A 55,630-nucleotide genomic window follows, 5' to 3' on the forward strand; every position below is an offset into this window, starting at 1 on the left:
TTAGGCCGTCGACCGAGGGGTTAGGCTGCACCGTCTATCAGCAAAGGTATTCGCTTTCCGGCATAGCGTCGCTTCCGACGTGTGAAGAGCCTGAAAACGCCACCAAACATCCGGACGGCGCCATAGTAAATCCAGCGTGGCGCGAAGCGATCCCTAGTGAGGATTTCCAAGAAGACTTTGTCGGCTTGGGCTCTAGACAAGGGAAGCCCAGCATCCAGGAACTGATAGAGGACGTCGTGCAATAGGGAAGCGTAGTATGCCTTTGGCCTCTTCGTCACTCGGTTCGGAACCCCATCTGGCGTTCCTAATACGAGGTCGAATACCGAGATCTTTGGTGTACAGCCATCCCATGAGTAGCCAGCAAGCACTTTGACATCACCATTCGGATGAATCTCCAGACGTCGTCGCCCCTTTTTGTCGATGAAGGTGCAGCCTTCATGCCATTCTGCAGGCAGGTGCCGACGAACGTTGTAGACGCAGTCGATCTCTAACTGGAAGACCCAACGAACAGAGAACTCGGACATGGTGGCCTAACTAGGTATTTGACGTTCTAAAAGACGTATTTTGTTGCGTCACAGACCCTCTCCGTCGCCGGCAAGCCCCAAGCTGCCTTGCATCACGGCACCAAATATCCACCAATCATAGACAAAATACGTCACCTGCGACCAGAGCTGGAGGGTGCTTGATCGTCCGCTTCTGGCCGATTGCCACCTGTCAGTCACGCTGAACCGAAACCTAGCTCAAGCATTGGCAGGGGCCGTGGCGCACAGTGGTACCCGGTGCTCCTTGCTCGGCTTCATCCGGCCGGCCGGAATGATCCACAGCCCCTTGTCGAAGTCGATTTCTTGCCAGCTCGCCCCCAGCACCTCCGAAGTACGCTCCGCAGTGAGGATCAGAAACACCAGCGCCTTGGCCGAGCTCGCATCTTCCGCCCGCAGTTTTGTGAACAGGGCAGGTAGATTCGCATAGGGCAAAGAAGGATGGTGGGAGGAGCGCTGGATCTTGCCGGGCGTCGGCAGCAGCTTGTCCAGCAGCCCTTTCCAACGCGCCGGGTTATCGTCGGAGCGGTAGCGGTGAGCAATCGCCCAGTCGAACACCTGTTCGATCCGGCCCCGGACCCGCGAAGCGGTTTCAGTCTTGTCGCGCCAGGTCGGCTCCAGCACCTTGACCACCAACGTCACGTCGATCGCGCCGACCGGTAGTGGCCCCAACTCCGGGTAGACATAGGTGGCGAGGGTATTGGCCCACTGCTGAGAGTGCTTACCGTCTTTCCATTCGTGATGCTTGGCGGTCATGAATCGATCGGCGGCCTCCTGAAAGGTGATCTGCTGGGCTTGTGTCAGGCGCGCCTGATGTCGCTGGCGTTCCCGTTCCTGCTGCGGGTCCTTGCCTTCCGTCAGCAGTAGACGGCATTGCGCCGCCGCGTCGCGCGCCTGCGCCAGCGACAGGTCTTGGCATGAGCCAAGCCCCATCTCGCGGGCCTTGCCGTCGATCATGAAGCGGAACAGCCAAGACTTCCTCTCCGCCAGTCAGCCCCACCGAAGCCCTGCACCTGCAGGGCTTTCGTGTTTTCAGCCCCGACACCCCCTCCCCCCACGCCCCGCTCTTAGCTGCGCGATCGCCACGCCGTCGTCACGGCACGACATTCGCACCCGCCTGATCCGCAGCGACAAACCGGTCTGCACATCTCTCGATCTGTCGCACGAGATCAACGTTGACCGAGCCCTCATGCTGCCACGCCTCCGTCTGGCGAACACGACGACCTTCTCGGCAAGCCCCCCGTCACGGCTGACCCGGACCCGCCAAAAGCAAGGGTAAACCCTTTCATTGTTTTTTCGAAATAAACAACAAATACCAACAAATACAATAAGTTACGTAATTTGTAATTATAGATTACACACCTTATACTGCGATTGTGCTTCGGGCATCGACCCACACAAAAGAAACCGCACAAGAGCAAGTCATACAAAGGAGATCTCAACATGCAGCAAGTCGGAGCCGCGGCGCTTAGCGCGCCCAAGACAGGCGTCAGATGGAAGGTATTCCTGATGATGCTGTTCCTCATCGCACTGAACTACATCGACCGCGCGTCGCTGTCGGTGGCCATGCCGCTGATCGCGAAGGAATTCGACCTGAGCCCCGCCATGCAGGGCCTGTTGCTCAGTTCCTTCTTCTGGACCTACGCGATGATGCAGATCCCGGGCGGCATGCTGGCGGACAAGTACAAGCCGCGCATCGTGATCGCGGCCGCGACCGTCCTCTGGGGTCTGTCCCAGACGCTGGCGGCGTTCTGCGGCAGCGCCACCACGCTCTTGCTGGCCCGTCTCGGCCTCGGCGCGACCGAAGCGCCGATCATGCCGGCCGGCGGCAAGCTCAACGCCAACTGGATGACCAAGAACGAACGCGGCCGCGGCGCGACGCTGCTCGACGGCGGCGCGCCGCTCGGCGCCGCGCTCGGTGCGATCATCATCACCTGGCTGATCACCTCGCTGAACTCGTGGCGTCTCGCCTTCATCGTCGCCGGCGTGGCCACGATCATCGCCGGCTTCTACGCCTACCGCTTCATCCGCAACACGCCGCGCGAGCACCCGTCGGTCAACGAGGCCGAAGCCAGCTACGTCGAGGCCGCCCACGCCGCCGAGCACAGCAACGAACCGGCCAACCTGTCCGGCCGCACCATGGACTTCATCAAGTACCGCTCGGTGTGGTGCATGGCGCTCGGCTGGCTGTGCTTCAACACGGTGTTCTACGGCCTGTTGACCTGGATGCCGAACTACCTGAACAAGGTGCACGGCTTCGACATCAAGCAGATGGGCGGCGCCACCTTCTGCATCTTCTTCTCGGGCTTCGTCGGCGAGCTGGTCGGCGGCTGGATCTCCGACAAATGGAAGGACGCCGGCGGCTCGGCCAACGTGGTGATGCGTACGCTGTTCAGCATCGCCGCGATCATCGCGACCGCGTCGATCTTCTCGGTCGCCTACGTCAAGGACCCGCTGACCGTCGTCATCCTCTTGTCGTCGACGCTGTTCTTCCTGCGCTGGTGCGGCCTGTACTGGTGCGTGCCGTCGATCCTCGGCACGCGCAACAAGGTCGGCGTGCTCGGCGGCATCATGAACCTGGGCGGCAATATCGGCGGCATCTCGGTGCCGATCATCGTCGGCCTGATCGTGCAGACCACCGGCTCCTACTTCCTCGCGTTGATGTTCTTCGCCGCCGCCGGCGTCGGCCTGCTGCTGTGCTCTAACGGCATCGACTACGAAAAGAAACTCCCCGTGTAAACGACAAAGCCGCCTCCCCCGCGGGAGGCGGCACTAAAGAGATAACACCATGAAAAAACGCGTCCTCCTCGGCATGCTGACCCCGTCCTCCAACACCGCGCTCGAACCGATCACCAGCGCGATGGTCGCCCAGCTGCCCGGCGTCAGCGCCCACTTCTCGCGCTTTACCGTCACCGAGATTTCGCTGTCAAATCAGGCGCTCGGCCAGTTCGACACCGGCAACATCATCCAGGCGGCCAAGCTGTTGGCCGACGCCAAGGTCGACGTGATCGCCTGGAACGGCACGTCGTCCGGCTGGCTCGGCTTCGACTCCGACCGCCGCCTGTGCGAGCAGATCCAGGACGCGACCGGCATCCCGGCGACCACCTCGGTGCTGGCGCTGAACGAAATCCTGGAAAAGACCGGCGTGAAGCAATTCGGCCTCGTCAGCCCCTACCTCGAAGACGTGCAGCAGAAGATCGTCGCCAACTACCTGGCTTCCGGCTTCGACTGCTCGGCCGAGAGCCACCTCAAGCTGAAGGTGAATTTCGAGTTTTCCGAGGTCGGCGAAGACACGCTGCGCCAGCAGATCCGCGAAGTCGCGAAGCAGCGCCCCGAGGCGATCACCACCTTCTGCACCAACCTGCACGCGGCGCACCTGGCAGACGAGGTGGAGAAGGAGTTCGGCATTCCGCTCTACGACACCATCTCTACCGTGGTGTGGAAGTCGCTGAAGCTCGCCGGCTACGACACCACCCAGCTCAAGGGCTGGGGCCGGCTGTTCTCCGAAGTCAACTGAGCGCGAGGCGACGATGACTACCCTGTATGACCTGGTGATCCGCAACGCCGATGTCGTGACCGCATCCGAGCGCTTCGTCTGCGATATCGGCGTGAAAGACGGCAGCATCGTCGCGCTCGGGCGCGGCCTCGCGGCGGGCGAGCGCGAGATCGACGCGACCGGCCTGTTGGCGCTGCCCGGCGGCGTCGATGCGCACTGTCACCTCGACCAGCCGCTGCCGGACGGCCTGAAGATGGCCGACGACTTCTTCACCGGCACGCGCGCCGCGGTGTGCGGCGGCACGACGACGGTGATCCCGTTCGCCGCGCAGGAGAAGGGCCAGTCGCTGCAGGCGGCGGTAGACGACTACCACCGCCGCGCCGAAGGCCGCGCGGTCGCCGACTACGCCTTCCACCTGATCGTCTCCGACCCGACGCCCGAGGTGCTCGAGCGCGAACTGCCCGAGCTGATCGCCGCCGGCTACACCTCGTTCAAGATCTACATGACCTACGACGACCTCAAGCTCAGCGATCGCGAGATCCTCGAGGTGATGGACGTCGCGCGCCGCCACCAGGCGCTGGTGATGGTGCACGCCGAGAACTCGGACTGCATCGCGTGGCTGACCGACAAGCTGACCGACGAAGGGCATCACGCGCCGAAGTACCACGCGGTGTCGCGCCCGGCGGTGGCAGAGCGCGAGGCGACGCACCGCGCGATCGCGTTCTCGGAACTGGTCGACGTGCCGATCCTGATCGTGCACGTCTCGGGCAAGGACGCGATCGAGCAGATCGAGTGGGCGCAGCGGCGCGGGCTCAACATCTACGCCGAGACCTGCCCGCAGTACCTGTACCTGACCGCCGAGGACCTCGGCGGCGAAGACGGCTACCACGGTGCCAAGTGCGTATGCAGCCCGCCGCCGCGCGACAGCGACAGCCAGAAGGCCGTCTGGAGCGCGCTCAAGCGCGGCGTGTTCAGCGTGTTCTCGTCCGACCATGCGCCGTTCTCGTACGACGACCCCCAGGGCAAGAAACCCGGCGGCGACGAGGTGTCGTTCGAGCATATCCCGAACGGCATCCCCGGCCTCGAGACGCGGCTGCCGCTGCTGTTCGACGGCGCGATGCGCGGCAAGCTGTCGCTGGGCAAGTTCGTAGAATTGACTTCGCTCAACCCGGCCAAGCTCTACGGTCTCTACCCGCGTAAGGGCACGATCGCCATCGGCGCCGACGCCGACATCGTGCTGTGGGACCCGAACCGCGAGGTCACGATCCGCAACGACGCGCTGCACCACAACGTCGACTACACGCCGTACGAGAACCGCACCGTCCACGGCTGGCCGATGCACTGCCTGTCGCGCGGTGAGCTCTTGGTAGAAAACGGCCGCTACCTCGACCCCAAGGTTGGCCGAGGCCAGTTCCTTAAGGCCGGCAAACCGCAGTACCTCGACCTCTGATAGCGGAGAACCCCATGAAGATTCTGGTGATCAACCCCAACATCTCCGACAGCGTGTCGACACTGATCCAGTCCGAGGCGCACCGCAGCGCGTCGCCCGGCACCGAGATCGAGGTCGCGACCGCGCCGTTCGGCGTCGCCTACATCGAGACGCGCTTCGAGGCGCTGGTCGGCGCCTACGCCAGCGCCTGCGTCGCCGCCGAGCGCTACGGCAGCTACGACGGCGTCGTGGTCGCCGCCTTCGGCGACCCGGGCCTTCAGGGCATCAAGGAGCTGCTCGACGTGCCGGTGGTCGGCCTGACCGAATCGGCGCTGATGACCGCGGCGATGCTCGGCCAACGTTTCTCGATCATCGCGATCTCGTCGCGCATCAAGGCGTGGTACCGCGAGACGGTAGAGCGCAGCCATCTCTCGACGCGTCTTGCGAGCATCCGCTCGCTCGAGGAACCCTTGCGTGACATCGGCAGCGTGCAGCAGGACTACGCCGGAAGGCTGAAGGAGCTGTGCAAGCAGGTGGTCGACGAGGATGGCGCCGACGTCATCATCATCGCCGGCGCGCCGCTGGCCGGCCTCGCGCGCGAGATCCGCGACCAGTTGCCGGTGCCGGTCGTCGACGGCGTGTCGAGCGCGATCACCCAGCTCGAAGGCCTGATCCGTCTGCAGCCGAAAAAGGCGACCGGCGGCAGCTTCACGCATCCGCCGGTCAAGCCGAACCAGGGTCTGCCCGAGCCGCTCGAACGGCTGCTGAACACCCAGCTACGCAACTGTTTCTAGCCCGCACGATCTTTTCTTCTCTCCAGTTCGGGCCACCTCGGTGGCCCATTTTTTTGGAGTCAGCGATGAAAACCGGCCGCGTCGAACGGCAGTAGCCGGCCGCCGGCGTTCGTCATCCGTTTTGGGCTTTTCCAATCCAGCCCCGTGGGAGCATTCATGGTGTTTAACCGTTTGTCCGTGCGCTGGCGTCTGGCGCTGATCATCGTCCTTTCCCTGCTCGGCTATGCCAGCCTGGTGACGGTCGCCGTCGTGTCGATCCGGCAATCGCTGTATCAGAGTTACCAGACCTCGATCCGCAACATCGTCACCACCGGCTATCACACTCTCGAATACTTCCATGAACAGGAAAAGAACGGGCGGATGAGCCGAAACCAGGCGCAGGCCGCGGCAAAAGAGTATTTGCGCGGGCTGCGCTATGGGAACAACGACTACTTCAACCTGTTCGACTATCAAACCCGCAGCGTGATGCACCCGATCCGCCCCGAATTCGAGGGCAAGGACCAGTCGCACCAGAAGGATACGCATGGGGTGCCGTTTGTGAAGCTCATGGTGACCAACGCGGCGACTTCGGCCGAACGGACCGCCTTCCAGCTCACCGAATTTCCCCGCCCCGGCAGCAAGGAGCCGGTGGCCAAGCTCCAGTTTCTACGTGCGTTCGAGCCGTGGCAGTGGGTCTTGGCGTCCGGCGTCTACCTGGATGACGTGGATCGGGTGTTCCGCGAAAAACTCACCACCTTCCTGCTGATCGCCGGCGCCGGCCTGCTGGCAATCTCAACGCTGGCCTACTTCATCTCCTGCAGCCTGATGAAGCAGCTCGGCGGAGAGCCGTCCTATGCGGCCCAAGTGTTGCAAGAAGTGGCAGTCGGCAAACTGGCGGTAGAGGTGCGTGTCGCATCCGAGGCGGACGGCAGTATGCTGGCGGCGCTGAAGACCTCGCTCGCGTCGGTGAGGAACATCCTGGCCGAGATCGCCGCCAGTGCCGGCCAGGTCGCGACCCACTCGCAGGCTATCACCCGTTCGGCGCAGAGCGTCACCGGCGCAAGCCATGCGCAATCCGACGCCACCAAGGCCGTGGCGGTCGCGATCGAGGAGCTGTCGGTCAGCATCGATCATATTTCGGCCGGCAGTCAGGAAACGGAGCAAAACTCCGCCCGGGCGGTGGAGCTCGCCAATCTGGGACAATTCAAGGTCGGCGAGGCGGCGGCGGCGATGAGCAGCATCTCCGTCGCGATCGGCGACGCCGTACAGCGTATCGGCGGCCTTGTCGTGCGGACCAACGAGATCGGCCTGGTCGCCAACGTGATCAAGGACATCGCCGCCCAGACCAATTTGCTCGCGCTAAACGCCGCCATCGAAGCCGCCCGTGCCGGCGAACAGGGACGCGGGTTCGCGGTCGTCGCCGACGAGGTGCGCGGCCTGGCCGAACGAACCGCCAGGGCGACCGTAGAGATAGAGCAGATGATCGCCACTATCCAAACGGACACCCAGTCCGCCGTAAGCTGCATCCAGTCGGCGGTGCCCCAAGCGGAAACCGGCGTGCGCTTAGCAGAAGAGGCTGCGCAATCGCTGGAAGAAATCCGCAGCGGAACGGACGCCACCTTGATTCGGATCCGGGATGTCGCTACGGCGACCAGGGAACAGAGCGCGGCCGGCGTCGCCATTTCCCGACAGGTCGAACAGATCGCGCAGATGGTCGACAGCACGAACGAGGCGGTCAACCACATCGCGCTGGCCGTGGCCGAGCTGGAGCAGTTGTCGGCAAGATTGAATCAGATGGTCGGACGTTTCCAGTACTGACGGCCGCTTACCGGAAACCTCCGGCCCTCTTTATTAAGGAGTTCGCTATGAAAATCGCCCACGTCGAACAAGATGGGCGGCGTCTTACCGCCCTCGTCGACACAGATGGACGGCTGCGCGACGCGAGCACGCTCGTCGCCGCCTTCGACGGCCCGCCCTACTCCGACGACTGGCTCGCGTCTCTGGCTGCCGAACCTATCGAATCGCTGCCCATTCTCGACGGGCCGGTCACTTGGCTGCCTTGCGTGCAAGGCGTCGGCAAGTTCATCGGCATCGGCCTCAACTACCGCGACCACGCGGAGGAAGCCGGCCTGCCGCTGCCGAAGCAGCCTATCGTGTTCGGCAAATGGACCAGCAGCCTGTCCGGCGCCTACGACCCCATCGTACTGCCGCGCGGATCGATGCACACAGACTGGGAGGTCGAACTGGGCGTCGTGATCGGCAAGGCCGGCCGCGACATCCCGGAACACGCGGCGCTCGAGCATGTCGCCGGCTACTGCGTCGTCAACGACGTCACCGAGCGGCGCTGGCAGGGGCTGGACGGCGGGCAGTGGGCGCTCGCCAAGGGTGCGGACAGCTTCGGCCCGATCGGCCCGTGGCTGGTCAGCCGCGACGAGATCGCCGACCCAAATAACTTAGCCCTATGGCTGGAGGTGGACGGGATGCGTTACCAGGACGGCCACACCTCGCAGATGATCTTCAAGGTGCCCGAGCTGATCGCCTATCTGAGCCGCTTCATGAAGCTCGAGCCGGGCGACGTGATCGCCACCGGCACGCCGGCCGGCGTCGGCATGGGCCACAAACCGCCGGTTTATCTCAAACCGGGGCAGACGGTAAGGCTGGGCGTAGAAGGACTCGGCGTGCAGGAGCATCGTGTCGCTTAGCCTAGGATTCATGCGACCCGGCTCGCATGCTACGATGATGATGTTTTTTTAACTGTCCGGCCCCATGGAAACCCAGCAAAAACGACAGAGCCTGCGTACCTCGGGCATGTCGAGCCTCGTCACCAGCCAGCTGCGCGAGATGATAGAAAGCGGCGAGCTGCCGCCGGGCGAGAAGATCAACGAGCGCGAGTTCTGCGAGAAGTTCGACATCTCGAAGACGCCGCTACGCGAGGCGCTGAAGGTGCTGGTCGCCGAGGGACTGGTGTCGCACCGCCAGTTCGTCGGCTACCGCGTCACCTCGATCGACCTCGAAGAGCTGCGCTCGGTGTTCGAGATGCTGCACGCGCTCGAGGAATTCGCCGGCTCGCTGATCGCGTCGCGCATCAAGCCGGCCGAACTCGCCGAGATCGAAGCGCTGCACCAGCGGATGCTCGCCTACCACGACGCCGGCGACAAGAAGAACTACTTCCGCACCAACCAGGCCATCCACGCGAAGCTGATCGACACCGCCGGCAACCCGGTGCTCGCCTCCGTCTACAACAACCTGATGTCCAAGGTCTACCGCGCGCGCGGCACGGCCAACATCGGCCAGTCGCGCTGGGACCAGTCGCTCGGCGAGCACGAGGAGATCATCGCGTCGCTGAACGGAAAATCCGGCACACCGCTGCCGAATGTCATGCGCCGGCACTCCGAGAACACCGCCAAGGAGGTGCTTGAATTCCTGAAAAAGCACAACAAGCCGGCGCGCGTCGTGCAATAGGACGCGCGCAAGGCGACAAAAAACCCCGCCATGGCGGGGTTTTTTCATGCTCGGCCAACGTCAGGCCGCGCGCTTGATCTTCAATTCCTTCAACAGGTGCGCCGGGTCGAAGCCGAAGCGCAGCGCGCCCCAGTGGCGACCGGCCACGGCGATCGGCACCGCGATCTCGGTCAGGATCTCGCCGTTGTCGCGGGCGTAGGTCTGCAACACGAAAGGCTCGGTGCTGCGCGCCGAGCGCAGGCCGACCGCATCGTTGAAGATGCGCTTGTCGCGGCTCATGGCGAGGTCGACGTCGAGCTTGCCGGTCAAGGGCTTCGAACACGCGCTGTTGTGCGTCGGCGCGTAGCCGTTGGTGTCGACCGCCAGGCAGAATCGGCCGCCGTCGGTCTCGCGCACCACGCGGTCGATCACCGGCTGGATGATGCCTTCGACCTGAGTGTCGTAGCCGGTGCGGAACTTGGCCGGGTTGCTGCCGGCTATAGGCTGGTAGCGCTGGTCGAACACGTCGACGCCGCTCTTGGCGAGTTGGCCGAGCTTGTCTTCCAGCTCGAGCCGCGCGAGGCGGGTGTGGTTGATGATCTGGTGGAATTCGCCCTGGCCGACGATGAAGCGGAACACCATGTCCTGCACCTGCTCGGACGCCAACGACAGCTCGGCCGACACCTCCTCGGTGTGCTTCAGCCGCCCGCTGACCCGCTGGCCGAGGTCGTAGATCTCGCTGACGTTGCGATTGACCTGGCCGTTGGTGTGCGCGAACGCCTCCATCGTGCCGGCGATCTGCGTCAGGCTGCTGGCCGTCGACTCGAAGTCGCCCATCATCCTGGCGAAATGCTGCGACGTCTTGGCGACCACCTCGCGCGCCACCTGCGTGTCCTCGGTGATGCGGCTGGTTTCCTCTTGCGTCTCGCCCACCAGCGCGAGCATGCCGTCTACGTTGCCCGAGATCTCCTCGGTCGCCGTCTTCACGCGCTCGGCCAACTTGCGCACCTCGTCGGCCACCACCGCGAAACCGCGCCCGGCCTCGCCGGCGCGCGCCGCCTCGATCGCCGCGTTCAGCGCCAGCAGGTTGGTCTGGTCGGAGATGTCCTTGATCAGGTCGATGATGGTCTTGATGCTGCCCGAGCGGCGGCTCAGGTCGGCGACCGTCTCGTTGAAATGGCCGACCTTGTGGCTGATGTCGTTGATACGGTGCGCGACGTCGCTCAGCTCGTCGTTCGATGTGCGCGCGACGTCGAGGTTGGCCAAGGTCGTCGCCGAGATCGCCTGCGTCTGCTCGGTCACCTGGTTGATGCCTAGCGTCGTCTGCCCGCTCGCCTCGCGCACCTGCTCGACCAGCACGTCCTGCTGGCTGGCGCTCGACAACGATTCGCCGATGTTCTTGCGCGTCGACGCGGTGTCCATCGCGATGCGGATCGTCATCAAACGCACGTTGTTGATCAACTCGCGCATCTTCTTCAGGAACTTGTTGTACGACAGCGAGAGGTCGCGGATTTCGTCGTAGGTGATCGTCGGCAGGTCCTTCGACAGGTTGCCGACGCCGGCGCCGATCTCGTCGAAGATCGCCGTCACCTGTTTCAGCGGCCGCACGATCAGGTAGCGCAGGTACCAGACCATGAAGGCGATGAAGACGAACGAGCCGGCCCACAGCGCCACCGTCCAGAACAGCGCGCTGTCGAGGCTGGCCTCGAGGCTGGCGAGCGCGGCGGCGTCGAGTTTCTGGTCGTTCAGCACCTCGCGGATGTCGCCCAACACGCCGAACAAGTACAGCACCATGCAAAGCTGGAACACGCTGATGAAGAAGAAACTGCAGAGCTTTTTGGTGAGGGAATTCCAGAAGGTCTTTTCGACCTGGGTGTAGACGCGCCAGAACCAAGCCATTGTGGTATGTCCTCCGGGGGCGGGGCTTCTTATTGTCGAATCGTCCGGCCATTTTACCGATTGCCCGACAATTGGCCAGAGGATTATGCGAAGCGAAAGTTGAAGCGGATCAAGGCAAGGTCGAATAGTTTGGGCCAGATCCCGCCCCCGCCGGTGATCGCGCTTTCTGCCTGCGCGAATATATAAAAACGCACGCGCCTATTGCTTGCCCACGCCGCGTTTTCCCGAGCAAAAAGCTTGGCCGAGCCCGTGCGGGCGGCCAAGCTTTGACCCTGCCTTCGTTTAAATCGCGAACCGCTCGGCGAGCAAGGCGGCGAAGCTTTCCGCCGACGGTGCGACACCGTCAGGCAAGGCGGCTTCCTCGACGTCGCCCTGCCCCGGGTCTCTCACCAGTAATCGCAGACCATCATCGCCGCGCGCCAGACGGAAACGCGGCAGCTCGGGCAAGGCGGGTACCCACGCCCATTCGTCGCCCGCGACGTCGAGTTCGACCGCGACCAAGCAACCGTGCTGCAGACCGATCTCCAGCAAGCGACGGCGCGCGTCCAACCGCTGCCACACGTCCCGCTTCTGGTCGGCGTCCAACAGCGTCCAGTGTGCGACCTCGTCGAAGGTGCGCCCGCAGCCACGGCAAACCGGGTCGCCCAGCGCCGTCGTGCACAACGCCACGCACGGCGAATCCCTCTGTTCGGCGTTCGTCATCGACTCAATCTCCGGCTACGACACGACCGCGACACTTGACGACAAGGCCCGTCATGACTGATAAATAATGTCGATTCGATGAAATGTAATATGAAGCCATGCCACACGACGAGTCACTGGTGTTCCAAATCCTGCACCTGATGGGACGCGGAACCTCCCCCACGCTGGAAGAACGATCGCTGATCCGCTCCGTCTCCGAATCCACCGGACGCGAATACTCGCCGGATGACATCGAGCGCCACCTCGGCTACATGCTCGAGCACGGCCTCATCAAACGTTCGCAGATCGGCAACGGGCGGCCGCGCCTGCAACTGGGTTGGGCCGGTTACGACTACCTCGACGACAACTGAGCGTAGCGTCAGTTCGCAACGAACGGCACGCTACATTTAAAGGCTCGCTGATCGACCTTCGGCCGAAAAAGCAAAAAACCCGCATAGCCTGGCGCTGTGCGGGTTTTTTCTTTAATTTTTCGCCGGCAATCGAAATGGTGCCGGAGCCTCTATCGAAGTGTGGCGCAAAAGCCGCGCCAGATAAGGACTCTGTCGTTTCGATTTTGAAAAAGGTACACAAAAAGGTACACAGAATCGATCCGCTGGGCGTCCGAAGGAGCGTATCAGGCTCGACTTGCCACCCTGCCGGGCCCACTCGCTCTGACGCCTCTGGCGGCGCTTCACCCGCTCGGTGCGCCCCCAACGGCCGAGACTATATCAAAAAAGCCTCCGACCCTGCAGTTCACTCTTCCTATCCCCTTCCTGCTTGCCCCCCCCACCCCTCTAAAAAGGTTCTCCATAAAAATGCACACCTGGGCACATGGTCGATGACGGGACCGGCCAGAGATTCGACCCGCCCCCCCTCTGACTTAACCGAGTTAACAGTTTAGTAAGCGCATGGTGCTAGAGACTGGCGAAGTCTCTGGGCTCGAACACCCGTATAGGGTGGCCCCACGGGGGAGGACCCAAGCCGGACGAAGGGTCGTCGCTGTGGGCGACGCCTTGCCATCTTGGCGGCAACTTTCCCACCCCATCAAAAAATCGTTGTGACAGTTGTGACGTCGTGACATCGTTGATTTATAAGGACATTCAAGCTGTGACACGCACCCCCTGTCACAACGTGACAGCGTGACACACGCCCCGTTGCAGGGCTTGAAGGGGTTGGCCGAGCCCGCCTTAACCCTGCTGACAGGGAAGCGCGGCACGGCCAAGCAAGGGCACGCCGCCGACTCGTGAGAAGCAGCAACGAATGGGACAGGATCAGGACACCAGCCCATCCGGCAAGCGGTCAAAGCCGGGCATCGCGTCGACTCGCTCGACGGCCTCGCCCCAGCTTGAGCGCACGGCGGCGAGCGCGTCGACCTCGGCCAGCGGCGGGCAGCCCATCAGCCAGGCAGACGTGCCACCGGCCAGCGTCACCCGCCACCACCACACCCGCCCGACGCCAACCCCGGCGCGTAACGCATAGGCGGTGCAGCGGCCGGCATGGATGGACGTGGGCACCGGGTCGCCACCGCCCCAGCCGCCGGCCAGACAACGGCCCGACACCAGCCGCGCGCAGGCACGGCAGCGCAACGGCAAGGGCTCGCCGTGCGGGCCGATCGGCGCGGCCAACTCGCCCGACACCTCGGCCCCATCATCGAGGCTGCCCGGCCCGTGACTCTCACCCTCGCCACGCACAGAAGCCAGAGACGACGCGACCGCCGGGCGGCGGTCGGGCGTTGGGGCGGGATCGGGGGCGGCCGGGCCGCTGTCGAGCCCGGCGAACCAGCTATCGAGCGGGCCGCTCATGCCGCGTCCTCCTCGTGGCCGTGGTCGGCGAACAGGTTCGAGGTGACGCAGTACACCCGCGCCCGGCCGCTCTTGCTCAGCTTGGCCTCGGGGATCGCGCGCGTCTGCAACAGGTAGCCGCTGCCCTTGGTGACTTCCAGCGCGCCGGCCTGTTGCAACAGCTTGCACACCCGCCCCACGTCCAGCCCGGCGCACACCTCGTGCCGGAAGCTCTCGGGAAACACGTAGTAACGCAGCACGCCGCTCACCGAATCCTTGGCGCGGTAGCCGCAGCGCATCAGCGTCTTGGGCGCGTGCAGGTCCGGGTCGGGGCCGTTGCCGTCCTGCTCGTGCAGCAGCGTTTCCGGCGACAGGCGGGTAAAGCGCGCCTCGCCGTGCTGCTCGAAGAACAGCCGTACCTTGCCGAGCATGGTGTCGTCCTCGCGGTTGCCGCTGGTGCCGCGCAGGGTCAGCCAGTCGGCGAAGCAGACGCGCGCCGATTCCCACGCCGCGCCCTTCGGCCAACCGGTGATGCCCCAGGCGCTCGCCAGCTCGCCGGCCACCGCCACCAGGGCGAAGCGCGCGGCGGCGCGATGCACCTGCCCGTGCGCGCCGGCCGGCACCACGTCGGCGGCGAAGCGGCGCATCTGCTCGACGATCAGCGCCCCAATGCCCGCCCGCTCCGACACCAGCCGCGTCAGGAAGGCGCGCGCCGGGTGGCCGTAGTGGCTGGCGACGGCCGCCTTGAGCTGGTCGGCCAGCGCCTTGCCGCTGGGCTGGTCGTGCAGGGCATGGAACAGGCCGAGCCCCGCCCCGGCGTCGGCGGGCACCGCCAGCAGGCGGATTTCCATGCCGGCCTTCATGTCCTTGCGCGCCTCGGCCATGTGCGCTTCGAGCGTCTTTTCGCCCGACGACAGGAACAGCAGCCGCCATTCGGCCACCGCGCCGCGCGCGCCGCCCCGGTCGTTGGCGCGCGCCTTGCCCCGCCCGTTGCCGAGCATGTACACCGTCTCGCCGACGATGCGCGGGTCGCACTGGTGGATTTCGTCCAGCGGCAGCAGGCAATCCGAATAGGCCGCCGCGATCGCTTCGAGCGCGTTGTCGGTCGCGCGCCAGGTCTGCAGGTAGCCCGGCGCGCCGTACACGCTGGCGGCCACCTGTAGCAGCGTGGTCTTGCCTTGCGAGCTGTCGCCGAAGAAGTGAAAGCCGCCCGACTCCGCGCCCACCACGTCGAGCAGCGGCGCGGCGAACGCCACCGACGCCGCGAAGGCGAAACGGTGATTGCCGACGCAGTAGCGGCCGATCTCGGCCCGCCAGCCTTCCAGCGAGCCGGCGCACGCCATCAGCTCACGTTGTCGGCTGGCGGCCTGATAGACCAGCGCCGCGCCGCCGTCGCCGAGATGGCCCTCGGGCAGCAGGAACACCGGGCCGTGCCAGCCCAGCCGGTTGACGATGGTCGCACGGTCGGCCCCGTCGAAACGCTGCAGGTATTCAAGCAGCCGCTGCCGTGCCTTCGGCCCCGCACCGATGCTCAAGCCCATCGACAGCAAGCCCTTGACCACCTCGGCCCCCTCGCTGCTCGCCAGAAGCTCGGCCGGAATGTTCCATTCCTTATCAGTGCCGTCCGGATCGGCGAAACGCACCAGCAAGCCCCAGTTCAAGCCCTGATGGTCGCGGGTCCGCGCCAGGATGGTCAGCGGCGCGCACACCCACTGCGCGGCATCCATGTCTTCGGTCTGGAAGTAGACGCCGGTATCCGTGACCTTGAACGGGTTGCTGCCCGTGCCGGCTGGCGGTCGCTTGACGCGCTTCGCCGGCTTGGCCGGGGTCTTGGCCTCGCTGGTGTCGGCGGGCTCGGCCGGCGGCGTCTGCGGGTCTGCGCCGTCAACGTTGACGGTGCAGCTCCCCACCGCCCCGGCCGGCGAAGTGCCTGCATCGCACAGGGGGTTGGCACTGGCTGGGGTATGTGCGTCATACACATCCCTCGCCGCGTCGTCGACCAGCCAGCGCCCGGCCTCGGCCAACAGGCGGATATGCTCAGGCGTCCACCCCCGGGCGAGCGCGTCGGCCGCGTCGTCGCCGTCGTTCCACTCGCCACCCTCGACCAGCTCGGGCGCGTTGGCCGAGCCGGCCGGCGCGAAGTCGGCGAAGGCGCGTACATCGACGTGCCGCACCGACGCCGCGTCAACCTTCGCCAGCGCCCCGGCGACCGCCTGCGCGGCCACCTCGCCCGGCGTGTCGTTGTCACGCCAGATCAGGCAATCGCGGCCGGCGAGCGGGGAAAAGTCGGCCTTGCCGACCGCCTCGGCTCCGTTCATCCAGCACACCGCCACATGCTCGGGCAGCAGCTTGGCGGCGGCGTCGGCGGCTTTCTCGCCCTCGCAGACCACCACCGGGGCGGCGGAGCGCTCGGCCAACCTATCGAGCCCGTACAAAGGGCGCGGCGCGGGTAGGTTTTTCCAGCGCCATTCGCGCTTGCCGCTCGCGGCGTCTTCCCACACTGACAGCGGGAAATAGTCCTTGCTGCGCCCGTTCATGCCCGGTTCGAGCCGCGCGACGAACACCAGCGGCAGGCCGGCGGCATCGTTGTAGCGCCACATTTGCACCACTTGGCCGGGGTGCTTGTACTTGTCGCACGGCATCCGGCCCAGCAGATCGGCCGGGATCGGCAGCAGCGGCCGGGCGCTATCGGCCGGCGCGGGCTTGGCCGAGGGCGGCGGTGCGGCCTCGCTGGCGGGCGAAGCCTCGCCGGCCAGAATGCCGAACAGCCGCGCCAGTTCCTTGCACGCCTCGCCTTGCCCGTAGCCTTTGACGTAGGCGACCAGCGACACCACGTCGCCGCCCTTGTCGCCGCTGGCGAAGTCGGCCCACACCCCGGTGTTGGCGTTGATCGAGAACGAGCCGAAACCCTCGTCGCTGCGCTGCGGGTTCAGCATCTGGATTTCGTGGCCGGCCTGCTGGTGCGTCACGCCCAGCCAGTCGAGCACCCGCCCCAAGCCGGCCAGCGCCGCGCGGCTGACCTCGGCGAACGGTAGACGTTTGGCGCTCATGCGGCCCCCTGGTCGGTTTCGGTTGGCGATACCGGCTCGGCCGCCAGCAGGGCCAGCGCCGCGCCGTCGAGCAGGTCGGCGGCGGTGTCGTCCAGCCAGCGCGACAGCCAGTCGGCGTCGAAGTCGTCCGGGCCGGCGTCGAGCGCCGGCAGCAGCGTCTGGACAAAGCCGCTCCACAGCGCGCGGGCGGCGCGGTAACGCGCTTCGCCGTCGAGCGGCAGGCGGTCGAGGAAGCGGAGGTTTTCCAGCAGAGAGAGGGCCAGGGCGCGGCCGATGGCGGCCGGGTAGATCGCCGCCTCTAGGCCGCTTTCGGCGAACGCGGGCAAGGCTCCGCCCGCCAGCCCGGCGAGCGGGTTGGTTTGATTGGGATTCATCATGATCGGACCTTGTTTAGGTGGGTTGGGCGCGGCGGCGACGCGACGATGCTTCGGATTCCGACGCGGCAGCCACGGGCAGCGCTTGCGCCGTGGCGGCGGCGTTCTCGCACTCTGACCGCCTGTTTTGCGCCGCATACTGCGCCTGTAGGCCGAATTCGAGCGCATCGCCCAAGATGCGTAGCAAAGCGCCAACGTTGGGCATCAACGCCGCCTCGTCGCCGGTTTCGCGCGGGCAGTTCGATAGCAGGCGCGACAAGGCTTGCAGGCTGTCGGCCACGTCGGAGCAAATGACCTCGGCGTGCGACTCGGCCAGCCGAAGCACGGCGGGATCGGCCAGCGGTTCCGTACCTTGGGCAGCGCCATGCCACGGGCCGCGCGAAAGGGTCTGATGATTCTCGGCCAGGTAGAGAAAGGCGTTTGGCGTGTTCATTGCCAGCCCTCCCCGGAAGTCAGACGGCGCACGCGCAACGGTTGGCCGAGCCGGGCGGACAGTTTGGCTAGCTCGCGCTCCGCGTCGGCGCGGCTGGTGTGTTCTCTCTCGGATGCCGGCATCGCAGATATGACGCCGCCTTGATCGCCATGACCAAAGGTTTGCGGCTCCGCATAGGCGACGTAGTAGACGGTTTGCATCATGACCGTGCCCCCGATAGTTGTTCGCGCTCGAAATTGACCGCGCGCGCGGCGGTCGTGGCGATGCGGCCGGCCATGAACAGGACGCTTTGATAGGCGTCGAGGCTTGACGAGCCGTCCACCAGCGCGGCAGCGGCGGCCAGCTCGTCGAGTGCCATCGCCACGTTTTCGAGGGTGAATACCGCGCTGTCGCGGTCGATCAGCGCATTCAGGGCGTGGGCTTGTTGACGTTCCATCATGCCACCTCCGCCACGGTAAAGCCTGCGGCGGCCGGCTGGATCACGGCGCGACGGCCACGGGACACCAGCAAGGCGGCAAGCGCGCGGGCCTCGGCCAACGTGGGCAAGGTCGAAACGGGAACGGCGAATACGGGGAACAGGTGCGCGAGGGCGCGCGAGATCGTGCGGGGCATGGTGGCCTCCTGTGCGGTGTCAAACCCGCCTCCCGACGCCAATCGGGGGTGGCAGGCGCATGGCGGGATTGGCGTACCGGCGCACAGGGAACCGGCGAGCCCGAAGGCTCTCCCACCACGGCCCGCCATAGAAGAAGACGCACCAATGGTGTGTGACGGACGTAAAAAACGCCGCGTGGGGCGGCTGTCCGCCTGTGCATTCGAGACGCCAATCTCGGTCGCGCTATTGAACACGACGGGGGCATTCTCGCTGTCGGCTGGCATGGCGTCAAGCCGGCCGGCCCGCTCGTCGTCCAGCGCACGCAAGGCCAAGGCATCCAGGAAGCCGGGGCCGTCCTCGATAATCCGCTGCTGGACCATCGCAAACACCTTGGGGTATTGCTGGAAAAACCGGCCCAATGCCTCGTGGGCCTGCTTCAAGGTTTCGGCGTCATGCGGCATGGCAGACCTCCGGGCGGTAGAGCTGGTGTTGCGCGACGCGATGCGCCAGGCTGGCGCGATAGCCGGGACTGATGCCGGCCGCGTCGTGGCAGCTCGCGCACACAGCGGCGGCGAACGGTTGGCCGAGCAACGGCAACACCAGCCGCTTGCCGAGGACACGGCGCTCGCCGCACAGCGGGCACGCCGAAACCGGGTGCTTGGCGGTGGCGGCTTTGCTAGAATCACCGCACTCGACCCGCCGACGGGGAGAGGACACAGAGCAGTTTCCAGTGAAGGCCCGGCGCACCACCGCCGGGCCTTTCGCTTTTTGGCGCGCAGGCGCGTTCATCGGCTTGCCGGCCATTACGCCACCTCCGCCACATTGGCATTCAGACGTTGAGCAATCCATGCCTCGACAATCGCGGAATTCCAGCCATTCGAGCGCGGTCCCAGTTTGATCGGTGCAGGAAAGTCGCCGGTCTTGATCTTGGCGTAGAGGCTGCTGCGGGACAGCCCGATACGACGGAGCACCTCGGGCAAGCGCATGATGTAGAGCCCACCGGTCTGCATACTGGCGGGCGGCGTGGCGGCCAACAACGGCGCGGCGACGGGCTCGGCTTGGGCGGTGCGGTAGGCTTCCAGGTCGGCCAGCCGATAAACGGCCTTGCGGCCGAGCTTGGCAAAGGCCGGGCCTTTGCCCTCGCTGGCGTACTGGTTCAGGGTGAAGACGGAAACGCCGAGGAAGTCGGCGGCCTGTTGGCGGGTCAACAGGCGACGGGGGTCGATTGAGTCGGCTTGCATGAAACATCCTCCTTGCTTGGGTTGGTTTAACCGCAAACGTGCAATGACGTTTGGCAAGGAGGATGTTAGGGACTGCTCTCGGGCTAGATAATATGGGTGCTACTCATCTTTTTCGTACCTTGACCCATGGGTGCCGCACGTCAAAAAACGGGGCTAGCGCCCACTGGGGCAGGCTATCGCTACTTGGAGTTGGCTTTTTTGATGCGTTTTCGAATGTCGTTAATCCGGTCTTTCGTGACATCCTCATCGGGAAAAACCAGTCCACATTGCAGGCTCATCGCTTGATGGGACACTCGGGGTATTTGGGCAATCTTTACGAAGGGGCTCTCCTCAATGCCAGCATCGAATAGAGCAACGTAGCGGGCCAATAAAGAGTCAGGGGTATAGTTGCCAATCGAAAACCCATGCTTGCCATCTCGTTCAAATCTGTCCTGATGCCAGCGGATTCGCGTTGTAACTCCCTCCAGCATGTCAGCCAATGTCGGCAGGTGCCCCCTCACCCCATGCATGCTTATCTCTTCTTCCAAGGCGCGCGCCTCTGTGGAGTCTTCTTCCAGCCCCGCTAGCGCCTCAAAACGCTTGGCATTCCCCCCGCTGTCATTGTTTACGGAGACAGCCGCCCGATAAGCGAAGGCAAGGTTTTTTAGCTCTACTGGCAAGACATTAGCCCCTCTTTCTAAAGCACCATGCATGGCATATAGGTCACGGAGTGTAGCTATCAACTGGCTCGCCTGATCGACCGTATCGGAAAGTTTGCGCTTGATATCGTGATACGTACCATACGGATCACGATCAATGTAATACGCATAAATGCGGTTATGGGTTTCGAGCCAGCTAACATAGTCATCACCCGTCCAGACTCTTGCCCCTTGTGCTACCTCATTCTTATTGGGTTTGCGTCCAAGCAGCTTGAAGAGGGCCTGCGAGTCCTGGCTAAAGAGTAGATTTTCGTAGCGTTTGAAAAACCAAACTCGGCCGCTTTTCAAGTCATGTTGGACGCGATCCCAGATCGAAAGGGGCAGATAGTCAGGCTTGGCCTTCCCCAGATACTCGAAGGGGTTGGACAGCATGGTTACATTGGGCATAGACATCTCTTGTGGCATCGCGCCGAAGTTTTCGGCACTCGACTCAGGCCGAGCGCTTGAAGTTGACCGGCCGCACGTTGCCGCCCTGCTGGCTGTCGTGGAAGTCTGCCCACCACTGCAGCATGCGCCGCCGCTCTTCCAGGTATTCGGCGCGGTGATAGGCAGCCCGGACCTTGTTGCGCTCCGCGTGCGCGAGCTGGCGCTCGATCACGTCGGGATCGAAGCCTTCTTCGTTCAGCACCGTCGACGCTAGCGCGCGGAAGCCGTGCGGCGTGGCGGTGCCCTTGTAGCCCATGCGGCCGAGCGCGTAGCTCAGGGTGTTCTCGCTCATCGGCTTGTCGTGGTCCGTCATGGCCGGGAACAGCAGCGCGCCGCGCCCGGTCAGCGGCCGCAATTCCTGCAGCAGGGCGAGCGCTTGGCGCGACAGCGGCACCAGGTGCGGCGCGCGCATCTTCATTCGCTCGGCCGGGATGCGCCATTCGGCGCGCTCAATATCGAACTCGTCCCAGCGCGCCGCGCGCAGCTCGCCCGGCCGAACGAAAGTCAGGATCAGCAGGTGCATCGCGATCCGCGTCGGCTGGTGTAGCGGCTCGGCGGCGAGGCGGCGATAGAACTCGGGCAGCTCGCTGCGCGGCATAGCCGGCCGGTGCTCGACCTTGGTCGCACTCAGAGCGCCGGCCAGGTCGGCGGCCGGGTTGTATTCGGCCCGGCCGGTCTGGATCGCATAGCGGATGATTGCGTTGACGCGTTGCAGGACGCGGCCGGCGGTTTCCACCGCGCCGCGTTTCTCGATCTTGCGCAGCGCGTCGAGGATCAAGGGGGCGGTCAGGTCGGTGACAGGGATTTTGCCGAGGGCCGGGAAAGCATCCGCCTCAAGCGATTCGAGCACCCGCACGGCGTGACCTTCGGTCCAGCGCGGCAGCTCGTTGGCGTGCCACTCGCGCGCGATGGCCTCGAAGGCATTGGCGGCTGCGACCTTGGCCGCCACCTTGGCGACTTTCTTCGCGTGCCCGGGGTTGGCTCCCTCTTCAAGCTGGCGACGCGCTTGGGCGGCCTTGTCGCGCGCTTCGGCCAACGTTACCGCCGGGTACTTGCCAAAGGACAACTTGCCCGGCTTGCCGGCGAAGCGGTAACGGAACAGCCACAGCTTGCCGCCGGCGGGCGTCACTTCGAGGAACAGGCTGCCACCGTCCGCCAGGTGATAGGGCTTGTCCTGCGGCTTGGCTTGTCGGATGGCGAGATCGGTCAGGGGCATGGCGTGGTCCTCGTGTGTACCTTTTGCGGTGTACCTTTTCGATCCCATCTCCGATGCGCCGCTAGGCTGGGGCGAAGCCCCATCCGCGCCCGCCTTTCGGCGGCCTTGCTTGGCTATCAGGCGATGGGGTCCGGCTGGTGTTTTGCCCCGATTCTGGCCTGTCACGTTGTGACAAACGGTTTTGTCACAACACGGCACCCCATGTAAGCCTTTGATTTATTGGCTGTCACAACCGTCACAACTGTCACAACGGTTTTTTGAGGGGGTCGGGAAAATGGATGAATCCCCAGCCGCGCGGCCGATCCGATGCCACGGGGCGCTTGAGGGTCATACATACATTTTTCTAACCAGTGTATGAATCGGAAAAGGTGCTAGTGACGGGATTGTGTACCTTTTTCCGGGGGCGTTCTAGGAAGGTACACAAAAAGGTACACAGATTGGCCGGATGTAGCTGGATGTTTCTGGACGACGCTGGACAACAAAAAACCCGCAAAGCCTTGTGCTGTGCGGGTTATCTGGACTTACTTGGACTTCGCTGGATGCTGATGTGGTGCCCGGAGCCGGACTCGAACCGGCACGACCGCGAGGTCGGCGGATTTTAAGTCCGCTGTGTCTACCATTTCACCACCCGGGCGAAATAATCAACTGAATTGGAGGCGGGGGTCGGAATCGAACCGGCGTAGACGGCTTTGCAGGCCGCTGCATAACCACTTTGCTACCCCGCCTTTGACTGGCGTCGAACCGGCTGCCACCGGGTCGCAATAAACTGGAGCGGGAAACGAGGCTCGAACTCGCGACCTCAACCTTGGCAAGGTTGCGCTCTACCAACTGAGCTATTCCCGCGTATTGCTGTGTGACGGTTGGAGCGGGAAACGAGGCTCGAACTCGCGACCTCAACCTTGGCAAGGTTGCGCTCTACCAACTGAGCTATTCCCGCATCACACAGATTTTCTGAAACAGGCTTTTGGAGCGGGAAACGAGGCTCGAACTCGCGACCTCAACCTTGGCAAGGTTGCGCTCTACCAACTGAGCTATTCCCGCATGACCTGGATCATGCTGGAGCGGGAAACGAGGCTCGAACTCGCGACCTCAACCTTGGCAAGGTTGCGCTCTACCAACTGAGCTATTCCCGCTCTAACTTTCTCGCTTTCGACTCGTCGTCTGCTGCAAGAGACTGCGAATTATAAGGATTAATCTGGGGCTGTCAACACATTCCGTTCAGTTTATTTTCCTGAAAATTCGCGCGCCGCCATGCGCAGGTAATAAACCATTGACCACAAAGTCAAAATCGCCGCGACCACCATGAACAGGTTGCCGACGAGCAGGGTCGACACGCCCGGAATCAAGGGTTCGGCGAACAAGAGCAGCAGGATGGCCGCCATCTGCGCGCTGGTCTTGAGCTTGCCGATGGTCGCCACCGCGACGCTCTTGCGCTTGCCCATTTCCGCCATCCACTCGCGCAGCGCCGAGATCGCGATCTCGCGGCCGATGATGATCATCGCGAGCCAGGCGTAGGTCCGCCCCTGGTCGACCAGCAGGATCAGCGCGGCGGCGACGATCAGCTTGTCGGCCACCGGGTCGAGGAAGGCGCCGAACGACGAGGTCAGGCCGAGCCGGCGCGCGAGGTAACCGTCGAGCCAGTCGGTGATGCTGGCCACCGCGAAGATCAGCGCCGCCAGGAGGTTGGCCGAGCGCGGCGTCAGCACCGTGTCCGGCAGGTAGAAGACGATCACGAAGACCGGGATCAGGCCGACCCGCAGCCAGGTCAGAAAGATGGGCAGATTAAAGGGCATGGGGGGCGCGTCTTAATGCAGGGCGTTGTAAATTTTTTCGGCCAGCGCGCGGCTGATGCCTTCCACCTGCGCCAGGTCGTCGACGCTGGCCGCCGCGACGCCCCTGAGGCCGCCGAAACGGGTCAGCAGGCGCTGGCGACGCTTGGCGCCGATGCCCGGGATGTCTTCCAGGCTCGAGGTGACGCGCGCCTTGGCGCGGCGCGCGCGGTGGCCGGTGATGGCGAAGCGGTGTGCCTCGTCGCGGATGGTCTGGATCAGGTGCAGCGCCGGATGGTCGCTCGGCAATTGTACCGTCTTTTGCAGGAACGGCAGAATCAGGGTTTCCAGACCTACCTTGCGCTCCTCGCCCTTGGCGACGCCGACCACCGGCAGGTTGAGGCCGACCTCGGCCAACACCTCGAGCGCGACGCCGACCTGGCCCTTGCCGCCGTCAATCAGCACGACGTCGGGCAGCTTGCCTTCGCCCCCGGCCAACTTGGTATAACGGCGAGTCAGCACCTCGCGCATCGCGCCGTAGTCGTCGCCGGCCGCGGCGGTCTCGATGTTGTAGCGCCGGTATTCGGACGGCTGCATCGCGCCCTTGTCGTACACCACGCACGAGGCGACGGTCGCCTCGCCCATCGTGTGGCTGATGTCGAAGCACTCGAGCCGCTCGAGCGCTTCCATTTCCAGCTGCTCGGCCAACGCCTCGAGGCGCAGCGTCTGCGTCGCGCGGCTCGCCGCACGCTGGCCGATCGCCAGCCGCGCGTTCTTCTCGGCCATCTCGAGCCACACGCGCCGCTCGCCGATCGGGTTGGCGTTGATCGCGAGCCGGCGCCCGGCGCGCTCGACGAGGTAATCGCGCAGCACCTCGCTGACGTCGAGGTTGACGAGGATCAGCGGCGGCAGCGGCGCGCCGAGGTAATGCTGGCCGAGGAAGGCCTCGAGCGTCGCCAGCGCGTCGGCGTCGCCGGCGCTATTGGGGAAGAAGCTCTTGTCGCCCAGGTGGCGGCCGCCGCGGATCATCGTCAGGTTCACGCAGCTCAAGCCACCCTCTTCGACCGCGACCACCACGTCGCAATCGAGCTGGCTGGTATTGCTCTCGACGAACTGCTTTTCCTGCACGCGCACCAGCGCCTGGATCTGGTCGCGGAGTTCGGCCGCCTGCTCGAATTCGAGCGCCGCCGCGGCCGCTTCCATGCGCTGCGACAAGAGCGTTATCAGCTCGTTCTGCTTGCCCTGCAGGAAGGACACCGCGCTTTGCACGTCGCGCCGGTAGTCGTCCGGGCTGATCAAGCCGACGCACGGTCCCGAGCAGCGCTTGATCTGGTAAAGGAGACAGGGCCGCGAGCGGTTGGCGAACACGCTGTCCTCGCAGGTACGAATGCGGAACACCTTCTGCAGAATCTGGATGCTCTCGCGCACCGCGTAGCCGTTCGGGTAAGGACCGAAGAACTGGTGGCGCTTGTCGAGCGGGCCGCGGTAGTACGCCAGCTGCGGGAACGCGTGGCCGGACAGCATCAGGTAGGGATACGACTTGTCGTCGCGGAACAGGATGTTGTACTTCGGGGCGAGCGCCTTGATCAGGTTGTTTTCGAGGATCAGCGCCTCGGCCTCGTTGCGCGTGACCGTGGTCTCGATCGCGGCGATCTGGCGTACCATCAACTGGATGCGCGGCGACAGGTCGCTCTTCTGGAAGTAGGAGCTGACGCGCTTTTTCAGGTCGATCGCCTTGCCGACATAGAGCACGTCACCACGCGCGTCGAGCATGCGGTAGACGCCGGGCAGGCCGGGCAGGTTGGCGAGCACCGGTTTCGGATCGAAGGTGTGGGGCGGCGTTTTCACTTGCACCAGGTCGCTACGTTCTGCTCGGCCTGACGCAGCTGGTCGGCGCGGTTCTTGTCGTCGAGGTACTGCACGTTGCCGTTCTTGTCGACGAACTTCACCCGCCCACCCTGCTGCACGACCGCCAGGTTGCCGCGCGCGCGCGTACAGTTCTCTTGCTTGACCTTGGCGTTCTGCGCGTCGATCTTGGCATTCTCCTCCTTCACCTTGGCGTTCTGCGCGTCGAGCTCCTTGCCCGTGTCGGCCTTAGGCCTAGCGACGCCGCCCGAAGCATTGACGGCGGCGTTGGCCGAGGCCGGCGGCGTCGCGGCCGGTTTGACCGTCACTGGCTTCGCGGTCACGCCGGGCGGCGGCTGGTCGGAAAACACCGTCTTGCCGTTGGCGTCCTTGTACGTATAGACCGTGGCGTGGGCGCCTGCGGCGAACAACAGCGTCGCACAGCTGATCAAAGCGACAAGTTTCATCATTCCTCCCTATTCTGGCCCGAGGGCCGCTGTATGCTGGTGAGACCGCGCGTCACCCCTTTAATGGATCGCCGTAGCAGGGTTTGCCTGATTTTGCCAGCGAAAACGTTAGCCGGTATAATGTTTATTTGCCGCAAAGGAAAATGCCAGATGCGTATCATCGAAAAAGCCTATACCTTTGACGACGTCCTGCTTGTCCCCGCGCACTCCGCCGTCCTGCCGCGCGATGTCCTCTTGTCCACCGCCCTGACCCGCAATATCCAGCTGAACCTACCGATCCTGTCCGCCGCCATGGACACGGTGACCGAGGCACGCCTGGCGATCGCGCTCGCTCAGGAAGGCGGCATCGGCATCTTGCACAAGAACATGTCGGCCGAGCAGCAGGCGCAGCAAGTGTCCAAGGTGAAACGCCACGAAAGCGGCGTGGTCAAGGACCCGATCACCATCGCTCCAGACATGCTGGTACGCGATCTGGTTTCCCTCAGCCGCCAGCACAAGATCTCCGGCCTGCCGGTGGTCGAGGCCGGCAAGGTGGTCGGCATCGTCACCAACCGCGACCTGCGCTTCGAGACCCGCCTCGACGTGACCGTCCGTTCGATCATGACGCCGCGCGAGCGCCTGGTGACCGTCAAGGAAGGCGCCAGCATCGACGAGGCGCGCGATCTGATGCACCAGCACAAGCTCGAGCGCGTGCTGGTGGTGAACGACGCCTTCGAACTAAAGGGCCTGATCACCGTCAAGGACATCATCAAGACCCGCGAACACCCGAACGCGAACAAGGACGGCCAAGGCCGTCTGCGCGTCGGCGCCGCGGTCGGCGTCGGTGCTGAAACCGACGAGCGCGTCGCCGCGCTGGTCGAGGCCGGCGTCGACGTCGTCGTCGTCGACACCGCGCACGGCCACAGCCAGGGCGTGCTCGACCGCGTGCGTTGGGTCAAGCAGAACTTCCCGCAGGTCGACGTGATCGGCGGCAATATCGCCACCGCCGCCGCCGCGCGCGCGCTGGTCGAAGCCGGCGCCGACGGTGTCAAGGTCGGTATCGGCCCGGGCTCGATCTGCACCACGCGTATCGTCGCCGGCGTCGGCGTACCGCAGCTAACCGCGATCCACAACGTCGCCGACGCATTGGCCGGCACCGGTGTGCCGCTGATCGCCGACGGCGGCATCCGCTTCTCGGGCGACATCGCCAAGGCGCTGGCCGCCGGCGCGCACTGCGTGATGCTCGGCGGCATGTTCGCCGGCACCGAGGAGGCACCGGGCGAGGTCGAGCTGTACCAGGGCCGTTCGTACAAGTCCTACCGCGGCATGGGTTCGCTCGGCGCGATGTCGCAGGGCTCCTCCGACCGCTATTTCCAAGACAGCTCGTCCGCCGACAAATACGTGCCGGAAGGCATCGAGGGCCGCGTGCCGTACAAGGGTTCGATCGTGCCGGTGATCCACCAGCTGATGGGCGGCCTGCGCTCTTCCATGGGCTACCTCGGCTGCAAGACCATCGCCGAGCTGCACGAGAAGGCCGAGTTCGTCGAGATCACCTCGGCCGGCATGAGCGAGTCGCACGTGCACGACGTGCAGATCACCAAGGAAGCGCCGAACTACAACGTGTCGCGCTGAACCGCGCCGTTCCTTCCTTGCCAGACGCCACCGTTCGCGGTGGCGTTTTTGTTTGCCTGTTGAATAAGCAAGGTTGGCCGAGCTCGGCCGGACCTTGATGACGCTACAATAGCGTCATGACCGCCCTCTCCCGCCCCAGCTCCTCACAGCTTCTCGGCCTCAACCGCCACCGCCACCATGTTCGCGTCTGGCACGGCGAAGCCGATGCGCCGACGCTGTTCCTGCTGCACGGCTGGATGGACTGCTCGGCGTCGTTCCAGTTCCTCGTCGACGCGCTGCCGGCCGGCTGGACCGTGGTATCGATCGACTGGCGCGGCTTCGGCGAATCGGACTGGAATGTCGGCGGCTACTACGCGCCCGACTACCTCGCCGACCTCGACGCGCTGCTCGAACACTTTTCGCCGCGCTCGCCGGTGTGGCTGGCCGGACACAGCATGGGCGGCATGGTAGCCATGCTGTACGCCGGCATCCGGCCGGAGCGCGTCGCGAAGCTCGCGTCGCTCGAAGGCTTCGGCCTGCCGGCGACCAAGCCCGAAGAAGCGCCGGGCCGCTACGCGCGCTGGCTGCGCGAGACGCGCGCGGCGCCGGTGTTCGGGCCACTGGAAAGCGTGGAAAGGGTGGCCGAGCGCCAGATCGAGCGCAACAGACATCTCACGCGCGAACGCGCGCGGTTCATGGCCGAAGCGTTGACGGTGGCAGACGGCGGCACGCTGCGCTACCGCGCCGACCCGCGCCACAAGATGGTGAACCCGGTGCTGTACCGGCTGGAAGAAGCGAAGGCTTGCTGGCGGCGCATCGCCGCGCCGGTGCTGTGGCTGATCGGCGGCGACACCTGGGATCACCCGATGGCCAAGGGCGTGTTCGCGACGCTGGACGAACGCCGCGAATGCTTCGCTGATTTGGAAGAAGTCACCGTAGAGAACGCCGGCCACATGCTGCACCTCGAACAGCCCGAGGCGGCAGCCAAGGCGCTGGCGGCGTTCTTCGCTGCTCAGCCGGCGCGCGCCGACGCCGGCGGGACCGACACCCAGTAGTAGAAGAACTCGCGCGCCAGCGACACGACCGCCGACTTGTCTGCGAGCTCGGAGAAATGCATCAACAGCGCGTCGACCGCCATCCGGTAACGCTCGGGCAGGTAGGGCGCGCCGCCCTGCAGGTAGATCAGCGCCTGCACCAGGCTCTCGCGGCGCGACAGCTCGCCGCTCGACAGGCCGTGCTCGTACAGGTGGCCGAGGTAGATGTCGAGCGACGGCGGGAAGCGTACGAAGCCTTCCTGCCCCATGCGCTCGCGCAGCGACTGGAAACCCGCCGAATTCTCGAGTGCGACCTCGCGCGTCGAGAAACCCTGGCGTCCGGCGACCGAAGCCAGCCGCCGTACGTCGCCGATCCAGAAATAGAAGTATTCGCGCGCGCACTGCAGGGCGGCGCCGCGCTCGCCGTTGCGACAGCCGGCGAGGAAGGTTTCGACCGCGACGCGGTAGCCGTCGTAGCGGATGCCATTCAGATGCGGCAGCAGTTGGCCGAGCAGGCGCTGGCGTGCGAGCAGCGCCTGCGGATCGGCGCCACGACGCGCCAAGAGGCTGAGATACGCCTGCACCGGGCGGTAGGCCGGCGATTCTTCGGCCGTCGCGCTCACGCGCTGCAGTAGCGTCTTGTTCGGCGTCAACTCGCTCCACTGCTGGAACGCGGCGGCGGCACCCGGTGCGTCGGACAAGGGGTCGGGCACGGGACCAGTAAAAGCCTCGTTGGCTATTTCCTCAGCGCGGTTCGGCTTGCTATAAAGGTCGCCCCAGACACCGAACATCGATGGCGCATCGGCCTCGCTCGGCGCAGGCTCGGCGTCGTCCAAGCGCTCGTTGAAACGGCCGAACCACGCGCCGGCGATCGACGCGAGCGTACTCGGCTGGTCGAGCTTGCCCCGCGTCTCCGTCTGCTCCGGCGGCAGCGGCGCCGAGCCCTCAAGTCGCTCGATCTTGCGTTCGGCGTAAACGCCGTCCCACAGGTCGAAGATCGACGGCGCGCCCTTCCTCTGCACCGGCTCGGGCTCGGCTTCGCTGATCTGCTGGCGTTGCGCGGCGAACATGTCCTCCCACGCGTTGCCGAGCGTGGAGTCGCCGGTCTTCTTGGCCGGGCCGGCATCCGGCTCGCTCGCCTCGACGGGAAGGCGGTGGCCGGCCAACAGGTCGTCCCACGCGCTGGACAGCGCCGAGCCTCTGGCCGCGGGCGCGTCGCCTTCACGCTGAGGCAGTTGATGCTGCCGGACGAACTCGTTCCACGACGGCGCTTCGCCGCCCGACGAGGGCTCGGCAGGCGCATCGCTGCCGTCGCTGCCGGCCAGCTTGAGCCGGTGTCCGGCGAGCATGTCGTCCCAGGCACCGGACAGCGCCGGGCCGGTCGCAGCCGACTCCGGCGTCTCGGACGGTTTGTCGGACTTATCGCCGGGAAAGTTTGATCCGTAGACATCCCAGACCGCTGACATACCTTCTCCTTGGATGCTCAGGCTGCCGGGCGGGAGACCTCTACCGCGCAGATCAGCCGCAGGTCGGCGCCGACCGCGCGACAATCGAGGAGTCGCACAGCCTGTTTATTACGGAGGCATGTTAACTCAGACCACTCGAACAAGCCATGGGCATGATGGCCGATCAAGGTCATCGCGTAGTAAAGGTACAGTTCGTCGACGAGGCCCGCGGCGAGCAAGGCGCCGTTCAGCCCCGCGCCGGCCTCGACCATCAGCTCGCCGACGCCGGCCTCGGCCAACGTTGAAAGCAGCGCGGCAAGATCGACGCGGCCATCGGCGGCGGGCAACACCTTCACGTGGACGCCGCGCGCAAGATAAGGCACATGGCGGGCAGGGTCGGCGACGGCCGTCGCCAGCCAGGTCGGCGCGACTTCCGTGTTATAAATCTTCGCGTCAAACGATGTCGCCAGTGCGCTGTCGACCACCACGCGCATAGGCTGGCGCGTCGTCTCGACCTCGCGCACCGTCAGCTGCGGATCGTCGGCGATCACCGTGCCGCTGCCGGTCAGCACCGCGCAAGAACGCGCGCGCAGCGCGTGCACGTCGCGGCGCGCCTCGGGACCGGTGATCCACTGGCTCTGCCCGTTCAAGAGCGCGGTCTTGCCGTCGAGGCTGGACGCGGTCTTCACCGTCACCCACGGCCGGCCGCGCTCGATGCGCGACAGGAAACCCTTGTTAAGTTCGCGGGCCTGCGACTCCAGCAGCCCGACTTCGGTTTCGATCCCTGCCTCGGCCAACCTTTTCATCCCCTGCCCGTTCACATCGGGGTTCGGGTCGCCCATCGCCGCGACCACGCGCGCGACGCCGGCCTTGACCAGCGCGTCGGCGCACGGCGGCGTGCGGCCGTGGTGGCTGCACGGCTCGAGCGTGACGTAGGCGGTCGCGCCGCGCGCGGCCAGGCCTGCCATCGCCAACGCGTGCACTTCGGCGTGCGGCGTGCCGGCCTCGTGATGCCAGCCCTCGCCGACGATACGGCCATCCTTGACGATCACGCAGCCGACGCGCGGATTGGGCGTGGTGGTGAAGAGCGCGCGCTCGGCCAGTTGCAGCGCGCGCGCCATCATCGCGTGGTCTTCGGCGGTAAACGACATGTCTTTCTCGCTAATCGGCCAAGCCGCTGAAGGTTGGCCGAGAGTCAAATGGTGCCGACTCAGTCGGCCTTCTTCTGGATTTCCTCGATCGCGTCGGTGAATTCGGCGACGTCCTGGAAGCTGCGGTAGACCGACGCGAAGCGCACGTAGGCGACCTTGTCGAGCCGCGCGAGCTCCGCCATCACCATCTCGCCGATCTGGCGGCTGCTGACTTCGCGCTCGCCCAGCTGCAAGAGCCGGTGGTTGACGCGGTCGATCGCCTCGTCGACCAGCGTGGTCGGCACCGGGCGCTTGTGCAGCGCGCGCAGGAAGCTGGTGCGCAGTTTCTGCTCGTCGAACTCGCTGCGCTGGCCGCTCGTCTTCACCACCTGCGGCATGCGCACGTCGGCGGTCTCATACGTGGTAAAGCGCTTGTCGCAGTCGGCGCAGCGGCGGCGGCGGCGGATGCTCGCGCCGTCGTCACTGACGCGCGAATCGACGACCTGGGTATCGTTACCGCCGCAAAACGGACATTTCATGGCCGGCCCATCCCGAAAGTCATGACAAAAAAGCGGCCCGGAGGCCGCTTTTCATTATGCCACAAGGGCAAGGCTTACTTGCCGTACACCGGCAGCCGCTGGCACAGCGCCTTCACCGACTCGGCGACGCGGGCGAGGTTGGCCTCGTCCTGCGGCGCGTCGAGCACGTCGGCGATCAGGTTCGCGAGCTGCTTCGCCTCTTCGACGCCGAAACCGCGGGTGGTCATCGCCGGGGTGCCGATACGGATGCCCGAGGTCACGAACGGTTTTTCCGGGTCGTTCGGGATCGCGTTCTTGTTGACGGTGATGTGCGCACGGCCGAGCGCCGCTTCGGCGTCCTTGCCGGTGATGTTCTTGGCGCGCAGGTCGACCAGGAACATGTGCGATTCGGTCTTGCCCGACACGATCCTGAGGCCGCGCTCGGTCAGCGTTTCGGCCATCACCTTGGCGTTGGCCTTGACTTGGCGGGCGTAGTCCTTGAATTCCGGGCTCGCGGCTTCCTTGAACGCGACCGCCTTGGCGGCGATCACGTGCATCAGCGGGCCGCCCTGCAGGCACGGGAAGATCGCCGAATTCAGGATCTTCTCGTGCTCGGCCTTAGCGAGGATCACGCCGCCGCGCGGGCCGCGCAGCGTCTTGTGCGTGGTGGTGGTGATGAAGTCGGCGAACGGCACCGGGTTCGGGTATTCGCCGCCGGCGACCAAGCCCGCGTAGTGGGCCATGTCGACGAACAGGTAGGCGCCGACTTCGTCGGCGATCTTGCGGAAACGCGCCCAGTCGATTTCCAGCGCGTAGGCCGAAGCGCCGGCGACGATCATCTTCGGCTTGTGTTCGCGCGCCAGGCGTTCGACCTGCGCGTAGTCGAGCACTTCGTTTTCGTCGAGGCCGTAGGCGACCACGTTGTACAGCTTGCCCGAGATATTCACCGACGCGCCGTGCGTCAGGTGGCCGCCGTGCGCGAGGCTCATGCCGAGGATGGTGTCGCCCGGTTTCAGCACCGACACATACACCGCCTGGTTCGCCTGCGAGCCCGAGTGCGGCTGCACGTTCGCGTATTCGGCGCCGAACAGCGCCTTCAGGCGGTCGATCGCCAGTTGCTCGACCACGTCGACATGCTCACAGCCGCCGTAGTAGCGCTTGTTCGGATAGCCTTCGGCGTACTTGTTGGTCAGCACCGAGCCTTGCGCTTCCATCACCGCGTAGCTCACGTAGTTTTCGGACGCGATCAGTTCGACGTGATCTTCCTGGCGGCGGTATTCGGCGTCCATCGCGGCGGACAGCTCAGGGTCGTATTTGGCAAGGGTCAGATCGGCTGCAAACATGGTCGTTTCACCCAAAAGTTAAAGGTCATTACGAATTCTACATGAGGCGCCCGCCCGCCCGACATGAAAAAACGGCGGGGCGGACATGAACGGAATTTGTGTTGTTGCCGTCGGCGCATCGATCCTGCGACACACCCGGGGCAGCATGGCAGGCGCGCTGAAAGCTGGGACGGGACTTACTGCAAGGCCGCGCCGGCCGGCGGCAGGTCGTCGGCGGTGAAAAACACCGGCACGTCGCCGTCCTTGTCGGCCGCCAGCTGCGGCACGAAGCGCACGTCGTCGACGCGGCAGTCGGCCATCAGTTCGGCGAACTGGCTTGCGATCAGCGGCACCGAGTCGAGTGGCGACAGCGGCCACACGAAGCCTTCCCAGTTCTTCACGTCGCCGCTGGCCGACAGCGTGAAGCGCAGCTCGCCGCCTTCGTGCGCGCTGGCGATCGCCACCGGCGTAAGCGACAGCTCGCGCAGCTTGCGGATGCGGTTGCTGGCGAACACCTGCATCGCGACCTCGTGGCGCGCCTGGCCGCCGGCCACCAACGCGGCGGTCAGCGCCTGCGGCACGCGCGGCATCGAGAACAAGGTCACACCTTCGGTCTTGAGCGCGGTGTTCAGCCACTGCATCAGCGGCATGCCCCAGGCGCCGACGCTGCCGGACAAGGAAAGCGGCAGGCTACCGTCGGCGCCGCGCTCGGCGACACCGACCAGATAACGGAGGAATACGCCCTCGCCCGACAAAGCGACCGGCGCGGCCGGCAAGACGGCGAGCGCGTCGCGTGCCGCGTCGGGCGAGCCGTTGGCAAGGCGATAGAGCCGCGCCGACTTGACGCCGGCCAGCGTGTCCGGATGCAAGAGTTGCGGCAACCACGTCACGCGAGACGCATCGTTCACCAGCCCGACCTTGGCGACGAGCGTAGCCAGACCCTCCACGTCGGCCAGCTCGCCCGACAGGCAGGCCGCGCCCTTGCTGCCGGCGACCAGCACGACGGGCATCGCGAACACGACGATGTCGCCGTCGAGCGCTTCGCCGAGCGACTGCCACAGCGTGCGGTAGGCGGCCTCCGAATCGACCATCGCGAGAGCGACCGAGATCGGCACCATGTCTTCGACGCTCAGGCGATCGGCGAGGCTTGATTTGAGCGAGGACACCCACATCTCCCTCTCGTCGGCCGTGGCGGCCGCCAGGATCGCGGAAGTCTGGCGCAGGATGTCGTTGGAAGGCGGGACGGCGGAGTACTGCCGCGGATCGGGCAGCGAAGGTGCGGACATCGGCATGGTTCGGGACGTCTCCGAGACGGATTCCTTGATAGGCGCATTGTCTCACAGCCGGCAAAACGGCACGAACCCGGGTTCTCCCTAGAACCCGCGGGTGAGTTTTTCGTTAATTTTCGTTTTCAAACAGAAAAAGTCGTCAAAACGCGACGTAGACGTGCAGGATTGTACGAAAGCGAAAAAACACTGTTGACACCCCGGGGGCAAATCCGGATAATCGGTTCTCGTTGAGATGCAGCAATTGCTTCTTGATAGTTTCTCCTCTATTTCTCCTTTGTAGACTTGTCGCGGGGCTTCGTGCCCCGCCTTTTTTTTGCCTTTTTTCCGGCAAGCGACTCCCTTTCTCCCACCAGCCATTCCCGATCAAGCACTTAGGTGGAACGCCGTTTCACAAATCGCTTCACCGCCCCCTCAGACTCCCGGCCTGATTATTTTCAGCACGACGCTTCATTGGCATGTTGCATTGCAGCAATTTAAACGTCTTCAAGCAAGGCGCGAAAATATTCGCGTTCGCTCGCTTGGCGGCACCGGGTTTCAAATTGCGACAAAAACGAAAAAAGCGCCGGAAGCATGACGCTGCCGGCGGCTCGAAAAGCAAAACTGTCAGGGAAACTGCGGCCCGCAAGCGAGCCGTCATAAAGTAGGAACGATACGAGCGCTGAAAAGTTCGCGCTGCCGAAAAAAAACGGGCCGCATCGTGCGGCCCGTTTGTTCTGCTGAATCGGTCGTGCTTATTGCTTCTCGACCTGGCTCACGTCGCGGATCGCGCCGGTGTCGGCACTGGTCGTCATCGCTGCGTAGGCGCGCAGCGCCGGGCTCACCACGCGCTCGCGGCCGACCGGTTTCCACGCGTCCTTGCCCTTCGCTTCCATCGCCGCGCGACGGCGAGCCAGCTCCTCGTCGGACACCAGCAAATTGATCGTGCGGTTCGGGATGTCGATCTCGAGCGTGTCGCCCTCTTCGGCCAGGCCGATCGCGCCGCCTTCGGCCGCTTCCGGCGAGACGTGGCCGATAGACAGGCCCGAGGTGCCGCCGGAGAAACGGCCGTCGGTCAGCAGCGCACATTCCTTGCCGAGGCCCTTGGACTTCAGGTACGAGGTCGGGTAGAGCATTTCCTGCATGCCCGGGCCGCCTTTCGGACCTTCGTAGCGGATCAGCACCAGGTCGCGAGCGACCACTTGATCGGCGAGGATGCTCGCGACCGCGTCGTCCTGGCTTTCGAAGATGCGCACGCGGCCGGTGAACTTGAGGATGGAGTCGTCGACGCCGGCGGTCTTCACGATGCAGCCGCGTTCGGCGATGTTGCCGTACAGCACGGCGAGGCCGCCGTCCTGGCTGTAAGCGTTCTCCTTGTTGCGGATGCAGCCGTCTACGCGGTCGTCGTCGAGTTCCGGGTAGCGCATGCTCTGGCTGAACGCGATGGTCGTCGCGACACCGCCCGGCGCCGCGCGGTACAAGGTCACCGCCGTGTCGTCGGCCGGTTTGCCGATCACGTCCCACGTTTCGAGCGCTGCGCCGAGCGTAGCCGCATGCACGGTCGGCACGTCAGCGTGGATCAGGCCTGCGCGGTTCAGTTCGGACAGGATGCCGACCACGCCGCCGGCGCGGTGCACGTCTTCCATATGGTATTTCTGCGTCGCCGGCGCGACCTTGCACAGGCACGGCACGCCGCGGCTGATGCGGTCGATGTCGGCCATCTTGAAGTCGACGCCGGCTTCGCTGGCGGCGGCCAGCAGGTGCAGCACGGTGTTGGTCGAGCCGCCCATCGCGACGTCTAGGCTCATCGCGTTCTCGAACGCCTCGCGCGTGGCGATGCTGCGCGGCAGGACTGAATAGTCGTCCTGCTCGTAGTGGCGCTTGGCCAGTTCGACGATGGTGCGACCGGCCTGCAGGAACAGCTGCTTGCGGTCGCCGTGGGTGGCGAGCAGCGAGCCGTTGCCCGGCAGGCTCAAACCGAGCGCCTCGGTCAGGCAGTTCATCGAGTTGGCGGTGAACATGCCGGAACAGGAGCCGCAGGTCGGACAGGCCGAGCGCTCGACTTCGGCGACTTCCTCGTCGGACACGTTCGGGTTGGCCGCCTCGACCATCGCGTCGACGAGGTCGAGGCCGCGGGTGACGCCGCGCCAGTTGATCTTGCCCGCTTCCATCGGGCCGCCGGAGACGAAGATCACCGGGATGTTCAGGCGCAACGCGGCCATCAGCATGCCGGGGGTGATCTTGTCGCAGTTGGAGATGCACACCAGCGCGTCGGCGCAGTGCGCGTTGACCATGTATTCGACCGAGTCGGCGATCAGGTCGCGGGAAGGCAGCGAATACAGCATGCCGCCGTGGCCCATCGCGATGCCGTCGTCGACGGCGATGGTGTTGAATTCCTTGGCGACGCCGCCGGCCTTCTCGATCTCGCGCGCGACGAGTTGGCCGAGGTTCTGCAGGTGCACGTGACCCGGCACGAACTGCGTGAACGAGTTGGCGATCGCGATGATCGGCTTGTTGAAGTCGTCATCCTTCATGCCGGTGGCGCGCCACAGCGCGCGGGCCCCGGCCATGTTGCGGCCGTGGGTGGTGGTGCGGGAACGATACTGGGGCATGGTGGGTCCTTGTCCTGGAGTCTGAGTATAATTCTGAACCTTTTCTTTTACCGCAAACGCCCAAAGCTGACAAATGCTCGTTCATCCCCAATTCGATCCGGTCGCCGTCCAGTTCGGCCCGCTGGCGATTCACTGGTACGGCCTGATGTATCTGGTCGGCTTCATGGCCTTTCTGTGGCTGGGCAACCGGCGCGCGAAGGCCGGCCATCCCTTCATGACGCCCAAGCTGGTCGACGACTTCCTGCTCTACGGCGTGGTCGGCGTCGTGCTCGGCGGCCGGCTCGGCGAGGTGCTGTTCTACCAGCCCGGCTACTATTTCTCGCACCCGGGCGAGATCCTCGCGGTGTGGAACGGCGGCATGAGCTTTCACGGCGGCTTCCTCGGCGTGCTGGTCGCGGTCTGGCTGTTCGCGCGCCGTCACGGGCGCAACTTCTGGGAGGTGACCGACTTCATCGCGCCGCTGGTGCCGCTGGGCCTCGCCGCCGGTCGCATGGGCAACTTCATCAACGGCGAGTTGTGGGGCCGCCCGGCCGAGCCGTCGCTGCCGTGGGCGATGCTGTTCCCGCAGGCGCAGCGCGACGATGTGGCGATGGCGCAGCAGTCGCCCGAATGGATGACGCAGCTCATGCAGTACGGCGCGCTGCCGCGCCACCCGTCGCAGCTCTACGAATTCCTGCTCGAAGGGATCGCGCTGTTCGTGATCCTGTGGCTGTTCAGCCGCAAGATACGCCCGCTGCGCCAGGTGTCGGCGCTGTTCCTGATCGGCTACGGCGGCTTCCGCTTTATCTGCGAATACTTCCGCACGCCCGACGCCGGCATCTTCGGCCATTCGTACAGCATCAGCATGGGCCAGTGGCTGAGCCTGCCGATGATCGTCGCCGGCCTCGCGCTGTGGGTGATCGCCAGCCGTTCGCAACAGGCGGCGCGTAACGCGTAACTAAAGATTTCGGGAGGGCATATTCGCCCTCCCATCCGGCGGTTTTTCGTCCGCCACGCACCGACCGGCCGAGCCCTCGGCCGGTTTTTCGTTGACCGCGGCCTTTCGTCCGCAGGGAGAACAGAATGAAAAAAATCGTGAAGACCTTCGCCGCGCTGTCGCTGATCGCGACTGCCGGCGCCACTTTCGCCCAAGACGTACTGCGCGTATCGGCGATTCCTGACGAGGCGCCTACCGAGCTGCAGCGCAAGTTCGCGCCGCTGGGCGCCTACCTGGAGAAGGAGCTGGGCGTGAAGGTCGAGTTCGTGCCGGTGACCGACTACGCCGGCGTCGTGACCGCGCTGACCTCGGACAAGATCGACCTGGCGTGGCTCGGCGGCTTCACCTACGTGCAGGCCAAACAGCGCGGTCAGGTCACGCCTCTGGTCCAGCGCGAAGAAGATAGCCGCTTCACCAGCAAGTTCATCGCCAGCACCGCCAGCGGCGCGCAAAGCCTGAAGGACCTTAAGGGCAAGACCTTCGCCTTCGGCTCGGCGTCGAGCACCTCGGGCCACCTGATGCCGCGCTACTTCATGCAGAAGCAGGGCATCAAGCCGGAAACCCACTTCAAGAACGTCGCCTACTCGGGCGCGCACGACGCGACCGTCGCGTGGGTCGCGTCGGGCAAGGTCGACGGCGGCGTGCTCAACTCATCCGTATGGGACAAGCTCAACGAGGCCGGCAAGGTCGACGCGAGCAAGGTGAAGCTGATCGGCACCACGCCGACCTACTACGACTACAACTGGACGGTGCGCTCCAACCTCGACGCGAAGCTGCAGAAGAAGCTTGCCGCCGCCTTCCTCAAGCTCGACGCGAAGAAGCCTGCGGACAAAGAAATCCTCGAGCTGCAGCGCGCGACGCGCTTCATCCCGACTAAGCCCGCCAACTACAAGGGCATCGAGACCGCCGCGCGCGAAGCGGGCCTGTTGAAGTGAGGCTGGCGTTCGAGTCGGTCTCGCTGACGCTGTCGGGCCGGCCGGTGCTGTCGGGCGTCGACTTCACGCTCGACGCGGGCGAACAGGCGGCGCTGATCGGCCCGTCCGGCGCCGGCAAGACCAGCCTGTTGATGCTTGCCAACACCGTGCTGCGGCCCGACACCGGGACGGTGACGATAGGCTCGGCCAACCCCTGGGCGCTGTCGCGCGGCGAATTGAAAGCGCTGCGCGGGAGCATCGGCACCGTCTACCAGCATCCGCCGCTGCCGGCGCGGCAGCGCGTGGTGCAGGCGGTGTCGGCCGGGCGGCTGGCTCGGCAGTCGCGGCTGGCCGCGCTCGCTTCGCTGATCGCGCCGCGCGACGTCGAAGGCGTCGAGGCGGCGCTCGCGCGGGTCCGGCTGACCGACAAGCTGTGGTCGCACTGCGATGCGCTGTCGGGAGGCCAGCTGCAGCGGGTCGGCGTCGCGCGCGCGCTGTATCAGGCGCCGTCGCTGCTGCTGGCCGACGAGCCGGTGTCGGCGCTCGACCCGAGGTTGGCCGAGCTCACCGTGCAGTTGTTGGCCGACGACGCGAAGTCGCGCGGCGCGACGCTGTTGATGAGCCTGCACTCGGTAGAGCTCGCGCTCGCGCACTTTCCGCGCCTGATCGGCGTGCGCGCCGGTCGCATCGCGTTCGACCTGCCGCGCGAAGCGGTCGGCGACGCCTTGCTGGCCGAGCTCTACGCCGGCGAGGAAGGCTCGGCCGACCTGTCCCCGATCGCCGCGCCGCTGCTGCCGCGGGGCGAGCGATGTTGAGTAGACCGCGCGACCCGGCGCGCTGGCCGCGCGTCGTCACCACGCTCGTGGTGCTGGCGCTCTTGCTGCCGAGCGCCGCCTATACCCGGTTCAACCCGTTCACGCTGTTCCAGCCCGAAACGCTGACGACGCTGGCCGGCTTCATCGCCGGCTTCTTCCCGCCTTCTGCCGACGCGGCCTTTCTCGAGTCACTGCTCAGGGAAACGCTGACCACGCTCGCGGTCGCGAGCGTCGGGTTGGCATTGGCGATCGTCATCGGCGCGCCGGTGGCGTTTCTCACCAGCCGCGGTCTGGACGCGCACCGGCTGACCGCCGAACGCGCGCATCCGCTCGCGGAAGGCGCAAAGGGCATGCTGCGCGCGCTGCTGGTCTTCCTGCGCGGCGTGCCCGAGATCGTGTGGGCGCTGCTGTTCGTGCGCGCCGCGGGCTTAGGCTCGCTGCCGGCGGTGCTCGCGCTCGGCCTCGCCTACGGCGGCATGCTCGGCAAGGTGTATGCCGAGATCGTCGAATCGCAGCCGGCGCAGCCCGCGCGCGCGCTCGCCGCGCAGGGTGCCGGCCGTTTTGCACGGTTCGCGTGGGGCGTGTGGCCGCAGGCGCTGCCCGAGCTGATGAGCTACACGGTGTACCGCTGGGAATGCGCGATCCGCGCGTCGGCGGTGATGGGCTTCGTCGGCGCCGGCGGCATCGGCCAGCTGCTCGACACCAGCATCAAGATGATGAACGGCGGCGAGGTCAGCACCTTGATGATGGTGTTCCTGCTCTTGGTGCTGATGACCGAGGCGGTCAGCCGCGCGTCGCGCCGCGCGAGCACGAGCCGCGCCGGGCTTGCCGCCGTCGCCGCCTGCATGCTGGCGGTCCTCGGCGCGAGCGTCGCCTGGCTCGCGCCCGGCTGGCGGGCTTCGGGCTTCGAGTTTTCCGGCCTGCCGCGCTTCGCCGCCGAATTCTTCCCGCCGGACTTCGGCATGTCGACGTTGGCCGAGCTGACGCGCGGCACGCTCGAGACGCTGGCGATCTCGCTGTTGGGCAGCGCGCTGGCGTTCGCCGGCGGCGCGCTCTTGGCGGTGCCGGCCGCCGGCCGCTTCGGCGGCTTCGCCAAGTCGGCGGCGAGATTCCTGCTGAATCTGCTGCGCGGCGTGCCCGACCTGATGTGGGCCGCGCTCGCGGTGCTGGCGGTCGGGCTCGGGCCTGCGGCCGGCGTGCTGGCGCTGGCGCTGCACACCAGCGGCGTGCTGGGCCGGCTGTTCGCCGAGACGCTGGAGAACGCGCCGCGCGCGCCCGAGACGGCGCTGATCGCTCTCGGCGCCGGACGGATCGCGGCCTTCGCCTATGGCCTGTTGCCGCAGGTGCTCGCGCAGTGGATCGCGTACACGCTGTACCGCTGGGAGAACAATATCCGCATCGCGGCGGTGCTCGGCATCGTCGGCGCCGGCGGGCTCGGCCAGCAGCTGTATCTGGCGCTGTCGCTGTTCCAGCAGCAGAGCGCGGCGAGCGTGATCGCGGCGATGCTGCTGCTATCTTGGGGCGTCGAATCGATCAGCCGTGCCGTGCGGCGGCGTCTGGAGCGCTGAAGGCAACGGGGAGCGGCGGCTACGCCCTCCCTTCATGGCCTACAATCCAGCCTATCCCGCCTGCGAGGAGAAGCCCATGTTGCTGACCGCGCTCGGCACCGCCGCCGGCATCGGCCGCGGCGTCGCCACCACCAGTTTCCTCGTCGACGAGACGACGCTGATCGATTGCGGCAGCGGCGTCGGCAGCCTCGGCGTCGAGCAGCTCGAAAAGATCGAGCGCGTGCTGCTCACGCACAGCCACCTCGACCACTGCGGTTTCATCCCCTTCCTCGCCGACTGCCACGCCTACCGCGACGGCCCGGGCGTCACCGTCTACAGCCAGCCCGAGACGCTCGCCGCGCTGCGGGCGCACCTGTTCTCCGGCGTGCTGTGGCCCGACTACACGCGGCTGCCCGACCCGGCGAAGCCTTGGGTGAGGCTGGAAGAAATCACCGTCGGCGAGAAGGTACAACTGGAAAACGGCACCGCCACCGCGCTGCCGGCCGCGCACAGCGTGCCGGGCATCGGCTGGCTGATTACAGGGCCGAAGAATGCGTTCGCGTTCACCGGCGACACCGGCCCGTGCCCGGCGTTCTGGGAGGCGGTCTCGCGCGTCGCGACGCTCTCCGACATCGTCAGCGAGATCAGCTACCGCAACAAGGACAGCGCCAATGCCGAGCGCTTCGGCCACCTGAGCGCCGAAAAGCTCGCGCCGCTGCTCGACGGTCTGCCGGACGGCATGCGGCTGTGGATCAGCCACCTCGAACCGGGGCGCGAAACCGAGATGATGGCCGAGATCCGCGCGACGCTGCCCTCGCGCCTCAAGGTCGACGCGATCCGTAGCGGCCAGACGATAGTGTTATAAACCCCGCAAAAAAGCTCGGCCAACCTTAGAAGGTTGGCCGAGCTTTTTTGCGCTTTCCCTTACGGCCTCCAGCGTTTCAACAGCAAGGCGTTGCCGACCACCGACACCGAGCTGGCCGCCATCGCCGCGCCGGCGATCACCGGGCTCAATAAACCGATAGCCGCCAGCGGGATGCCGAGCACGTTGTAGACGAAGGCGAAGAACAGGTTCTGCCGGATTTTCGAGAGACTCGCCTGCGACAGCCTGATCGCCGCGACCAGGTGCATCAGGTCGCCGTGCATCAGCGTCACGTCGGCTGTCTTGATCGCGACGTCGGCGCCGCCGCCCATCGCGAAGCCGACGTCGGCGGCGGCCAGCGCCGGCGCGTCGTTCATGCCGTCGCCGGCCATGCCGACCACCCCGCCCGCCGCCTTCAAGCGCTCGACCTCGGCCGCCTTGCCCGCCGGCTTCACGCCGGCGACGAAGCGCACGATGCCGCAGCGCGCGGCGACCGCCGCGGCGACCGTCTCGTTGTCGCCGGTCAGCATCACCACCTCGACGCCCATCGCCATGAGCGCCTTCACCGCCGTCGGCGAGCTGTCGCGCACCGTGTCGGCGATCGCGAACAGCGCAGTCGGCGCGCCGTCTACCGCCATCGCGAGCACCGTGCGCCCGCCCTCGGCCAACCTTGTGACCTCACCCGCATCGACGCGGCCCACCCAGTCTGGCGCACCGATACGGACCTCTCCGACCTCGGCCAAACTTGCCGTCACGCCGGCGCCGACGGTCGCGTCGAAGCCCTCAACTTCGGGCAATACAAGACCCCGCTCGCGTGCGGCAGTCAATAATGCACGCGCCATCGGGTGTTCCGACCCGGCCTCGGCCGCCGCCGCCCACGCGAGCAGACTCACCTCGTCGAGACCGGAAAGCGGCGCGATGGCGACCAGCGCCGGTTCGCCGCGCGTCAGCGTGCCGGTCTTGTCGACGACCAGCGTCGTCAGCCGGCCGGCGGTCTCGAGCGCAGTGGCGGTGCGGAACAGCACGCCGTGACGCGCGCCGTTGCCGATGCCGACCATCACCGCGGTCGGCGTCGCCAGCCCCAGCGCGCACGGGCAGGCGATCACCAGCACCGCGACCGCGTGGATCAGCGCGGCGCTCCAGTCGACGGCGAACAGTCCCGTCGCGACGAAGGTGAACAACGCGACGACGAGCACCGCCGGCACGAACACCGCCGAGAGGCGGTCGGCCCGGCGCTGGATCGGCGCCTTCGAGCCCTGCGCGTCGGCCACCAGCCTGACGATCTCGGCCAACTGCGTGGCTTGCCCGACGCCGGTCGCGCGCACGCGCACGCTGCCTGCGACGTTGGCCGTGCCGGCGAACACCGCGTCGCCCTCGGACTTGTCGACCGGCAGGCTCTCGCCGGTCAGCAAGGACTCGTCGACGCTGGCCTTGCCCGACAGCACGACGCCGTCTGCCGGCAGGCTCTCGCCGTGGCGCACCTGCACCACGTCGCCGATAGCGAGGCTGGACACCGGCACCTCGACCAGTTCGCCACCGCGCTCGACGCGCGCGACGGTCGGCGCCTGCTTCATCAAGGCGGCGATCGCCTCGCCGGTCCTGCCCTTGGCGCGCGTCTCCAGCAACTTGCCGAGGCACACCAGCGTGATCACGCCGGCCGACGCCTCGAAGTACACGTGCCAGTCGTGGCGGCCCGCGAGCCACACGACGCTCGAAAACAGCCACGCGATGCTGGTGCCGAGCGCGATCAGCACGTCCATGTTGGCCGAGCCGCCGCGCAACGCGTGCCACGCGCCGCGGTAGAAGCGCGCGCCGGCCCAGAACTGCACCGGTGTCGCCAGGGCGAACTGCAGCCAGCGCGGGATGATTTCATGAAAGCCGGCCGCCATGCCGGCCATCTCGACCAGGAACGGCGCGGTCAGGATCGCGGCGACGATGAAGACGCGACGCTCGGCCAACCATAGCGCCTGCTTCTCTGCGTCGCGCTCCGTCGCGCCTTCGGCGGCGGTCACGCGCGCGGCGTAGCCGGCCTTCTTCACCGCGTCCATCAGTTGTTGCGGCGTGACGCTGCCGGCCGGGAAGGAAAAGTGCCCGGTCTCGCTGGCGAAGTTGACCGCCGCCGTCACGCCCGGCAAACGCTGCGTGACCTTCTCGATACGCGCCACGCACGACGAGCAGCTCATGCCTTCGATCGCGAGTTCGACCGTTTCATTCGGCACCGAGAAGCCGGCGCGGGCGACGAGCTCGGCCAACATTGCGACGTCCGGCGCGTCGTCGGCGAGTTCGAGCCGCGCCGACTCGCTGGCGAAGCTGACCGCGGCTTTCACGCCTCTCTGGCGGTTCAGCACCTTCTCGAGCCTTGTGGCGCAGGCGGCGCAACTCATGCCCGCGATGGGCAGCGTCAGGGCGGTGGTCATGGACGGTCTTTCCTCGAATGTCTGACCCGATTATATACCCCACAAGGGTATATTCAAGTGGGCGATACCGGACGCCGTCGGCCAATAAAAAACCGGGCATCTCTCGATGCCCGGCAGGGGGAGTGGGGAAACGCCGCTTTACAGCCAGCGCCGGCGCCAGAAATACAGGCCGATGCCGGCGCCCACCGCCGCCATCAGCGCCAGCGCGAACGCGTAGCCGTAGCGCCAGTGCAGTTCGGGCATGTTCTCGAAGTTCATCCCGTAGATGCCGGCGATCAAGGTCAACGGCATGAAGATGATGGTGATCACCGTCAGCACGCGCATCTGCACGTTCAGCCGGTGCGACTGCTGCGACAGGTAGACGTCCATCATGCCGGCGACCAGGTCGCGCGACGATTCGAGCGATTCGATCAGGTGCAGGCTGTGGTCGTAGGCGTCGCGCAGGTAGACGCGCGTCTCGTCGCCGATGAAGGGCAGGTCGTTGCGCGTCAGCGTCAACAGCGCTTCGCGCAGCGGCAACAGCGCGCGCCTCAACTTCAGCGCGTCGCGCTTGAGGCGGTGAATGCGCTTGATCACCGGCGGCTCGCGGCCGGACAACAGGCTCGTGTCGGTCGCGTCGACACGGGCGGTGTACGCGTCGAGCACGCCGAAGAAGTCGTCGACGACGGCGTCGATCAGCGAGTAGGCGAGGAAACTCGCGCCGCGCTCGCGCAACAGGCCGCGCGCGCTCTTGATCCGCTCGCGTATCCCGCCGAACACGCCGAGCGGCCGCGTCTGGAAGGAAATGACGAAGCGCTCGCCGACGATCAGATAGACCTGGTTGGCCGACAGCCGCCCGCTGTCGCCGTCGTAGTCGAACACACGCGACGCGAAGAACAGGTAGTGTTCGTACTCTTCGAGCTTGGGGCGCTGGCGCGCGTTGAGGATGTCCTCGAGCACCAGCGGGTGCAGGCCGAAGCGCCGGCCGATCGCCGCCATCCACGCCGGGTCGGTCAGCCCGTAGACGTTGAGCCACAGCACCGGCAGCGTCGGCTGGTAGGCGAGCCCAGCGTCGATCGAATGGAACTCGGTCTCCCTGACCTCGCCGGGACCGTATTCGATCAGCGTGATGAACGGCTCGATGCCGGCGTCCGCGACGGCCGGCGACGCCACCGGCAACAGCGTGCCCGGCGCCTCGCCCAGCGTCGGCACGCGGTCTTTCAGTTCGGCGTGGCGCATCTCAGTTCCGGCCGATCGCGAGCGCGAAGCCGACCCGCTTCCACTGCGAGACTTCCTGCCTGAACGCGCTGGCGGTCAGCGGGTTGGCCGACAGCCAGTCCGGGTCGAGCGCCAGCGTGAAGCCCTTGTGCTGCGTACCGAGCGACAATGGCTCGGGCAGCACCGGCTCCTGGCGGCGGCGGCAGAACAGCACGGCCAGGCGCAGCGCGACGATCGCCTGCCACAGCGGCGGCTCGTCGACCAGCGACTGCATCTTGCCCATGTCGCCGCGGTGGCCGAGCACCAGCGTCGCCAGCTGCGCCTGCTCGCGCTTGGAGAAGCCCGGCATGTCGGCGTTCTGCAGGATATACGCCGAATGCTTGTGGTAGGCGGTGTGCGCGATGGTCAGCCCGATCTCGTGCAGCTGAGTCGCCCATTGCAGGCGCTTGAACAACGCAGCGTCGACGTCGGCGCCGACCAGCATGCGGTAGAAACGCTCGGCCAGGCGGCCGACGCGGCTCGCCTGCTCGACGTCGACGGCGTAGCGCCGCTTGAACAGCGCCACGGTCGAATCGCGCATGTCCTTCTCCCTTTGCCGACCCAGGAGGTCGTACAGCACGCCGTCGCGCAGCGCGCCGTCGGCGACCGTCATCTTGTCGACGCCCAGCTCCTCGAACACGCCGATCATGATCGCCAGCCCGCCCGGCAGCACCGGCACGCGGTCGGCCTTCAGGCCGTTCAGGTCGACGTCCTTGTTCGAACCGAAACGGATCAGCGCGTCGCGCAGCTTTTCCATGCCGGCAAGCGTGATGTCGGCGCTGGAAAAATCGTTGATCTCGAGCACGTCGCGCAGCGCGCGCGCGGTGCCCGACGAGCCGACGGCGAGCTGCCATTGATCGGGCGTGTATTCGAGCGCGATGCGCTGGATCTCGTTGCGTGCGGCGAGCGTCGCGTCTTTGAAGTTGGACTTGGACAGCTTGCCGTCGGGGAAATAGCGCAGGCTGTAGGTCACGCAGCCGAGCGGCAGGCTCTCGGTGACGAGCGCCTTGTACTGGCTGCCGATGATGAATTCGGTCGAGCCGCCGCCGATGTCGACCACGAGGCGCTTCTCGCGCGTGGCGGGCAGGCTGTGCGCGGCGCCGATGTAGATCAGCCGCGCTTCCTCGCGGCCGGCGATGATTTCGATCGGGAAACCGAGCAGCGCCTCGGCGCGCTCGATGAAGGCCGGCGCGTTCCTGGCGACCCTGAGGGTGTTGGTGCCGACCACGCGCACCTGGCTCGGCGCGAAGCCGCGCAGCCGTTCGCCGAAGCGCGCCAGCGCGGCGAGCGCCGCTTCCTGCGTCGCGTCGTCGAGGTATTTGTCGGCGGTCAGCCCGCCGCCGAGGCGCACAGTTTCCTTCAGCATATCGAGGGTGTAGAGCTGGTCTTCGACGACGCGCGAGACCTGCAGGCGGAAGCTGTTCGAGCCGAGGTCGACGGTGGCGAGGACGGGGGCGGGGGCGTTGGCATGAGGAGTCGCCCTTCTGTATCGGGCTGGAAAAATGAAAAAAGGCGGCAACCATGTTACCGCCTTTCGTCGGCCAGCGTCACCGCCGGCCCATGCCGATGGGTTCGGGCTTACTCGTCGTCCAGCCCCAGCGTCTCGCGCTTCTTCTCGTCGAGCGTGGTGTGGCGGATGTCCTTGCCCTTCACCAGGTAGACGACGTACTCGGAGATGTTCTTCGAATGGTCGCCGATGCGCTCGATCGCCTTCGCGATGAACAGCGTGTCGATCGACATGCTGATCGTGCGCGGGTCTTCCATCATGAAGGTGATCAACTGGCGGATCTCGGCGGCGAAGTCCTGGTCGAGCTGCTCGTCCTCCTCGGCCAACTCGAGCGCGGCCTTCGGGTCGAGTCGCGCGAAAGAGTCGAGCGCGCGGCGCAGCATCGACACCGCGACGTCGGCCATCTTGTTGACCTCGCGGAAACGCGGCACCTGGAAGCGGTCGGACTCGTAGATGATCTTGCCCATGCGCGCGATCTTCTGCGCCTCGTCGCCGATGCGTTCGAGGTCGGTGATCGTCTTGATGACGGTGATCACCATCCTGAGATCGCTCGCGGCCGGCTGGCGGCGCGCGATGATGTGCTGGCAGTCGTCGTCGATCGCCACCTCGAGCGCGTTCACCAGCGCGTCCTCGGCGATCACCTTGTCGAAACGGGCCATGTCGCCCGTCATCAGCGCCTCGACGGCCGACAGGATCTGCTGTTCCACCAGCCCGCCCATCTGCAGCACGCGCGTGCGGATGGTTTCGAGCTCCATGTCGAATTGCTTGGAGATGTGTTCGGCCATATCGCCCCCTTATTGCACAGCCTTGCATGGTAAGGCGCCGGCGTGACAGCCAGATGACACGCCACGGCGCCGCTTTAACGTCTTATTCTTTGACTTCCACGCCGTCCTGACGGCCGATCAACAGCACGTCGGCGCGGCGCTGTGCGAACAGGCCACAGGTGACGACACCGGCGATCTGGTTGATGCGGCTCTCGACGTCGACCGGCTGCGTGATGCTCATGCGGTGCACGTCGAGGATGATGTTGCCGTTGTCGGTGACGAAGTCCGGGCGCAGCTCCGGATGGCCGCCCATGCGGAACAGCTCGCGCGCGACGTAGCTGCGGGCCATCGGGATCACTTCTACCGGCAGCGGGAAGCCGCCGAGCACGTCGACGTACTTGGCCTCGTCGACGATGCAGACGAACTGGCGGGCGACCGCCGCGACGATCTTCTCGCGCGTCAGCGCGCCGCCGCCGCCCTTGATCATATGCAGGTAGTGGTTCACCTCGTCGGCGCCGTCGACGTACACGGGGAGTTCGTCGACGGTGTTCAGGTCGTAGACCGGGATGCCGATCGCCTTCAGCCGCGCGGTCGACGCTTCCGAACTCGATACCGCGCCCTTGATGCGGCCCTTGATCGTCGCGAGCTGGTCGATGAAGAAGTTGACGGTGCTGCCGGTGCCCACGCCGACGATGCTTTCGTCGGGTACGTACTCGAGGGCTTTCTTCGCCACGGCGAGTTTCAATTGGTCTTGCGTGAGCATGGGAACACCTCCATCGGTTTGATTGCTGTTGCCGTTCATATTCATTTTATACAAGCGCGTTATTTAACAAGCACGCCGCGCTCACGCCTTCTGGATCAGACACACCGCCTGCGCCTCGATCGCCTCCTGGCGGCCGAGGTAGCCGAGCTTCTCATTGGTCTTGCCCTTGACGTTGACCGAGCCCGCGTCGATGCCGAGGTCTTCGGCGATATTGGCGCGCATCGCGTCGATAAAGGGCGCGAGTCTGGGCGCCTGCGCGATCAGCGTCGCGTCGACGTTCACCACGCGCCAACCGGCCGCGTTCACGCGCGCCACCGCCTTGCGCAGCAGCACGCGGCTGTCGGCGCCCTCGAACGCCGGGTCGGTGTCCGGAAACAGGCGGCCGATGTCGCCGAGCGCCGCCGCGCCGAGCACCGCGTCGGTGATCGCGTGGAGCAGCGCATCGGCGTCGGAATGGCCCAACAAACCTTTATCAAAGGGCAGCGTCACGCCGCCCAGGATCAGCGGCCGGCCTTCTGTCAGCCGGTGCACGTCGTAGCCTTGTCCGATGCGGAACATGGGAATCCTTTGAGTGTTAACCGGCCCGCGCCGACAGCAAGGCCTCGGCCAAGCTCAGGTCCTGCGGGTAGGTCACCTTGAAATTGCCGGCCTCGCCCTCGACGAGACGCGGCGACAAACCCAATCGCTCTATCGCCGACGCCTCGTCGGTGATCTCGGCCAGCGGCGCGGCGGCGAGTGCCTGTTTGAGCAGGCCGGCGCGGAACATCTGCGGCGTCTGCGCGAGCCACAGGCCGGCGCGCGGCAGCGTGTCGGCGACGCGGCCGTCGGCATCGCCGCGCTTGACGGTGTCAGGCACCGGCAGCGCCAACAGGCCGCCGACCGGGTCGGACGCCAGCGTGGCTATCAGCCGCGTCAGCGCCGCCTGGCTGATGCCCACGCGCGCCGCGTCGTGCACCAGCACCCAGTCGTCGTCGTCGAGCGCAAGTTGGACTAGCCCGCTGGCGACGCTCTCGGCGCGACTCGCGCCGCCGCAACGCAGCACGGCAAGCCGCTCCAGCGGCCAGACGTAGCGGTCGAACCATTCGTCTTCCGGCGAGATCACCACCGCGACCGCGTCGATCGCCGGGTGCACGAGCAAGGCGGCTAGCGTGTGCGCGAGCAGCGGTCGCCCTGCCAGCGGCAGGTACTGCTTGGGCACGGCGCTGCCGATGCGGCTGCCCGAGCCGGCGGCCGGCACCAGCGCGATATGGCGACTCACGCGCCCTCCGCGGCCGGCGCTTCGAGCCCGCGCCACACGCAAGATCCCTTGACCGCCTTGTCGAGCGTGTCGAGGTAGGCCTGGTGCGCGGCCATTTCTTCGTCGCTCGCCTTCAGTACGAGGAGCGGCTTCTTCTCGAACGCAATGCCGGCGAGGCTCCGACCGGTGCCGTCGTCGACGTCGACGTCCATCATCAGGCTTTCCTGGCCGCGCGTGAGCGCCAGATAGACCTCGGACAAGAGTTCGCAGTCGATCAGCGCGCCGTGCAGCGTCCGGTTCGAACGGTCAATCTCGAAGCGGTCGCACAAGGCGTCCAGGCTGTTGCGCTTGCCCGGGAAGGTATCGCGCGCCATGAACAGCGTGTCGATCACGCTGGCGCACAGCGCCTTCACCGGCGCGATGCCGAGGCGGTCGAACTCGGCGTTCATGAAGCCGACGTCGAACGGCGCGTTGTGGATGATCAGCTCGGCGTCGCCGATGAAGTCGACGATCTCATCGGCGACCTGTTTGAACTTCGGCTTGTCGGCGAGGAAGTCGAGCGAGATGCCGTGCACGCGTTCGGCGTCCGGGTCGATGGCGCGCTCCGGGTGCATGTAGAGGTGCAGGTGACGGCCGGTGAGCTTGCGGTTCACCATCTCGAGGCCGGCGAATTCGATGATGCGGTGGCCCTCGGCGGGCGAGAGGCCGGTGGTTTCGGTATCGAGGATGATCTGGCGCATAGGGCTTGCAAGGTTGGCCGAGCGTGTCGCCCGGCGTGTTCAATCGGTGCGGGCTATCGACCCGCCTGCACGGCGGCGGCGCCCTGATTGGCGAGCTCGTCGGCGCGCTCATTCTCCGGGTGGCCGGCGTGGCCTTTCACCCAGCGCCAGTCGACCTTGTGGCCGGCTGCCAGCGCGTCGAGCTTCTGCCACAGGTCGGCATTCTTGACCGGTTCCTTGGCGGCGGTCTTCCAGCCGCGCTTCTTCCAGCCGTGAATCCACTCGGAGATGCCCTTCTGCACGTACTGCGAGTCGGTGTACACCACCACCTGGCACGAGCGCTTCAGGAGCGCGAGGCCCTCGATGACCGCGGTCATTTCCATGCGATTGTTGGTGGTGTTGTCCTCGCCGCCGAACAGCTCTTTTTCCTGCCCCTTGTAACGCAGGATGGCGCCCCATCCGCCGGGGCCGGGGTTGCCCTTGCAGGCGCCATCGGTAAACAGTTCGACAATGTCTTCAGTCATGCTGGTCCTGGGTCATGCGGGTCCGTTTCCTGGGCTTGCCGGGCCACGTGATGGCGGTCGTTGCCGCCGGCCACCGCGAGCCCGCGCGCCGCTTTCTTGGCGACGCCCCACGTCGGGGTGATGAGTCTGAGGCCGCGCATGCGCTTGACCGCCGAGATGCCGTACACGCCGGCGGCGAGCGGCCACCAGCGGTCGCCCGCGGCCTCCATGAAGGCAAAGCGGTGCAGCCAGTCTCCGCGCGAAAACGGCGGCGCGTAGGCCATGAAGCTGCCGCCGTCGGGCTCGAGCTCCATCAGCTCCAGCCAGTCCTTGATGCGCGGCAGCGACAGGAACTGGCCGCGCCACGGCACCTCGTAGCGCCCGGCGGCCAGGCGCTTCGCGCCCCACAGCGACCACGGGTTGAAACCGGTCAGCACCACGCGCCCTTCGGGCATCAGCACGCGCTCGACCTCGCGCAGCACCTGGTGGGGATGGGTGGTAAAATCGAGGGTGTGCGGCAGGACCACGAGGTCCAGACTGTTGCTCGCGAACGGCAGCGCCTCGGCCAGGCACGCCAGTTCGGCCGGCCCGTCCGGGTCGGCGACCAGCTTCAGCGGAATGCGATTGGCACGCAGAAAATCGTGCCCCGGCAGCCCGAGCTGCACCGCGTGGTAGCCGAAAGCGTCGGCGACCGCGCCGTCGAAGTAAGCCTGCTCGCGCTCGAGCAGGTAGCGGCCCAGATCACCCTCGGCCAACCATTCGGAAAATCTCTCCATCATGGGTATCGATCCGACATCATGATTACCGTGTCCCCCGTGTGCGCCTTCAACGACAATTATATCTGGGTTTTGCAGCGAGCCGGCGGCGCCGTCGCGGTCGACCCGGGTGAATCCGCCCCCGTCGCCCGGTTTCTGGCCGAAGAAGGCCTGCATCTCGAGGCGCTGCTGATCACCCACCACCACGGCGACCACACCGGCGGCATCGCCGCGCTCGCCGCAGCGCATCCCGGTCTTGTAGTCTACGGCCCGCCCGGCATCCGCGGCGTGACGCATCCGGTGACCGAAGGCGACGTCGTCACCGTGCTCGGCCAACGTTTTGACGTGATCGCGGTGCCGGGCCATACGCTCGACCACATCGCCTACAGCGATGGCACCCATCTGTTTTGCGGCGACACGCTGTTCGGCGCCGGCTGTGGGCGCGTGTTCGAGGGCACGCCGGCGATGCTGCACCAATCGCTTCAGAAGCTCGCCGCGCTGCCCGACGCCACCCTCGCCTACCCGGCGCACGAATACACGCTGTCCAACCTCGCTTTCGCCGCCGCGGCCGACCCGGACAATCCGGCCGTCGCCGAACGCATCGCCCGCGACCAGGCCCGCCGCGCGCGCGGCGAAGCGACGCTGCCGACGCCGTTGGCCGAGGAAAAACGCAGCAACCCCTTCCTGAGGAGCGCCGACCCGGCGCTCGCCGCCGGACTCGAGAAACGACTGGGACAGCGACTTGACGATGAGGTATCCGTCTTCACCGCCTTACGCGACTGGAAAAATCGCTTTTAACTGTATAAAACGAATCAATACAAACGCAGATCGCGTAGCCTAAAAGCATAACCGGCCGTCTGCGCAAAACATTTGAATTTGCATGGTTTTTCGGGTTGACGGGGGGATGACCGGCCGCTAGGATCGGCCGGGATTATCAATTTGCCGCCCGTCTCCCGCCATGAAAAAGCTCACTCCGCTCGCGCTTTCGCTGTCGCTATTGTTCGCCGTACCGGCTGCCGAAGCGGATTCGAGCGCTTTTTCCCGCTCGGTCGGCGTCGACGAAGGCCAGGCGATCGGCCTCGACATGATGCTGCTCAACAGCAGCCTGCTTCGTAACGGCGACAACGTCTGGACCCGCGTACGCGAAGGCTTCCAGATGACCGAGGTCAACCCCGGGCTCGTCGAACGCCACGAACGCCAGTTCGCGTCCAAGCCCGAATACTTCAAACGCAGCCTCGACCGCAGCCGCAAATACCTGTTCCACATCATGAACGAGGTCGAGCGCCGCGGCATGCCGACCGAGATCGCGCTGTTGCCGGTAGTCGAGAGCGCTTTTGTCGCGACCGCGCAGTCACCGGTCGGCGCGTCGGGCCTGTGGCAGTTCATGCCGGCCACCGGCCGCCACTACGGTCTCGAGCAGACCTGGTGGTACGACGGGCGGCGCGACGTGGTCGAATCGACGCGCGCCGCGCTCGATTATCTGGAATACCTGAACAGCCTGTTCGGCGACTGGTCGCTCGCGCTCGCCGCCTACAACTGGGGCGAGGGCAACGTGTCGCGCGCCATCGCCCGCGCGCAGGCAGCCGGCCAGGTCGCCAGCTATGAAAACCTCCGCATGCCGGCCGAAACGCGCAACTACGTCCCCAAGCTGCTCGCGGTGCGCAATCTGTTGGCCACGCCGGACAAATACGGCCTGAAGCTCGACCGCTTCCCGAACAAGCCCTACTTCGTCTCGGTCTCGACCGGCCGCCACATGGACATCGACGTCGCCGCCAAGCTGGCCGACATGCCCGTCTCCGAATTCAAGTCGCTGAACCCGGGCTTCAACCTGCCGGTGTACGCGCACAAGAACGGCCGCCAGATGCTGATCCCGGCCGACAAGCTCAGCCGCTTCGAAAAGAACCTCGACCGCTGGAACAAGCCGCTGCTGACCTGGCAGGTGGTCACGCCCGGCGGCGACGACACCGTAGAGAGCGTCGCCGGCCGCTACGGCATGGACAGTAGCGAACTCGTCGCGGTGAACAATCTGCGCGGCGGCAGCCTGTCCGCCGGCCGCCCGCTGCTGGTCGCCAAGCGCGGGGGCGACGACGGCGCAGCGATGGCCGACACCGACAGCGCGCCGATGACGTCGACCGTGACGACGGCGAACGCCAGCCGCGGCAACGCCCCGGAAAACGCCGACCTGACGCGCGCCACCGTGGTCGTCGCCAGCGCCGCGCCGGCGCCGAAAGCAGTCCCCACCAAACCGGTCGCCGCGGCCACGCCGGCCCACGTCGAAGCCGCCGTCGAGACGGCCGCTTCGGTCAATACCACGCCGGCCATCGTCGTCGCGCAGGCGGCTCCGTTGGAAAAACCGGCCGCCCCGACCCCGGCCCTGGCGGCCCCCGCGGCAGCGAACAGCGCGCTCGCCGCCTATCTCGCCGAAGGCGCGGCCGACACGATCCGGCCGACGACCGTGGCGCTCACCACCCCGCCGGCGGCCGATGCGCCGGTGCTCGTCGCCAAGGCCGAAGCGGCAACCGTCGCCAGCGTCGTGAAACCGGAACCGGCCAAGGCCGTTATTGCTGTCGCCAACCCGACCGCAAGCCGCTACACCGTCGCCCAAGGCGACACGCTCTACAACATCTCGCGCCGCTACAAGCTCTCGGTCACCGAACTGATGGCGCTCAACGGTCTGGGCGAAGACAGCACCGTGAAGCTCGGCCAACAGTTGAAGGTGAAAGGCGCCCCGACGCTGCTCGCCAGCGCGGCGAAACCCGTCAACGCGCAGGACGAGGCCGTGTCGCACACGGCCGGCCTCAAATCTTCCGAGCGCCAGCCGACGGCGCAGACCGTGTCGGCCGAGTACGTCGTGCAAAAGGGCGACACCGTGTTCAGCATCGCGCGCAAATTCGGCGTGCGCCACTCGGACATCCAGCGCTGGAACGATTCGGACATGCTGGTCCGCCTCTCCCCCGGGCAGCGCGTGAGGGTGCAAGGCCTGTAAGCCGGGCTCGGCCAACCCCCAAGGAAAACACCCCGCCTCGCGCGGGGTGTTTTCGTCACGACAGTCCGCCCCCGGCAGGGACTCAACACTCAGGCAGACTGACCGTGATCGCGAGACCGCCGAGCGAGGTTTCCTTGTAGCTGTGCTTCATGTCTAGCCCGGTCTGCAACATGGTCCGGATCACTGTATCGAGCGACACCTTGTGCTCGCCGTCTTCCAGCAGCGCCAGTTGCGCGACCTTGATCGCCTGCTCGGCGGCGACGCCGTTGCGCTCGATGCACGGAATCTGCACCAGGCCGCCGACCGGGTCGCAGGTCATGCCGAGTTGGTGCTCCATCGCGATCTCGGCGGCATTTTCGATCTGCGCGAGGTTGCCGCCGAGCACCGCCGCGTACGCGCCGGCGGCCATCGAACAGGCGACGCCGACCTCGCCCTGGCAGCCGACCTCGGCGCCCGAGATCGACGCGTTCATCTTGTAGAGCAGCCCGATCGCGCCGGCGGTCAAGAGGAAGGTAACGACGCCGTCCTCGCCCGCCTGCGGGTGGAAGTTGCGGTAGTACGTC

The 55,630-nt window shown here is 65.9% G+C and carries 53 protein-coding genes and 6 tRNA genes (1 of these 59 only partly in view); 17 read left to right on the top strand and 42 right to left on the bottom strand.

The window, feature by feature from the left end:
- Window positions 1-20 precede the first annotated feature (20 nt).
- Together DWG20_RS15270 and DWG20_RS15275 are read right to left on the bottom strand one after the other, a co-directional pair.
- Window positions 21-524 carry a DUF1353 domain-containing protein gene (locus tag DWG20_RS15270; RefSeq protein ID WP_115434598.1) on the bottom strand — a complete coding sequence of 168 codons (504 nt, stop codon included), beginning with the start codon at window positions 522-524 and terminating at the stop codon, window positions 21-23.
- Window positions 525-740: 216 nt separating this feature from the next.
- The gene (locus tag DWG20_RS15275) at window positions 741-1,529 is read right to left on the bottom strand and encodes a tyrosine-type recombinase/integrase (RefSeq protein ID WP_342767288.1); all 789 of its coding nucleotides are present in this window, start codon (window positions 1,527-1,529) and stop codon (window positions 741-743) included.
- 453 nt (window positions 1,530-1,982) lie between these two features.
- Here DWG20_RS15275 and DWG20_RS15280 point away from each other — a divergent pair, with 453 nt between their 5' ends.
- From DWG20_RS15280 to DWG20_RS15310, 7 genes are all read left to right on the top strand, one after another.
- On the top strand, window positions 1,983-3,278 hold the full coding sequence (locus DWG20_RS15280; RefSeq protein WP_115434600.1) for an MFS transporter: 1,296 nt from the start codon (window positions 1,983-1,985) through the stop codon (window positions 3,276-3,278).
- Between the two features lie 49 nt (window positions 3,279-3,327).
- A complete protein-coding gene (locus DWG20_RS15285; RefSeq protein ID WP_115434601.1) occupies window positions 3,328-4,056 on the top strand; it encodes a maleate cis-trans isomerase family protein in 729 nt (242 codons plus the stop codon).
- 13 nt (window positions 4,057-4,069) lie between these two features.
- A complete protein-coding gene (gene hydA, locus DWG20_RS15290; protein ID WP_115434602.1) occupies window positions 4,070-5,485 on the top strand; it encodes a dihydropyrimidinase in 1,416 nt (471 codons plus the stop codon).
- Window positions 5,486-5,499: 14 nt separating this feature from the next.
- A complete protein-coding gene (locus DWG20_RS15295; RefSeq protein ID WP_115434603.1) occupies window positions 5,500-6,258 on the top strand; it encodes an aspartate/glutamate racemase family protein in 759 nt (252 codons plus the stop codon).
- 156 nt (window positions 6,259-6,414) lie between these two features.
- The gene (locus DWG20_RS15300) at window positions 6,415-8,055 is read left to right on the top strand and encodes a methyl-accepting chemotaxis protein (RefSeq protein ID WP_115434604.1); all 1,641 of its coding nucleotides are present in this window, start codon (window positions 6,415-6,417) and stop codon (window positions 8,053-8,055) included.
- Between the two features lie 47 nt (window positions 8,056-8,102).
- Window positions 8,103-8,939, top strand: coding sequence for a fumarylacetoacetate hydrolase family protein (locus DWG20_RS15305; RefSeq protein ID WP_115434605.1), 837 nt, complete (start codon window positions 8,103-8,105; stop codon window positions 8,937-8,939).
- Window positions 8,940-9,003: 64 nt separating this feature from the next.
- On the top strand, window positions 9,004-9,699 hold the full coding sequence (locus tag DWG20_RS15310) for a GntR family transcriptional regulator (protein WP_115434606.1): 696 nt from the start codon (window positions 9,004-9,006) through the stop codon (window positions 9,697-9,699).
- Between the two features lie 60 nt (window positions 9,700-9,759).
- Here the strand turns inward: DWG20_RS15310 and DWG20_RS15315 are convergent, their stop codons facing one another.
- The 3 genes from DWG20_RS15315 to DWG20_RS15325 all read right to left on the bottom strand — a co-directional run bounded on the left by DWG20_RS15315 (window position 9,760) and on the right by DWG20_RS15325 (window position 12,279).
- Window positions 9,760-11,577 (bottom strand): methyl-accepting chemotaxis protein, encoded by a 1,818-nt coding sequence (locus DWG20_RS15315; protein ID WP_115434607.1) that lies wholly within the window; start codon window positions 11,575-11,577, stop codon window positions 9,760-9,762.
- Between the two features lie 83 nt (window positions 11,578-11,660).
- Entirely contained in the window at window positions 11,661-11,840 is a 180-nt protein-coding gene (locus DWG20_RS16210; protein ID WP_115434608.1) for a hypothetical protein, read from the bottom strand.
- A 19-nt stretch (window positions 11,841-11,859) separates the two neighbouring features.
- A complete protein-coding gene (locus DWG20_RS15325) occupies window positions 11,860-12,279 on the bottom strand; it encodes a DUF1289 domain-containing protein (RefSeq protein ID WP_115434609.1) in 420 nt (139 codons plus the stop codon).
- Window positions 12,280-12,398: 119 nt separating this feature from the next.
- Here DWG20_RS15325 and DWG20_RS15330 point away from each other — a divergent pair, with 119 nt between their 5' ends.
- Entirely contained in the window at window positions 12,399-12,629 is a 231-nt protein-coding gene (locus tag DWG20_RS15330; protein WP_147289977.1) for a hypothetical protein, read from the top strand.
- 900 nt (window positions 12,630-13,529) lie between these two features.
- Here the strand turns inward: DWG20_RS15330 and DWG20_RS15335 are convergent.
- The 20 genes from DWG20_RS15335 to DWG20_RS15430 all read right to left on the bottom strand — a co-directional run bounded on the left by DWG20_RS15335 (window position 13,530) and on the right by DWG20_RS15430 (window position 26,153).
- A complete protein-coding gene (locus tag DWG20_RS15335) occupies window positions 13,530-14,060 on the bottom strand; it encodes a hypothetical protein (protein WP_115434611.1) in 531 nt (176 codons plus the stop codon).
- On the bottom strand, window positions 14,057-17,089 hold the full coding sequence (locus DWG20_RS15340; RefSeq protein ID WP_115434612.1) for a DUF927 domain-containing protein: 3,033 nt from the start codon (window positions 17,087-17,089) through the stop codon (window positions 14,057-14,059). Before DWG20_RS15340 ends, DWG20_RS15335 begins: the two co-directional genes overlap by 4 nt.
- Entirely contained in the window at window positions 17,086-17,466 is a 381-nt protein-coding gene (locus DWG20_RS15345; protein WP_115434613.1) for a hypothetical protein, read from the bottom strand. Before DWG20_RS15345 ends, DWG20_RS15340 begins: the two co-directional genes overlap by 4 nt.
- Window positions 17,467-17,479: 13 nt before the next feature.
- Window positions 17,480-17,896 carry a hypothetical protein gene (locus tag DWG20_RS15350; protein WP_115434614.1) on the bottom strand — a complete coding sequence of 139 codons (417 nt, stop codon included), beginning with the start codon at window positions 17,894-17,896 and terminating at the stop codon, window positions 17,480-17,482.
- Complete coding sequence (locus tag DWG20_RS15355; protein ID WP_115434615.1) at window positions 17,893-18,099, bottom strand: hypothetical protein; 207 nt, start codon at window positions 18,097-18,099, stop codon at window positions 17,893-17,895. Before DWG20_RS15355 ends, DWG20_RS15350 begins: the two co-directional genes overlap by 4 nt.
- Window positions 18,096-18,335 carry a hypothetical protein gene (locus DWG20_RS15360; protein ID WP_147289978.1) on the bottom strand — a complete coding sequence of 80 codons (240 nt, stop codon included), beginning with the start codon at window positions 18,333-18,335 and terminating at the stop codon, window positions 18,096-18,098. Before DWG20_RS15360 ends, DWG20_RS15355 begins: the two co-directional genes overlap by 4 nt.
- Window positions 18,332-18,949, bottom strand: a complete 618-nt coding sequence (locus tag DWG20_RS15365; protein ID WP_115434617.1) for a hypothetical protein — start codon at window positions 18,947-18,949, stop codon at window positions 18,332-18,334. Before DWG20_RS15365 ends, DWG20_RS15360 begins: the two co-directional genes overlap by 4 nt.
- Window positions 18,939-19,205 (bottom strand): hypothetical protein, encoded by a 267-nt coding sequence (locus DWG20_RS15370; RefSeq protein ID WP_147289979.1) that lies wholly within the window; start codon window positions 19,203-19,205, stop codon window positions 18,939-18,941. The genes DWG20_RS15365 and DWG20_RS15370 overlap by 11 nt, the downstream gene beginning before the upstream one ends.
- Before the next feature lie 86 nt (window positions 19,206-19,291).
- Complete coding sequence (locus tag DWG20_RS15375) at window positions 19,292-19,729, bottom strand: helix-turn-helix transcriptional regulator (RefSeq protein ID WP_115434619.1); 438 nt, start codon at window positions 19,727-19,729, stop codon at window positions 19,292-19,294.
- A 179-nt stretch (window positions 19,730-19,908) separates the two neighbouring features.
- Entirely contained in the window at window positions 19,909-20,814 is a 906-nt protein-coding gene (locus DWG20_RS15380; protein ID WP_115434620.1) for a hypothetical protein, read from the bottom strand.
- Between the two features lie 43 nt (window positions 20,815-20,857).
- Entirely contained in the window at window positions 20,858-22,069 is a 1,212-nt protein-coding gene (locus tag DWG20_RS15385) for a tyrosine-type recombinase/integrase (protein WP_115434621.1), read from the bottom strand.
- A 548-nt stretch (window positions 22,070-22,617) separates the two neighbouring features.
- Window positions 22,618-22,703 (bottom strand) — tRNA-Leu (locus tag DWG20_RS15390).
- A gap of 17 nt (window positions 22,704-22,720) precedes the next feature.
- Window positions 22,721-22,794 (bottom strand) — tRNA-Cys (locus tag DWG20_RS15395).
- 42 nt (window positions 22,795-22,836) lie between these two features.
- Window positions 22,837-22,912 (bottom strand) — tRNA-Gly (locus DWG20_RS15400).
- Window positions 22,913-22,930: 18 nt separating this feature from the next.
- A tRNA-Gly gene (locus DWG20_RS15405) sits at window positions 22,931-23,006 on the bottom strand.
- A 28-nt stretch (window positions 23,007-23,034) separates the two neighbouring features.
- A tRNA-Gly gene (locus DWG20_RS15410) sits at window positions 23,035-23,110 on the bottom strand.
- Between the two features lie 16 nt (window positions 23,111-23,126).
- A tRNA-Gly gene (locus DWG20_RS15415) sits at window positions 23,127-23,202 on the bottom strand.
- Between the two features lie 90 nt (window positions 23,203-23,292).
- Complete coding sequence (pgsA, locus tag DWG20_RS15420; RefSeq protein ID WP_115434622.1) at window positions 23,293-23,862, bottom strand: CDP-diacylglycerol--glycerol-3-phosphate 3-phosphatidyltransferase; 570 nt, start codon at window positions 23,860-23,862, stop codon at window positions 23,293-23,295.
- Window positions 23,863-23,874: 12 nt separating this feature from the next.
- Window positions 23,875-25,692, bottom strand: a complete 1,818-nt coding sequence (gene uvrC, locus DWG20_RS15425; protein ID WP_425451595.1) for an excinuclease ABC subunit UvrC — start codon at window positions 25,690-25,692, stop codon at window positions 23,875-23,877.
- Complete coding sequence (locus DWG20_RS15430; protein WP_115434624.1) at window positions 25,683-26,153, bottom strand: DUF4124 domain-containing protein; 471 nt, start codon at window positions 26,151-26,153, stop codon at window positions 25,683-25,685. Before DWG20_RS15430 ends, uvrC begins: the two co-directional genes overlap by 10 nt.
- Window positions 26,154-26,300: 147 nt before the next feature.
- Between DWG20_RS15430 and guaB the strand changes: the two genes are divergently transcribed.
- Together guaB and DWG20_RS15440 are read left to right on the top strand one after the other, a co-directional pair.
- Window positions 26,301-27,761 (top strand): IMP dehydrogenase, encoded by a 1,461-nt coding sequence (guaB, locus tag DWG20_RS15435; RefSeq protein ID WP_115434625.1) that lies wholly within the window; start codon window positions 26,301-26,303, stop codon window positions 27,759-27,761.
- Between the two features lie 116 nt (window positions 27,762-27,877).
- A complete protein-coding gene (locus DWG20_RS15440; protein WP_115434626.1) occupies window positions 27,878-28,795 on the top strand; it encodes an alpha/beta fold hydrolase in 918 nt (305 codons plus the stop codon).
- Here the strand turns inward: DWG20_RS15440 and DWG20_RS15445 are convergent.
- The 6 genes from DWG20_RS15445 to ilvD form a co-directional block, all read right to left on the bottom strand.
- Complete coding sequence (locus DWG20_RS15445) at window positions 28,753-30,240, bottom strand: hypothetical protein (RefSeq protein ID WP_115434627.1); 1,488 nt, start codon at window positions 30,238-30,240, stop codon at window positions 28,753-28,755. The genes DWG20_RS15440 and DWG20_RS15445 overlap by 43 nt on opposite strands.
- A gap of 17 nt (window positions 30,241-30,257) precedes the next feature.
- Window positions 30,258-31,370 carry a bifunctional diaminohydroxyphosphoribosylaminopyrimidine deaminase/5-amino-6-(5-phosphoribosylamino)uracil reductase RibD gene (gene ribD, locus DWG20_RS15450; RefSeq protein WP_115434628.1) on the bottom strand — a complete coding sequence of 371 codons (1,113 nt, stop codon included), beginning with the start codon at window positions 31,368-31,370 and terminating at the stop codon, window positions 30,258-30,260.
- Between the two features lie 59 nt (window positions 31,371-31,429).
- Window positions 31,430-31,888 (bottom strand): transcriptional regulator NrdR, encoded by a 459-nt coding sequence (gene nrdR / locus DWG20_RS15455; protein ID WP_115434629.1) that lies wholly within the window; start codon window positions 31,886-31,888, stop codon window positions 31,430-31,432.
- A 74-nt stretch (window positions 31,889-31,962) separates the two neighbouring features.
- On the bottom strand, window positions 31,963-33,210 hold the full coding sequence (gene glyA / locus DWG20_RS15460) for a serine hydroxymethyltransferase (protein ID WP_115434630.1): 1,248 nt from the start codon (window positions 33,208-33,210) through the stop codon (window positions 31,963-31,965).
- Between the two features lie 176 nt (window positions 33,211-33,386).
- Window positions 33,387-34,481, bottom strand: a complete 1,095-nt coding sequence (locus tag DWG20_RS15465) for a hypothetical protein (protein WP_115434631.1) — start codon at window positions 34,479-34,481, stop codon at window positions 33,387-33,389.
- A gap of 728 nt (window positions 34,482-35,209) precedes the next feature.
- Window positions 35,210-37,066, bottom strand: coding sequence for a dihydroxy-acid dehydratase (ilvD, locus tag DWG20_RS15470; RefSeq protein ID WP_115434632.1), 1,857 nt, complete (start codon window positions 37,064-37,066; stop codon window positions 35,210-35,212).
- Window positions 37,067-37,139: 73 nt separating this feature from the next.
- Between ilvD and lgt the strand changes: the two genes are divergently transcribed.
- From lgt to DWG20_RS15495, 5 genes are all read left to right on the top strand, one after another.
- Window positions 37,140-38,003, top strand: coding sequence for a prolipoprotein diacylglyceryl transferase (gene lgt, locus DWG20_RS15475; RefSeq protein WP_115434633.1), 864 nt, complete (start codon window positions 37,140-37,142; stop codon window positions 38,001-38,003).
- 125 nt (window positions 38,004-38,128) lie between these two features.
- Window positions 38,129-38,977 carry a putative selenate ABC transporter substrate-binding protein gene (locus tag DWG20_RS15480; protein WP_115434634.1) on the top strand — a complete coding sequence of 283 codons (849 nt, stop codon included), beginning with the start codon at window positions 38,129-38,131 and terminating at the stop codon, window positions 38,975-38,977.
- Window positions 38,974-39,771: a phosphonate ABC transporter ATP-binding protein gene (locus DWG20_RS15485; RefSeq protein WP_115434635.1), complete on the top strand. Its 798-nt coding sequence runs from the start codon at window positions 38,974-38,976 to the stop codon at window positions 39,769-39,771. The genes DWG20_RS15480 and DWG20_RS15485 overlap by 4 nt, the downstream gene beginning before the upstream one ends.
- Window positions 39,765-41,339 (top strand): PhnE/PtxC family ABC transporter permease, encoded by a 1,575-nt coding sequence (locus tag DWG20_RS15490; protein WP_115434636.1) that lies wholly within the window; start codon window positions 39,765-39,767, stop codon window positions 41,337-41,339. Before DWG20_RS15485 ends, DWG20_RS15490 begins: the two co-directional genes overlap by 7 nt.
- A gap of 76 nt (window positions 41,340-41,415) precedes the next feature.
- The gene (locus DWG20_RS15495) at window positions 41,416-42,183 is read left to right on the top strand and encodes a 3',5'-cyclic-nucleotide phosphodiesterase (protein WP_115434637.1); all 768 of its coding nucleotides are present in this window, start codon (window positions 41,416-41,418) and stop codon (window positions 42,181-42,183) included.
- A gap of 59 nt (window positions 42,184-42,242) precedes the next feature.
- Here the strand turns inward: DWG20_RS15495 and DWG20_RS15500 are convergent, their stop codons facing one another.
- The 10 genes from DWG20_RS15500 to DWG20_RS15545 all read right to left on the bottom strand — a co-directional run bounded on the left by DWG20_RS15500 (window position 42,243) and on the right by DWG20_RS15545 (window position 52,105).
- Window positions 42,243-44,597, bottom strand: a complete 2,355-nt coding sequence (locus tag DWG20_RS15500; protein ID WP_115434638.1) for a heavy metal translocating P-type ATPase — start codon at window positions 44,595-44,597, stop codon at window positions 42,243-42,245.
- Window positions 44,598-44,735: 138 nt separating this feature from the next.
- Window positions 44,736-45,815, bottom strand: coding sequence for a magnesium/cobalt transporter CorA (gene corA / locus DWG20_RS15505; RefSeq protein WP_115434639.1), 1,080 nt, complete (start codon window positions 45,813-45,815; stop codon window positions 44,736-44,738).
- Between the two features lies 1 nt (window position 45,816).
- Entirely contained in the window at window positions 45,817-47,352 is a 1,536-nt protein-coding gene (gene ppx, locus DWG20_RS15510) for an exopolyphosphatase (RefSeq protein ID WP_484012558.1), read from the bottom strand.
- Between the two features lie 59 nt (window positions 47,353-47,411).
- The gene (phoU, locus tag DWG20_RS15515) at window positions 47,412-48,125 is read right to left on the bottom strand and encodes a phosphate signaling complex protein PhoU (RefSeq protein ID WP_115434640.1); all 714 of its coding nucleotides are present in this window, start codon (window positions 48,123-48,125) and stop codon (window positions 47,412-47,414) included.
- Window positions 48,126-48,207: 82 nt separating this feature from the next.
- Complete coding sequence (gene rpiA, locus DWG20_RS15520; RefSeq protein WP_115434641.1) at window positions 48,208-48,867, bottom strand: ribose-5-phosphate isomerase RpiA; 660 nt, start codon at window positions 48,865-48,867, stop codon at window positions 48,208-48,210.
- Window positions 48,868-48,948: 81 nt separating this feature from the next.
- Window positions 48,949-49,425, bottom strand: a complete 477-nt coding sequence (gene ispF / locus DWG20_RS15525; RefSeq protein ID WP_115434642.1) for a 2-C-methyl-D-erythritol 2,4-cyclodiphosphate synthase — start codon at window positions 49,423-49,425, stop codon at window positions 48,949-48,951.
- 16 nt (window positions 49,426-49,441) lie between these two features.
- Window positions 49,442-50,125: a 2-C-methyl-D-erythritol 4-phosphate cytidylyltransferase gene (gene ispD / locus DWG20_RS15530; RefSeq protein ID WP_115434643.1), complete on the bottom strand. Its 684-nt coding sequence runs from the start codon at window positions 50,123-50,125 to the stop codon at window positions 49,442-49,444.
- Entirely contained in the window at window positions 50,122-50,844 is a 723-nt protein-coding gene (gene dnaQ, locus DWG20_RS15535) for a DNA polymerase III subunit epsilon (RefSeq protein WP_115434644.1), read from the bottom strand. The genes ispD and dnaQ overlap by 4 nt, the downstream gene beginning before the upstream one ends.
- 53 nt (window positions 50,845-50,897) lie before the next feature.
- Window positions 50,898-51,347 (bottom strand): ribonuclease HI, encoded by a 450-nt coding sequence (gene rnhA, locus DWG20_RS15540; RefSeq protein ID WP_115434645.1) that lies wholly within the window; start codon window positions 51,345-51,347, stop codon window positions 50,898-50,900.
- On the bottom strand, window positions 51,344-52,105 hold the full coding sequence (locus tag DWG20_RS15545) for a class I SAM-dependent methyltransferase (protein WP_115434646.1): 762 nt from the start codon (window positions 52,103-52,105) through the stop codon (window positions 51,344-51,346). The genes rnhA and DWG20_RS15545 overlap by 4 nt, the downstream gene beginning before the upstream one ends.
- Window positions 52,106-52,123: 18 nt before the next feature.
- On the opposite strand from DWG20_RS15545, the gene gloB reads away from it, so the two are divergent.
- Both gloB and DWG20_RS15555 read left to right on the top strand, forming a co-directional pair.
- Complete coding sequence (gene gloB, locus DWG20_RS15550; RefSeq protein ID WP_115434647.1) at window positions 52,124-52,879, top strand: hydroxyacylglutathione hydrolase; 756 nt, start codon at window positions 52,124-52,126, stop codon at window positions 52,877-52,879.
- A gap of 160 nt (window positions 52,880-53,039) precedes the next feature.
- Window positions 53,040-55,067 (top strand): lytic transglycosylase, encoded by a 2,028-nt coding sequence (locus tag DWG20_RS15555; RefSeq protein ID WP_115434648.1) that lies wholly within the window; start codon window positions 53,040-53,042, stop codon window positions 55,065-55,067.
- A gap of 82 nt (window positions 55,068-55,149) precedes the next feature.
- Here the strand turns inward: DWG20_RS15555 and DWG20_RS15560 are convergent, their stop codons facing one another.
- On the bottom strand, window positions 55,150-55,630 hold the 3' end of the coding sequence (locus DWG20_RS15560; RefSeq protein WP_115434649.1) for an L-serine ammonia-lyase. Its footprint extends 890 nt past the window's final position; only the last 481 of its 1,371 coding nucleotides appear in the window; its start codon lies off the right edge, out of view — the gene reads right to left on this strand; its stop codon occupies window positions 55,150-55,152.

Origin of the sequence: Crenobacter cavernae (assembly GCF_003355495.1) — a bacterium.
In the GTDB taxonomy this organism is placed as follows: Bacteria; Pseudomonadota; Gammaproteobacteria; order Burkholderiales; family Chromobacteriaceae; genus Crenobacter; species Crenobacter cavernae.

Excerpts from the sequence above, each read along its gene's own strand:
- DWG20_RS15365 (WP_115434617.1), bottom strand. The coding sequence starts at position 18,949 with ATGCCGCATGACGCCGAAACCTTGAAGCAGGCCCACGAGGCATTGGGC.
- rpiA (WP_115434641.1), bottom strand. The coding sequence starts at position 48,867 with ATGCTCACGCAAGACCAATTGAAACTCGCCGTGGCGAAGAAAGCCCTC.
- ilvD (WP_115434632.1), bottom strand. The coding sequence starts at position 37,066 with ATGCCCCAGTATCGTTCCCGCACCACCACCCACGGCCGCAACATGGCC.
- DWG20_RS15465 (WP_115434631.1), bottom strand. The coding sequence starts at position 34,481 with ATGCCGATGTCCGCACCTTCGCTGCCCGATCCGCGGCAGTACTCCGCC.
- DWG20_RS15295 (WP_115434603.1), top strand. The coding sequence starts at position 5,500 with ATGAAGATTCTGGTGATCAACCCCAACATCTCCGACAGCGTGTCGACA.
- phoU (WP_115434640.1), bottom strand. The coding sequence starts at position 48,125 with ATGGCCGAACACATCTCCAAGCAATTCGACATGGAGCTCGAAACCATC.
- DWG20_RS15315 (WP_115434607.1), bottom strand. The coding sequence starts at position 11,577 with ATGGCTTGGTTCTGGCGCGTCTACACCCAGGTCGAAAAGACCTTCTGG.
- dnaQ (WP_115434644.1), bottom strand. The coding sequence starts at position 50,844 with ATGCGCCAGATCATCCTCGATACCGAAACCACCGGCCTCTCGCCCGCC.
- DWG20_RS15310 (WP_115434606.1), top strand. The coding sequence starts at position 9,004 with ATGGAAACCCAGCAAAAACGACAGAGCCTGCGTACCTCGGGCATGTCG.
- DWG20_RS15495 (WP_115434637.1), top strand. The coding sequence starts at position 41,416 with ATGTTGCTGACCGCGCTCGGCACCGCCGCCGGCATCGGCCGCGGCGTC.
- DWG20_RS15345 (WP_115434613.1), bottom strand. The coding sequence starts at position 17,466 with ATGATGAATCCCAATCAAACCAACCCGCTCGCCGGGCTGGCGGGCGGA.
- gloB (WP_115434647.1), top strand. The coding sequence starts at position 52,124 with ATGATTACCGTGTCCCCCGTGTGCGCCTTCAACGACAATTATATCTGG.
- DWG20_RS15360 (WP_147289978.1), bottom strand. The coding sequence starts at position 18,335 with ATGATGGAACGTCAACAAGCCCACGCCCTGAATGCGCTGATCGACCGC.
- pgsA (WP_115434622.1), bottom strand. The coding sequence starts at position 23,862 with ATGCCCTTTAATCTGCCCATCTTTCTGACCTGGCTGCGGGTCGGCCTG.
- nrdR (WP_115434629.1), bottom strand. The coding sequence starts at position 31,888 with ATGAAATGTCCGTTTTGCGGCGGTAACGATACCCAGGTCGTCGATTCG.
- DWG20_RS15430 (WP_115434624.1), bottom strand. The coding sequence starts at position 26,153 with ATGATGAAACTTGTCGCTTTGATCAGCTGTGCGACGCTGTTGTTCGCC.
- ispF (WP_115434642.1), bottom strand. The coding sequence starts at position 49,425 with ATGTTCCGCATCGGACAAGGCTACGACGTGCACCGGCTGACAGAAGGC.
- hydA (WP_115434602.1), top strand. The coding sequence starts at position 4,070 with ATGACTACCCTGTATGACCTGGTGATCCGCAACGCCGATGTCGTGACC.
- DWG20_RS15545 (WP_115434646.1), bottom strand. The coding sequence starts at position 52,105 with ATGATGGAGAGATTTTCCGAATGGTTGGCCGAGGGTGATCTGGGCCGC.
- DWG20_RS15385 (WP_115434621.1), bottom strand. The coding sequence starts at position 22,069 with ATGCCCCTGACCGATCTCGCCATCCGACAAGCCAAGCCGCAGGACAAG.
- guaB (WP_115434625.1), top strand. The coding sequence starts at position 26,301 with ATGCGTATCATCGAAAAAGCCTATACCTTTGACGACGTCCTGCTTGTC.
- DWG20_RS15350 (WP_115434614.1), bottom strand. The coding sequence starts at position 17,896 with ATGAACACGCCAAACGCCTTTCTCTACCTGGCCGAGAATCATCAGACC.
- DWG20_RS15300 (WP_115434604.1), top strand. The coding sequence starts at position 6,415 with ATGGTGTTTAACCGTTTGTCCGTGCGCTGGCGTCTGGCGCTGATCATC.
- corA (WP_115434639.1), bottom strand. The coding sequence starts at position 45,815 with ATGCGCCACGCCGAACTGAAAGACCGCGTGCCGACGCTGGGCGAGGCG.
- glyA (WP_115434630.1), bottom strand. The coding sequence starts at position 33,210 with ATGTTTGCAGCCGATCTGACCCTTGCCAAATACGACCCTGAGCTGTCC.
- DWG20_RS15445 (WP_115434627.1), bottom strand. The coding sequence starts at position 30,240 with ATGTCAGCGGTCTGGGATGTCTACGGATCAAACTTTCCCGGCGATAAG.
- DWG20_RS15335 (WP_115434611.1), bottom strand. The coding sequence starts at position 14,060 with ATGAGCGGCCCGCTCGATAGCTGGTTCGCCGGGCTCGACAGCGGCCCG.
- lgt (WP_115434633.1), top strand. The coding sequence starts at position 37,140 with ATGCTCGTTCATCCCCAATTCGATCCGGTCGCCGTCCAGTTCGGCCCG.
- DWG20_RS15270 (WP_115434598.1), bottom strand. The coding sequence starts at position 524 with ATGTCCGAGTTCTCTGTTCGTTGGGTCTTCCAGTTAGAGATCGACTGC.
- DWG20_RS15375 (WP_115434619.1), bottom strand. The coding sequence starts at position 19,729 with ATGCAAGCCGACTCAATCGACCCCCGTCGCCTGTTGACCCGCCAACAG.
- DWG20_RS15440 (WP_115434626.1), top strand. The coding sequence starts at position 27,878 with ATGACCGCCCTCTCCCGCCCCAGCTCCTCACAGCTTCTCGGCCTCAAC.
- rnhA (WP_115434645.1), bottom strand. The coding sequence starts at position 51,347 with ATGACTGAAGACATTGTCGAACTGTTTACCGATGGCGCCTGCAAGGGC.
- DWG20_RS15305 (WP_115434605.1), top strand. The coding sequence starts at position 8,103 with ATGAAAATCGCCCACGTCGAACAAGATGGGCGGCGTCTTACCGCCCTC.
- DWG20_RS15490 (WP_115434636.1), top strand. The coding sequence starts at position 39,765 with ATGTTGAGTAGACCGCGCGACCCGGCGCGCTGGCCGCGCGTCGTCACC.
- DWG20_RS15325 (WP_115434609.1), bottom strand. The coding sequence starts at position 12,279 with ATGACGAACGCCGAACAGAGGGATTCGCCGTGCGTGGCGTTGTGCACG.
- DWG20_RS15480 (WP_115434634.1), top strand. The coding sequence starts at position 38,129 with ATGAAAAAAATCGTGAAGACCTTCGCCGCGCTGTCGCTGATCGCGACT.
- DWG20_RS15555 (WP_115434648.1), top strand. The coding sequence starts at position 53,040 with ATGAAAAAGCTCACTCCGCTCGCGCTTTCGCTGTCGCTATTGTTCGCC.
- ribD (WP_115434628.1), bottom strand. The coding sequence starts at position 31,370 with ATGTCGTTTACCGCCGAAGACCACGCGATGATGGCGCGCGCGCTGCAA.
- DWG20_RS15285 (WP_115434601.1), top strand. The coding sequence starts at position 3,328 with ATGAAAAAACGCGTCCTCCTCGGCATGCTGACCCCGTCCTCCAACACC.
- DWG20_RS15380 (WP_115434620.1), bottom strand. The coding sequence starts at position 20,814 with ATGCCCAATGTAACCATGCTGTCCAACCCCTTCGAGTATCTGGGGAAG.
- DWG20_RS15340 (WP_115434612.1), bottom strand. The coding sequence starts at position 17,089 with ATGAGCGCCAAACGTCTACCGTTCGCCGAGGTCAGCCGCGCGGCGCTG.
- DWG20_RS15280 (WP_115434600.1), top strand. The coding sequence starts at position 1,983 with ATGCAGCAAGTCGGAGCCGCGGCGCTTAGCGCGCCCAAGACAGGCGTC.
- DWG20_RS15355 (WP_115434615.1), bottom strand. The coding sequence starts at position 18,099 with ATGATGCAAACCGTCTACTACGTCGCCTATGCGGAGCCGCAAACCTTT.
- DWG20_RS15500 (WP_115434638.1), bottom strand. The coding sequence starts at position 44,597 with ATGACCACCGCCCTGACGCTGCCCATCGCGGGCATGAGTTGCGCCGCC.